Annotated in this window: 43 protein-coding genes, 1 tRNA gene and 1 pseudogene (1 of these 45 only partly in view); 32 read left to right on the plus strand and 13 right to left on the minus strand. The window is 34.6% G+C overall.

Going from position 1 to position 57,671, the window contains the following annotated elements; genetic code table 11:
- Nucleotides 1–78 precede the first annotated feature (78 nt).
- Nucleotides 79–753 carry a hypothetical protein gene (locus tag OOK92_RS05735; protein ID WP_264735513.1) on the plus strand — a complete coding sequence of 225 codons (675 nt, stop codon included), beginning with the start codon at nt 79–81 and terminating at the stop codon, nt 751–753.
- A gap of 302 nt (nt 754–1,055) precedes the next feature.
- Here OOK92_RS05735 and OOK92_RS05740 read toward each other — a convergent pair whose 3' ends face one another.
- The 3 genes from OOK92_RS05740 to OOK92_RS05750 form a co-directional block, all read right to left on the minus strand.
- Nucleotides 1,056–2,249 (minus strand): phage portal protein, encoded by a 1,194-nt coding sequence (locus tag OOK92_RS05740; protein WP_264732042.1) that lies wholly within the window; start codon nt 2,247–2,249, stop codon nt 1,056–1,058.
- 235 nt (nt 2,250–2,484) lie between these two features.
- A complete protein-coding gene (locus OOK92_RS05745; protein ID WP_319803922.1) occupies nt 2,485–2,748 on the minus strand; it encodes a type II toxin-antitoxin system RelE family toxin in 264 nt (87 codons plus the stop codon).
- The gene (locus OOK92_RS05750) at nt 2,724–2,957 is read right to left on the minus strand and encodes a DUF6290 family protein (RefSeq protein ID WP_010081986.1); all 234 of its coding nucleotides are present in this window, start codon (nt 2,955–2,957) and stop codon (nt 2,724–2,726) included. Before OOK92_RS05750 ends, OOK92_RS05745 begins: the two co-directional genes overlap by 25 nt.
- Nucleotides 2,958–3,230: 273 nt before the next feature.
- Here OOK92_RS05750 and lipB point away from each other — a divergent pair, with 273 nt between their 5' ends.
- From lipB to OOK92_RS05765, 3 genes are all read left to right on the plus strand, one after another.
- The gene (lipB, locus tag OOK92_RS05755) at nt 3,231–3,848 is read left to right on the plus strand and encodes a lipoyl(octanoyl) transferase LipB (RefSeq protein WP_253309637.1); all 618 of its coding nucleotides are present in this window, start codon (nt 3,231–3,233) and stop codon (nt 3,846–3,848) included.
- Entirely contained in the window at nt 3,848–4,825 is a 978-nt protein-coding gene (locus OOK92_RS05760; RefSeq protein WP_264735514.1) for an LD-carboxypeptidase, read from the plus strand. The genes lipB and OOK92_RS05760 overlap by 1 nt, the downstream gene beginning before the upstream one ends.
- Before the next feature lie 511 nt (nt 4,826–5,336).
- Nucleotides 5,337–5,477 carry a hypothetical protein gene (locus tag OOK92_RS05765; protein ID WP_264735515.1) on the plus strand — a complete coding sequence of 47 codons (141 nt, stop codon included), beginning with the start codon at nt 5,337–5,339 and terminating at the stop codon, nt 5,475–5,477.
- A 397-nt stretch (nt 5,478–5,874) separates the two neighbouring features.
- On the opposite strand, the gene OOK92_RS05770 is transcribed toward OOK92_RS05765, so the two are convergent.
- From OOK92_RS05770 to OOK92_RS05780, 3 genes are all read right to left on the minus strand, one after another.
- Complete coding sequence (locus OOK92_RS05770; RefSeq protein ID WP_264735368.1) at nt 5,875–6,831, minus strand: IS5 family transposase; 957 nt, start codon at nt 6,829–6,831, stop codon at nt 5,875–5,877.
- Nucleotides 6,816–6,959: a hypothetical protein gene (locus tag OOK92_RS05775; protein WP_264735516.1), complete on the minus strand. Its 144-nt coding sequence runs from the start codon at nt 6,957–6,959 to the stop codon at nt 6,816–6,818. The genes OOK92_RS05770 and OOK92_RS05775 overlap by 16 nt, the downstream gene beginning before the upstream one ends.
- 124 nt (nt 6,960–7,083) lie before the next feature.
- Nucleotides 7,084–8,331 (minus strand): IscS subfamily cysteine desulfurase, encoded by a 1,248-nt coding sequence (locus tag OOK92_RS05780; protein WP_253309635.1) that lies wholly within the window; start codon nt 8,329–8,331, stop codon nt 7,084–7,086.
- A gap of 107 nt (nt 8,332–8,438) precedes the next feature.
- On the opposite strand from OOK92_RS05780, the gene OOK92_RS05785 reads away from it, so the two are divergent.
- The 5 genes from OOK92_RS05785 (at nt 8,439) to rplI (ending at nt 14,522) form a co-directional block, all read left to right on the plus strand.
- A complete protein-coding gene (locus tag OOK92_RS05785; protein WP_264735517.1) occupies nt 8,439–8,609 on the plus strand; it encodes a hypothetical protein in 171 nt (56 codons plus the stop codon).
- Nucleotides 8,610–9,431: 822 nt separating this feature from the next.
- Nucleotides 9,432–12,863 carry a DNA polymerase III subunit alpha gene (gene dnaE, locus OOK92_RS05790; RefSeq protein ID WP_264736399.1) on the plus strand — a complete coding sequence of 1,144 codons (3,432 nt, stop codon included), beginning with the start codon at nt 9,432–9,434 and terminating at the stop codon, nt 12,861–12,863.
- 48 nt (nt 12,864–12,911) lie between these two features.
- Nucleotides 12,912–13,694 carry a 30S ribosomal protein S6 gene (gene rpsF, locus OOK92_RS05795; protein ID WP_264731023.1) on the plus strand — a complete coding sequence of 261 codons (783 nt, stop codon included), beginning with the start codon at nt 12,912–12,914 and terminating at the stop codon, nt 13,692–13,694.
- Nucleotides 13,694–13,969 carry a 30S ribosomal protein S18 gene (rpsR, locus tag OOK92_RS05800; protein WP_064125330.1) on the plus strand — a complete coding sequence of 92 codons (276 nt, stop codon included), beginning with the start codon at nt 13,694–13,696 and terminating at the stop codon, nt 13,967–13,969. The genes rpsF and rpsR overlap by 1 nt, the downstream gene beginning before the upstream one ends.
- 7 nt (nt 13,970–13,976) lie before the next feature.
- On the plus strand, nt 13,977–14,522 hold the full coding sequence (gene rplI, locus OOK92_RS05805) for a 50S ribosomal protein L9 (protein ID WP_264735518.1): 546 nt from the start codon (nt 13,977–13,979) through the stop codon (nt 14,520–14,522).
- A 123-nt stretch (nt 14,523–14,645) separates the two neighbouring features.
- Here rplI and OOK92_RS05810 read toward each other — a convergent pair whose 3' ends face one another.
- The gene (locus tag OOK92_RS05810; RefSeq protein WP_264735368.1) at nt 14,646–15,602 is read right to left on the minus strand and encodes an IS5 family transposase; all 957 of its coding nucleotides are present in this window, start codon (nt 15,600–15,602) and stop codon (nt 14,646–14,648) included.
- 128 nt (nt 15,603–15,730) lie between these two features.
- Between OOK92_RS05810 and purB the strand changes: the two genes are divergently transcribed.
- Both purB and OOK92_RS05820 read left to right on the plus strand, forming a co-directional pair.
- On the plus strand, nt 15,731–17,023 hold the full coding sequence (gene purB / locus OOK92_RS05815; RefSeq protein WP_264735519.1) for an adenylosuccinate lyase: 1,293 nt from the start codon (nt 15,731–15,733) through the stop codon (nt 17,021–17,023).
- A tRNA-Met gene (locus OOK92_RS05820) sits at nt 17,023–17,095 on the plus strand. Before purB ends, OOK92_RS05820 begins: the two co-directional genes overlap by 1 nt.
- Before the next feature lie 195 nt (nt 17,096–17,290).
- Here OOK92_RS05820 and OOK92_RS05825 read toward each other — a convergent pair.
- Nucleotides 17,291–18,628: an iron-containing alcohol dehydrogenase gene (locus OOK92_RS05825; protein WP_264735520.1), complete on the minus strand. Its 1,338-nt coding sequence runs from the start codon at nt 18,626–18,628 to the stop codon at nt 17,291–17,293.
- 42 nt (nt 18,629–18,670) lie between these two features.
- Here OOK92_RS05825 and dapE point away from each other — a divergent pair, with 42 nt between their 5' ends.
- From dapE to OOK92_RS05840, 3 genes are all read left to right on the plus strand, one after another.
- Nucleotides 18,671–19,876, plus strand: coding sequence for a succinyl-diaminopimelate desuccinylase (gene dapE, locus OOK92_RS05830; protein ID WP_264735521.1), 1,206 nt, complete (start codon nt 18,671–18,673; stop codon nt 19,874–19,876).
- Nucleotides 19,877–20,520: 644 nt separating this feature from the next.
- Nucleotides 20,521–21,048 (plus strand): c-type cytochrome, encoded by a 528-nt coding sequence (locus tag OOK92_RS05835; RefSeq protein ID WP_253309627.1) that lies wholly within the window; start codon nt 20,521–20,523, stop codon nt 21,046–21,048.
- A 1-nt stretch (nt 21,049) separates the two neighbouring features.
- A complete protein-coding gene (locus OOK92_RS05840; protein ID WP_264735522.1) occupies nt 21,050–21,799 on the plus strand; it encodes an alpha/beta hydrolase in 750 nt (249 codons plus the stop codon).
- Between the two features lie 4 nt (nt 21,800–21,803).
- On the opposite strand, the pseudogene OOK92_RS05845 reads toward OOK92_RS05840, so the two are convergent.
- A pseudogene (locus OOK92_RS05845) lies at nt 21,804–22,160 on the minus strand (Rpn family recombination-promoting nuclease/putative transposase); the annotation flags it as partial.
- Nucleotides 22,161–22,255: 95 nt separating this feature from the next.
- Nucleotides 22,256–23,233, minus strand: coding sequence for a group II intron maturase-specific domain-containing protein (locus tag OOK92_RS05850; RefSeq protein ID WP_264735523.1), 978 nt, complete (start codon nt 23,231–23,233; stop codon nt 22,256–22,258).
- 302 nt (nt 23,234–23,535) lie between these two features.
- Between OOK92_RS05850 and OOK92_RS05855 the strand changes: the two genes are divergently transcribed.
- From OOK92_RS05855 to OOK92_RS05905, 11 genes are all read left to right on the plus strand, one after another.
- On the plus strand, nt 23,536–25,215 hold the full coding sequence (locus tag OOK92_RS05855; protein WP_264735524.1) for a recombinase family protein: 1,680 nt from the start codon (nt 23,536–23,538) through the stop codon (nt 25,213–25,215).
- Nucleotides 25,184–25,642, plus strand: coding sequence for a phage baseplate assembly protein V (locus OOK92_RS05860; RefSeq protein WP_264736401.1), 459 nt, complete (start codon nt 25,184–25,186; stop codon nt 25,640–25,642). Before OOK92_RS05855 ends, OOK92_RS05860 begins: the two co-directional genes overlap by 32 nt.
- Nucleotides 25,643–25,897: a PAAR domain-containing protein gene (locus tag OOK92_RS05865; RefSeq protein ID WP_064124756.1), complete on the plus strand. Its 255-nt coding sequence runs from the start codon at nt 25,643–25,645 to the stop codon at nt 25,895–25,897.
- A 2-nt stretch (nt 25,898–25,899) separates the two neighbouring features.
- Entirely contained in the window at nt 25,900–26,235 is a 336-nt protein-coding gene (locus OOK92_RS05870; RefSeq protein ID WP_264735525.1) for a GPW/gp25 family protein, read from the plus strand.
- A gap of 2 nt (nt 26,236–26,237) precedes the next feature.
- On the plus strand, nt 26,238–27,038 hold the full coding sequence (locus tag OOK92_RS05875) for a baseplate assembly protein (RefSeq protein WP_264735526.1): 801 nt from the start codon (nt 26,238–26,240) through the stop codon (nt 27,036–27,038).
- On the plus strand, nt 27,038–28,192 hold the full coding sequence (locus OOK92_RS05880) for a phage tail protein (protein ID WP_264735527.1): 1,155 nt from the start codon (nt 27,038–27,040) through the stop codon (nt 28,190–28,192). Before OOK92_RS05875 ends, OOK92_RS05880 begins: the two co-directional genes overlap by 1 nt.
- Nucleotides 28,193–28,360: 168 nt before the next feature.
- Nucleotides 28,361–29,065, plus strand: a complete 705-nt coding sequence (locus tag OOK92_RS05885) for an ankyrin repeat domain-containing protein (protein WP_264735528.1) — start codon at nt 28,361–28,363, stop codon at nt 29,063–29,065.
- 38 nt (nt 29,066–29,103) lie between these two features.
- Entirely contained in the window at nt 29,104–29,577 is a 474-nt protein-coding gene (locus tag OOK92_RS05890) for an ankyrin repeat domain-containing protein (protein ID WP_264735529.1), read from the plus strand.
- Between the two features lie 4 nt (nt 29,578–29,581).
- On the plus strand, nt 29,582–30,013 hold the full coding sequence (locus OOK92_RS05895; RefSeq protein ID WP_264735530.1) for a DUF2924 domain-containing protein: 432 nt from the start codon (nt 29,582–29,584) through the stop codon (nt 30,011–30,013).
- A 10-nt stretch (nt 30,014–30,023) separates the two neighbouring features.
- Nucleotides 30,024–31,508, plus strand: a complete 1,485-nt coding sequence (locus tag OOK92_RS05900) for a recombinase family protein (protein ID WP_264736402.1) — start codon at nt 30,024–30,026, stop codon at nt 31,506–31,508.
- A 131-nt stretch (nt 31,509–31,639) separates the two neighbouring features.
- Nucleotides 31,640–31,765 (plus strand): hypothetical protein, encoded by a 126-nt coding sequence (locus OOK92_RS05905; RefSeq protein ID WP_010405125.1) that lies wholly within the window; start codon nt 31,640–31,642, stop codon nt 31,763–31,765.
- 147 nt (nt 31,766–31,912) lie between these two features.
- Here the strand turns inward: OOK92_RS05905 and OOK92_RS05910 are convergent, their stop codons facing one another.
- Both OOK92_RS05910 and OOK92_RS05915 read right to left on the minus strand, forming a co-directional pair.
- A complete protein-coding gene (locus OOK92_RS05910) occupies nt 31,913–33,868 on the minus strand; it encodes an ankyrin repeat domain-containing protein (protein WP_264735531.1) in 1,956 nt (651 codons plus the stop codon).
- Nucleotides 33,869–34,023: 155 nt separating this feature from the next.
- Nucleotides 34,024–35,463: a hypothetical protein gene (locus OOK92_RS05915; RefSeq protein WP_264376879.1), complete on the minus strand. Its 1,440-nt coding sequence runs from the start codon at nt 35,461–35,463 to the stop codon at nt 34,024–34,026.
- A gap of 926 nt (nt 35,464–36,389) precedes the next feature.
- Between OOK92_RS05915 and OOK92_RS05920 the strand changes: the two genes are divergently transcribed.
- Together OOK92_RS05920 and OOK92_RS05925 are read left to right on the plus strand one after the other, a co-directional pair.
- Nucleotides 36,390–37,625: a hypothetical protein gene (locus tag OOK92_RS05920; protein ID WP_253309279.1), complete on the plus strand. Its 1,236-nt coding sequence runs from the start codon at nt 36,390–36,392 to the stop codon at nt 37,623–37,625.
- A gap of 110 nt (nt 37,626–37,735) precedes the next feature.
- Complete coding sequence (locus OOK92_RS05925; RefSeq protein ID WP_264735532.1) at nt 37,736–52,117, plus strand: ankyrin repeat domain-containing protein; 14,382 nt, start codon at nt 37,736–37,738, stop codon at nt 52,115–52,117.
- Nucleotides 52,118–52,121: 4 nt separating this feature from the next.
- On the opposite strand, the gene OOK92_RS05930 is transcribed toward OOK92_RS05925, so the two are convergent.
- Nucleotides 52,122–53,006, minus strand: a complete 885-nt coding sequence (locus OOK92_RS05930; protein WP_250120258.1) for an Rpn family recombination-promoting nuclease/putative transposase — start codon at nt 53,004–53,006, stop codon at nt 52,122–52,124.
- A 381-nt stretch (nt 53,007–53,387) separates the two neighbouring features.
- Between OOK92_RS05930 and rnhA the strand changes: the two genes are divergently transcribed.
- The 5 genes from rnhA to OOK92_RS05955 all read left to right on the plus strand — a co-directional run.
- Nucleotides 53,388–53,924, plus strand: a complete 537-nt coding sequence (gene rnhA / locus OOK92_RS05935; RefSeq protein ID WP_301282653.1) for a ribonuclease HI — start codon at nt 53,388–53,390, stop codon at nt 53,922–53,924.
- Nucleotides 53,915–55,714, plus strand: coding sequence for a DNA mismatch repair endonuclease MutL (gene mutL, locus OOK92_RS05940; protein ID WP_264735533.1), 1,800 nt, complete (start codon nt 53,915–53,917; stop codon nt 55,712–55,714). Before rnhA ends, mutL begins: the two co-directional genes overlap by 10 nt.
- Nucleotides 55,715–55,782: 68 nt before the next feature.
- A complete protein-coding gene (wmk, locus tag OOK92_RS05945; RefSeq protein WP_264685931.1) occupies nt 55,783–56,712 on the plus strand; it encodes a WO male-killing family protein Wmk in 930 nt (309 codons plus the stop codon).
- A gap of 164 nt (nt 56,713–56,876) precedes the next feature.
- On the plus strand, nt 56,877–57,539 hold the full coding sequence (locus tag OOK92_RS05950; RefSeq protein ID WP_264735534.1) for a JAB domain-containing protein: 663 nt from the start codon (nt 56,877–56,879) through the stop codon (nt 57,537–57,539).
- A gap of 106 nt (nt 57,540–57,645) precedes the next feature.
- A protein-coding gene (locus OOK92_RS05955; protein ID WP_264735535.1) for a hypothetical protein crosses the window boundary here: on the plus strand, nt 57,646–57,671 show its 5' end (the start). Its footprint extends 1,105 nt past the window's final position; the window shows 26 of its 1,131 coding nt (coding positions 1–26); it begins with the start codon at nt 57,646–57,648; the stop codon falls past the right edge of the window.

The following is a 57,671-nucleotide window of genomic DNA, read 5'->3' on the forward strand; positions in this document are numbered from 1 at the left end:
AAGAGTCATATGTGCTTGACACCTGGTTAATATTAGGTTAATATATTGATATGAGCGTTAAGTTGTAGGTAAAAAAAAATGTTTAGTATGTTTTCGAATCTTTTTGGCAAAAATTCTAATAATTCAAGTGTTATTGGAAGTGATGTAGAAGTTAGCCCTATAAAAGAAACAGTGACTCCTGTAGATATTGATGAGGGTTTTGAAGAGATTGATCTTGCAGAAATTGATGAGAAAGAATTTTTTGAATGTGCAGCAACACAAGAAGAACTAAATTCGTTGCTTGAATCTGAATCACAAGGTAAAACTATTTCTTATGCCCTTAAGCCATTGCTTTATACTGCAAAATATGGAGCCAAAGCACTATCAGCAACAACGGTAGTTGTATCGTACGCCTTAAATGGGGCTTCATATGGTATAGCTGGTATATCTTATATTCCTCGTGGTGCATCAAAAGTGCTTAAAAAATGCAAAGGAGAAGATAAAAACACAGTAGGGTATAAAATTACCACTTCTTCTCAGAACTTACTAGATTTTACGTCAGGTGCTATATATACTGTGTCATATGTACCATATGGTGCTGGAGTAGTTTTAAATGGAGTGTCTGGTATAGCGAATCAATTAGATTCCTCTTTATCTCCTGAAAAAATAGAGCAGATCTGCACTAAATCAGATTTGTTTGTAGACAACTTATCCAGTAAATTAAAGGGAATAAAAATAGAGAATTTTTCACAAGCTCTAGCGGTAGCTTGTTAGGCGTGTACGGTTTAGGAGACAATAAACTCATCTGAACGGGTATCTTCAAGCATATCTGTTCAATGGTGCGGTAGAAAATGGTTGCGCAGACAAAGTTGCTATAGCTAGTGCAACCCTACGTCACACCGCCGCGGCGCTAACATGTAGCAGAATGACGAACCCTCGGTAAACCCAAAACTATAGGATAAAATGGACTAAATATGGTGTAATTTGGCTGATTTTTTTAATATTTTACAAAGTACAAAGCAAAAACTTAAACTCTTCTAAGTTGTCTTTTAGCCGCACAACTGAACGGATCAAACTTAACCTAACTCATCACCACCTGGCAGTGGTGGCAAGCCAAATGCTTCCCTTTTTTCATTGAGTGTCATAAAGCTTGCGTTTTCTACGTATTTCCACAACTTTTGCCTCTTTTCCATGAGAATTTCTATTGCATCTTTGTCGTACGACAAGCACAGATCCTCGCCAAATTTTGGTGTTAGCCAAGAATTCAGGTGACAGATAATATTTTCTAGCGTTGGTAAAACCGTCTGTTCCCAGAGGGACAAGCGTGCTTCGACTAAATTGCTATAAGTGTTATCACCTGGTATGCCAAGCAACTGCGGCGGGACGCCAAAAGCCAGGGCAATATCACGAGCTGAACTGTGTTTGGACTCAATAAAATCCATATCCCTTGGTGATAAGCTCATTTCTTTCCACTCCAAGCCTCCTTCAAGCAATATCGGTCTTCCAGCATTGACAGAACCTGAATAATGATCATTTATTTGCTCTTTTAAGCGTTGGTACTGCTCTTGACTTAAACTTCCACCACTCCCGTCCTTCGCTGATTTCACAACTATTGCACCACTTGGTCTTGCCCCATTTTGCAACATCGCTTGATTCCAAGCACCCGCCTGATTATGCTGATCTATACTGTATGCAGCTGCCTCAATTGGTGATAATCCATACCAATCATTCAAAGGGTTAAAGGTCTTTAGGTGCAACACTGCTGAACGTCCGGTTAGTTTATCAACTTTAAAGTCATAACCGTTGTTATTTATGGTATAACGATAGATATAAGGAACGTTATTTCTCCCTGGAACAATTTCAACCCTATCAGGGCGCAGAAGATAAAGCTCTGTTGGTGGTTTTCTATTGTTCTGCGACTCAACCATCAATATATAAGAATTGCCGTTAACTAACCGATAAGTTACAATCCCCTCAATAAATTCCGATTTTGATGTCATTGGATTAGGAGAATAAAGTAATTTCAGTAATGGATGGGCTTTTAGTTGCGATTTTCCCTGTTCAGTAAGCTGGCAGAGAGTAAAAGGTACCGAAGATGCAGCACTTGCAATCATATTAATTGCTCGAAAGGCAATAACATTTTTTATGTAACCTTCCTCAGCAAAACTTACATAATCACGCTTACTCCAACTTGGTTCCATCATTAGCTGCAAAGCAGAATATTTAGTAAATACTGCGCTTTTTTTTCTTTGAAAGATGTTGAAATTCATATGTGCCTCCTAAAAAATTGAATTTGTGGTAGAATTATATCAATTGGTGTCACAGGAAGGATATACTAACGTACGAACATTATGTTTGAGAGCAATCTCTACACAGTAGTTAAATGGCAGGCACAATAAGGGGTAGCAAAAAGAATGAGCTTTTTTTTTGAGCTGAGCGAAGCCACCTAAGGTAGAAAATGAATCAGGAAGGAGTAAAAATATATTTAATGTTTATATGATGTACTTACTTATAAATATCTTTTCTGTGTCCTATCTCTTTGATAACCACTTCATATTTTATAATATTTACGGAATAGATAACGCGATAATCACCTACCCTTAATCTTCTTTGTCCTCTAAATCTGTAATATAATGGCTCACCAAGGTTAATGGGATCAATTGTAAGGCGCTTATTTATCGCATTTATGATCCTTAATCTTATTGTTTTTGGAAGAGCTGGAAGGTCTTTCTCAAGAACGCTTTCTATGAAGATAATATTGTATTCCAGTCTACATCCTCACTTCTAATTTTCTTTACACCTGAAACATTACGTTTAGCAGCACGCTCAATTAGTATTTTATCTTCCTCATTTTCAATTGCTTCTTGTATTAGCTTCTCTGTTAGTTCTTTAATGGACTTATTTCTTATTTTAGCCAGTCCAGCAAGACACTCTGAAATTTCGTTGTTGAAAGTTATGCTAAATTTTGAGTTTGCCATATATTTTACCTAAAATCTACTAATAATTATACAACATTTTTCTGAATTTTTCAATAAAAAAAGTTGCCTATACGTAAAGAGGACCTGTGTTGACAAACAATTAAACATTTGTCATGTACTATGTTTGTTAAGGAGAAATAGCACAGAAGTTAGTATTAAGTATATTAGGAATAAGAAAGGCTGCGCTCAGTGTCACACACTGGAATGACAAGAAGAGGGCACTTGGATGACAGGAAAAAACGAACTGCTATACTAAAAAAAAAGAAATAGAATATGACAGAATGGCTAATATCTAATCAGCTTATTGATTATAACTGTGCCGTAAAATCTATGGAAGAAAAAATTCAACAAATTTACAATAATTCAGCAGACGAATTGGTATGGCTACTCCAGCACCCTCCACTTTATACTGCAGGAATCAGTGCAACAGATGATGATATTGTTGAAAAACTATTTCCTATATATAAAACAGGAAGGGGTGGTAAACACACATATCATGGTCCAGGACAGCGCATCATATATTTAATGTTAAACCTTAAAAAAAGAAATAAATGCGACATAAAGCTATATATTAGAGACCTAAGTAAGTGGATAATAAATGTTTTAAAGCAATTTAATATACTTGGAGAATTTAAAGAGGATAGAATAGGTGTTTGGGTGAATAACAATGGAGTAGAAAAAAAAATTGCAGCTTTTGGTATTCGCTTAAGAAAATGGGTAACTTATCATGGCATAGCGCTTAACGTCTTTCCAGATCTCTCTCACTATAAGGGTATTATTCCTTGTGGACTGCAAGGTTATGGCGTCACATCAATGGAAGAACTAGGAGTGAAAGTTCCACTCTCTGAATTGGATGATATACTAAAAAAAGAGTTTTATAAGATATTTTAATGATCATTTACCTTTTATATTTTATTTTCACTTTATGTGCTAACACAGGTATTCATGCAATCGACCGAGTTGATATTATTGCTCCTTCTTCCAAGGGAAAAGAATCAGATCTGACTACTATAAAAGAATATGTAGAAGCTTCGGATTTTAATCCCCATATTTCGGAAAAAATATATAGTAATGACAATCCATTTTATTCCAACTCTGATGAATTCAGAGCAAATGATTTGGTTAGTGCACTAACTAATGATAGTAAAATAATTTGGTGTATCAGAGGAGGAGAAGGGGCTTCTCGGTTAATTCCCTATCTAGAAAAGTTACCCAATGATAAAAAAGAAAGGATTGCTCAAAACAAAAAAATCCTCATAGGCTATAGCGATATAACTGCCTTGCACATCTATCTACAAGCTAAATATGATTGGCAAACTCTTCACGGCACCATGTTGGAAATGATAGTAAATAGCTCCGTTTCTGAAAGCTCTGTTGAAAAATTGAAAGAGTTAATTCTTAACAAGCGGGATTCTATCAGATTTGATAACCTAAAGATGATAAACAATGGCATTAGACTAAAAGATGGCAGATTAGAGTCTAAAGTCATCGGTGGTAATATGACTTTAGTTGAAAATAGTATAGGAACCGCTTGGCAAATAAATGCGAAAGGTAAAATTCTATTTTTAGAGGACATAAGAGTTTACCCATACGCAATAGAGCGCAGTTTAGATCACCTAAAACAAGCTCACATTTTTGATGGAGTGCATGCAGTAATCTTTGGGGATTTCGTTAACTGTTATAATGGTAATCTTGTTGAAGTTGTAAAAGAAAGGCTTGCAAAAAGTGTTAACTTTCCTGTATTTACAATGAAAGGGGTAGGCCATGGACATACAAATGACCCTTTACCTCTTAACACTCACGCTATTATTAGCGTTCAAGACGAAAAAGAAGGTTTGTTTTTTATGGATGTGCAGAATGTTAGCTAATCTTATAGCTAATGCGAGCTCTACGTCATGCCGCCACGGTATCTCTTAGCCGCTAACACGTACTTAACCGTCATACCGCGATTCATTCGCGGTATCTCTAGATCCCGCTAACACGTAGCGGGATGACGAGTTATTATACCACCGCGAACCGTCATGCCGCCGCGGTATCTCTTAGCCGCTAACACGTACTTAACCGTCATACCGCGATTCATTCGCGGTATCTCTAGATCCCGCTAACACGTACTTAACCGTCATACTGCCGCGGCGCTAACAACTGTACGAACGTTGTAGTTTGGGCCACCAGTGGGGTGTCATCCATAAGTGTTGAAAGTGCTATAAGTGGCATTATATAAGGTGGTTAACGGCATAAATTTCAATGGTAATAAAATAAATTAAAAAAGCGCCTTTTTGCCTGTGGTTAGAAGGTTTAAGCGAATTTTCGACGTGGTTTATCTGCTTTCCCAACAACGAAGGTTGATATCAAGAGGAGATTTACATACCATTAATCACCTTGTGTGATTGCACTTTCAACACTTATGGGTGTCATCCCAGTGCCCAGACACTGGGATGGCTTTGTTGCATCGCTAGCTATGATGGATTAAAGATAAAAAAGATGGAGAATATCAGTAGCTTATTATTCTGGTATTTATAACAAGAACGGTCAGTGAATACCTAAATTTGAGTAAAAGAAATTTCACTACCACTCACTAATCCGGCTAAAATTCAAGAATTTCAATGCTTTAGCTATTTTCAATAGAATTAAGTTTATTAATATAAATAATAAATTACTATTCTTAAATTTGATCAGATTGATTGCAAAAAAACAAGATTTTCAATAGGTTGCTTATAATCCTAGCTATAGTTAGCCTTTCATAAGTAGCGATGCAACAAAGCCCACTGGGATCCAGCTTCTATGCAACTTAATTAAAAACGTTTGTTTTAGCGTAAGACAACTACCTTTAGCTCATCAGCTCAGTTATAAGCAAAATTTCTGGATCCCAGTGGGCTTTGTTGCATAGCACCTTAAGCAGTGATGGTTTACGACAAATTTATGTAATGATTTCAAATTTAGCCATACCAATATCAGTGAATTTGTTGAGCAAATAGCACTTAATTAGTAATTCTTTTTCACGATTTACTTCAGATTTATTCCTAAAGCTAAATCCAAATACTTGCTTCAACCTTGAGAAAAATCCTTCTATGTAAGATCTCTTTCCATAAATTGCTTCCTTTTTCCACTCTTTTACACCATCTTGTCCATATAATTTTATTAACCTAATAGCAGCATTCCTGTCAGACATATAATCTATTTTTGAATGTTCTGCTGCATCCTTTTTTGGTAGAACTTTTGTCTTTATATCGTATTTCTTACACAATTTATAAAGTTTGTGCCTATCGTATGCCCTATCTGCATATAATGCTTTTATTTTGTGCTGAAAATTAACTTCTTCAAGCAAATCGCAAGCTCCATAGTGGTCAGAGTAGACGCCATTACTGTATCTTGCAGCTATAGCTTTTTTACTATTCACACTTAACATAACATGTAACTTTCTTACTTGCTCGTAGCTTCGGTACTTTCTATCTGCACTGTTTTCCTTACTGTGGCCAGGAGTGTTACTGTAAATGCTGATACTTGTGCTATCTATGATAATTTCAATATTTTCCATGTTGCTTTTATCAACCCTGCAATCATTTATCTTAATATTAAGTTTTTTAAACCTTCTTGATGCTTGTGAATAGCTGATAACTGCCAAATTTTTTCCTATTTGTTGCAGATATCCTTTTATAAACCCCACCGTTTGTCTTAACCCAATTCTAAAAAGATTGACAATTATATGCACCAAAATTACGACTTTATCACTGTAAATATAGTTGCCGCCCTGCATTTTTGGACTATTTTCATACCAATTTTCGATAGCTTCATCGATGTAACGAAAAATATTTCCCCTTTTTTCAAGGAATTTGTTATATTCGTTTTGGTTACTGACTTTCATTTTCTGTGGCATATTTTTTCTTCAACAGTTAAATGGTTATTTATAATGAATTTTGTCAGTAGCCACCAGATTTTTTCGGTTGCTATGCAACAAAGCCATCCCAGTGTCTGGGCACTGGGATGACACCATTTGCTGTGCAATTTACCTTCAAAAACGAATGTTCGTACAGCTATGAGTGAGATCAAAGAATTGCAGAATTAAGTGTGAATGGTTGCAGAGTAATTTCAAAGTGCATTTGCAGTTGGACTGGCTGAATGGATATATTTAATGAAAGTCCCATTTCACGGTGTTCAAATCTACTCCTTCTTGTACCATCTCCCAAAGTGGGCTCATTTCTCTCAGTCGGCCAATATTTTTAGCAACAAGATCTGCTGCGTACAAAACTTCTTCTTTAGTTGTAAATCGGCCTAGGCCAAATCTAATTGATGAATGCTCAAGGTCGTGGCCATTATTTAGCGACCGTATGACATAGGAAGGCTCAAGAGACGCAGACGTGCACGCAGAACCAGAACTTACTGCTAAATCCTTGATTGCCATGATGAGAGACTCACCCTCAACATAGGGAAAGCTCAAGTTTAGGTTGCCAGGAATTCTATTTTCATAATCACCATTTAAAACGATATCAGGAAATGCTTCTTTTATCTTATTGTACAAAATATCTCTCAGTCCTTCCAATTTGCTTGCTTCCGTTTCCATTTCTTCTTTAGCGATACGTGCCGCTTCACCAAAACCAACTGCAAGAGGTGTTGGAACTGTTCCAGAACGCATACCTCTTTCTTGTCCACCACCACTAATCAATGGTATCAGCCTAACACGAGGATTCTTTCTACGGACATATAATGCGCCTATTCCCATAGGTCCATAAATTTTGTGGCTAGAGAGACTCATAAGATCAATGCACATCTCATTAACATCAATTGGAACTTTTCCAAAGCTTTGAGCTGCATCTGTATGGAAAAATATATTATGCTTTCTGCATATTTTACCAATCTCCTTTACAGGCTGAATTACTCCGATTTCATTATTTACCATCATCACTGAAACCAGGATTGTTTTATCAGTAATTGCTTCCTCAAGCTTTGATAAATCTATAATTCCGTTTTGCTTAACAGGCAAATATGTAACTTTAAAGCCTTCATTTTCCAGATGCCGACAAGAATCCAGAACACACTTATGCTCCGTGCAGACAGTTATTATATGATTTCCTTTATTTTTGTAAAAGTGAGCAATGCCCTTGATTGCTGTATTATTTGACTCAGTTGCACCTGAGGTAAAGATAATTTCTTTGCTATCTGCGTTCACCAGATCAGCGATGTGTTTCCTTGCTTTTTCCACTGCTTCTTCAGCAGTCCAACCAAATGAATGGCTGCGAGAGTGTGCATTACTGAACTCACCAAAATAAGGTATCATTACCTCCAAAACACGGGGATCCACTTTAGTAGTAGATTGATAATCAAGAAATATTGGTAATTTTATTTTAGTATCATGTATTTTCTTACTTTCAACATTCATAAAGCTACCACAGGGACAAAATTTACAACTATTTAATAGCACTAAAACTTAATTTTTTCAAGGTATAATCTTGCATCAACAAACATTGTCACCAAAGGGATGTGTGTATGACGCTGGTTCACTCTGTGATGGTGTCATTCCAGCGCCCCTATGATGTTATCCGAGTAGCTCCTTTTTTTGTCATCCGAGTAGCTGACACTGGTTCACTCTATAATAGTATCATCCGAGTAGCCCCTTCTCCTGTCATTCTAGTGCTCCTTTTTTTGTCATCCGAGTAGCCCCTTTTTTGTCATCCGAGTAGCCCCTTTTTTGTCATCCCAGTGCCCAGACACTGGGATCTCATTTTACTCTATAATGGCAGTGCTCCTTTCTCGTCATCCCAGTGCCCAGACTACTTGGATCCAGGAAACTTAACTCTACACCAAGTAAATGTACAATAAGAACTAGATTCCAGACTGGAATGACACCCTACTTAACCGTCATACCGCGATTCATTCGCGGTATCTCAGCCGCTAACAAGAGATCCCGCTAACACGTAGCGGGATGACGGTTGTCGTTTAGCCATAAATATTTAAGAAATTTACCAAACGAAAAAAAAGGCAAAAGAAGCCCTAGTCATTGTCTATTTTCAGTATTGGCGTTTTTTAAGTCTTAAACACTGCAATTTAGCTGCTTTTAAGTGCAACTAACCTTAGTTTAAATGTTTAAGAAATTTACTAAGCAGAAAAAAAGGCAAAAGAAACCCCGTGTTAGCTAGTTGTCACTCTCTAATCCTGCAAATTGGCGTACTATACTGTCTTAAACGACTTATAAGCGCGTTTCAGCTTATATAGGTAAAAACCCAGAAATGTTGTGAAGACATAAGGTGCACATAGCGCAAAAAATTAAAAATAAGACGCTAACTACGTTGTTTTCTTGCTGTTTAATCTGCACAGATGAAGATAACTGAATACCTTCAATACCATGATAAGGGCGCTGGCGGAGTTTGTCAAGGAAGTTTTTGTATTTTAATTTTAGAATTTTATAGGCTTTTGTTTTCATGAAATTATGTTCTCATGGGTAAATTAATGTTATCCTTTTTTGTTGATCTAAAGTTTTTTATGTTCATACACTTACGTGTTCATAGTGTTTATTCGCTGCTTGAAAGCTCGGTTAAAATTGAGGAGCTGATAGGCCTTTGTTTGCGAAATAAAATGCCAGCGGTTGCAATTACTGATTCAGGCAACTTGTTTGGCTCGCTCGAATTTTCAGAATATGCAGCAAGTAGGGGAATACAGCTAATAATAGGATGCAATATTATAGTTAAACATTCAGAACAAAATTTACCTATATTATTGCTTGCAAAAAATGAGCAAGGGTACACTAATTTAGTCACTTTGGTGAGTGAGTCTTTTAAAAAGCGCAAGAATAACAGCGATATTCCTTACGTTGATTTTGATGAGCTATTGAATTTAAGTATGGGTCTGATCGCTTTAACCGGTGGATGTTTGGCTCAACTATTGTTGGGGCAAGATAAAGAAACGGTTGAAAAACTGCTTTCAGCATTCGATGGTCATTTATATGTTGAATTGCAGCGTCATGGGCTGAATAAAGAGCTAGAGCTTGAAGAAGCTTTAATAGATTTTGCTTATCAGCGCAATGTACCACTGGTTGCAACGAACGATGTGTTTTTTCCAAATAGGTCTGATTATGAGGCTTATGACATATTAACGTGCATATCGGAGGGGAGTTATGCCCTGGAGAATAACAGAAAGAAGTTAACTACCGAGCATTACTTCAAATCTGTGGCAGAAATGGAGGAACTGTTCAGCGACATTCCCGAAGCAATTCATAACACTTTAGTGATAGCTAAGCGGTGCTCTTACATGCCAAGAAGCAGGCAGCCTATCTTGCCTAAATTTCCTTGTCGAGAAAATAAAACTGAGAATGAAGAACTGAGGGAGCAGGCAGTTGCAGGATTGAAGCTGCGTATTGCAAAATCCTCTTCTGTCACCAGAACACCCTCCACTGTCATCCCAGTACTTGATCAGAGAGATTCCAGCGTCACGCGCTGGAATGACACCAAACCAGATGATGACACACAACATGATATCGATTTCAAGCAATACTACGACAGGTTAGATTATGAACTAAGTGTAATCACTTCAATGAACTATGCTGGTTACTTTCTAATAGTTTCTGACTTTATCCGCTGGAGCAAAGCAAATGGCATTCCAGTTGGTCCAGGAAGAGGCTCTGGTGCTGGATCAATTGTTGCTTGGAGCTTACAGATTACAGACCTTGATCCAATAAAGTTTGGCCTAATATTTGAAAGGTTTTTAAATCCCGATCGTGTATCAATGCCTGACTTTGATATCGATTTCTGCCAAGAGAAAAGGGACCTGGTTATTGATTATGTTCAGAAAAAGTACGGTTATGTTGCTCAAATAATCACTTTTGGAAAATTGCAAGCAAGGGCAGTATTGCGTGATGTTGGTAGAGTATTGCAAATGCCTTACTCTCAAGTGGATAAAATATCTAAAATGGTTCCATTTAATCCAGTAAATCCTGTAACTTTATCGCAAGCGATAGAGTTTGATCAAAACCTGCAGAAAGAACGGGATAGTGATGAGGTGATTGCAAAGCTTCTTGATATATCACTAAAGCTTGAAGGAATATATCGTCACGTTTCAACTCATGCTGCTGGAATTGTAATATGTGATCAAAAGTTGGAAAATTTTGTTCCTGTGTACTACGATCCAAATTCGGCTCTGCCAATCACTCAATACAGCATGAAATATGTGGAGAAAGCTGGGTTAATAAAATTTGATTTTCTTGGACTTGGTACGCTAACACTAATAGATCATGTATGTCGTTTAATTAATCGTGATGAAAAAAAGATCGATATTTCTTCAGTTCCTTTGAATGATCAAAAAACCTATGAGATTCTCTCTAGCGGTGATTCAATTGGAGTGTTCCAGCTTGAAAGTTCGGGAATGAGAGAAGCTTTAATCAAATTAAAGCCAGATTGCATTGAAGATATTATCGCTTTAATTTCCCTTTATCGTCCAGGACCTATGGATAACATTCCAACTTATGTTGCAAGAAAGCATGGACTTGAAAAGCCAGATTATATTCATCCGTTACTTGAAGGAGTGTTAAAAGAAACATTTGGGGTAATAATCTACCAGGAGCAGGTGATGGAAATAGCCCGTATTCTTTCCGGGTATAGCTTAGCGGAAGCAGATCTGCTGAGACGTGCCATGGGTAAGAAAATTAAGGAAGAGATGGATAAACAACGTGAACTTTTCATCCAAGGGGCAACAAAGAATGGCGTTGATTATGACAGGGCAAGTTATATCTTTGACCTTGTTGCAAAATTTGCTGGTTATGGATTTAATAAATCTCACGCAGCTGCATATGCGGTTATATCTTATCAAACGGCTTACCTTAAAGCTAATTATCCATTAGAATTTTTTACAGCACTAATGAATCTAAATATTGATGATAGAGATAAACTGAATTTATTTTATCATGCAGCAAAGTTTAGTGGCGTTACCGTTCTTCCACCTGATATAAACAAGTCTCAAGCTGAATTCTCAATAGAGGGTGAGTGCATACGTTATGGTATTGCTGCCTTGAGGAATGTTGGTTTTTCTATAGCAGAAGGAATAGTGAACACACGTTCAAGCGCTTATAAGGACATATGGGAATTCATTCAAAATTCAGGTCATATAATAAATAAGAGGGCGCTAGAAAGCCTAATTAAATCCGGGGCATTCGATAGCGTGCATAAGAACAGAAAGCAGCTATATGAGTCAATGGACATGCTGATTTACTTTGCAAATAAAAACAAACAGGATAGGGAATCAAGTCAAGCTGCTTTGTTTGGTAGTCTTGATGTCCTCAAACCGAAATTTGAGAATGTGGAAAATTTTGATGAAGAGGAAAAATTAGAGCATGAGTTATTTTCACTAGGATTTTATTTAACTAATCATCCACTTGAAAAATTTAGAATTCTTCTGGAAAAGTTAAATATTGGGTTTATCGGAGAAAATAGAACAGCAAAAACTGCTGGGGTAATATTAAATGCACGTATGAGAACTTCAGAGCGTGGAAGGTTTGTTATACTCACACTTTCTGATCCCCATAACGTTTCTGAAATAGCATTTTATAATAATGAAATAATAGAAGAAAAAAGAGATTTATTTTCACCAGGAACATTTGTGATAATTGATCTTGAAGCTTCGGAAAATACGACAAGATTAGCAGGCAAGGATATATCTGAGTTTACAAAAAGAATCGCTTCTACAATAAAGGAATTAGTTCTCACCACTGAGTGCACGGATTCGCAAAAAGCCGCTATGGAATTAAATGCAATATTGAAAGATAAAGGCAGAACCAAAATAATGCTAAAACTTCTTCTCGAAAAACATAAAGTGAGCATCTTATTACCAGGTGCATACTCAATTGCTCCTCAAGTTATTTATGAAATATCTAACTTAAGCTGGATTAAAGGCGTAGAAATTAATACAAATAACTTGCTTATATAAAAAAGCTTTATATAATGAAATATTTAATCGGTATTAAAGGAAGATATAGTGAATCTTTATGAATTTACTTTTATAGCACAACAAGGATTATTACAGCAAGAAGTAGAGGAGATGGTCCAAGAGCTAGCTGTTTCATTGAAAAATATTAAAGCAGATGTTATTTTCCAGAAGATCAAGAGTCTTATGGAAAGGCAAAATAGTACGCTTACAAAACAAGAGTTAGAAACGCGTGCTGAAAACATTAAAGAAGGTCTAGTTGCTTACTCTGATTTCTTGGAAGATCTTACAAAAATTTTATGGGTTGAATTGGAAGAAGATCTTTCAAATTTGAAAGAAGTGAAGTCAAAAATCGATAAAGAGTTGAAAGATGACCTAAAAGATTTAGGAATAACGCAAGATTTTATAAAATTTCTAGGAGGCAGTGAGCAAATTACTAAAAGTGCGTTTATCCATAATGCAGTAAATGCTTTGAAGAGAAATATTTCAGAACATCTAATAAAGATTTTTCAAGATATTTTGAAAGATTTTAGAATAAACGGTCCAACTCAATCGAGCAAAGCATTGGAGATGCTTTTGGAAAACATTGAAGCATCGGGATTAATCAAGTATGAACATTGGGGTCTTTTGGATTTTGCATATCCAATAAATAAGATGAAGAGCGGTCATTATTGTATAATGTGCATAAGTTCTACTGCAAACATTCTGGATGAATTTGTGCGTAGAATGAAACTTAATGAGAACGTTATTCGCCACTTGTCTGTGCAGGTTGATAAATTTTTTGAAGGTAAATCTTATATGATGAATAAACAAATTGAGGAGCAAAACGCATAATGATGAAAAGACGAAATAGTTTTAATAATTCCTACGTATCTGTAAATAATAGGACTGGCTTTAGGCGTTCTAAAGTTTGCCCTCTTGCTACGTCTAAAGATGAAGACATAGATTATAAGAATACAGATTTATTATCCAAGTTTACCTCTGACTATGGTAGGATATTACCTAGAAGGTTAACAGGCGTATGTGCAAAAAAACAAAGGAAGTTACGCTTAGCGATCATAAGGGCACGTTTTTTGGCTCTTGTTCCTTACTGTACTAAAAAAGTTTAGGTAATTTATGTTGATAATTTTAAAGGAAAATATAAGGACTTTAGGTAAGCTTGGTGAAGTTGTCAAAGTTAAACCAGGTTATGCACGTAATTTTCTTTTTCCACAAAGAAAAGCGGTGAAAGCTACCAAGGAAAATTTAACAAAGCTAGAGGAGCAACGTTTATTACTGGAAGAAGAGAATATAAAAAGATTAAATGTAGCAAAAGAGCTTGCATTGTCACTACATGATAAGTTTGTGGTATTGATAAAGCAAGCTTCAGAGGATGGTAAAATTTTTGGTTCTGTAACAACACGTGAAATTGCGAAAGTTTTACTACAAGAAGGACATGCGATAGATCACCGTAGTTTATCTTTTGGTGGAATAAGCATCAAAAACTTGGGTGAATACCAAGTAAACGTAGAATTACATAGTGAAGTAGTAGTACCAATTACTATATACGTCGTGAAATCCGAAACAGATGCGCATGAATTAAGGCAAGTAAAGTTGCAAAATCAGAAGTCTGAGCAACAAGAAGGTGAAGCAGTGGAGCAAGAAGATACAAATAACAAATAGCAGTGAATAAAATATATCAACTATTCCTGTCATTCCAGTGCCTTTTTTTTCTGTCATCCCAGTGCGTGACACTGGGATGGCTTTGTTGCATAGCACCTTAAGCAGTGATGGTTTACGACAAATTTATGTAATGATTTCAAATTTAGCCATACCAATATCAGTGAATTTGTTGAGCAAATAGCACTTAATTAGTAATTCTTTTTCACGATTTACTTCAGATTTATTCCTAAAGCTAAATCCAAATACTTGCTTCAACCTTGAGAAAAATCCTTCTATGTAAGATCTCTTTCCATAAATTGCTTCCTTTTTCCACTCTTTTACACCATCTTGTCCATATAATTTTATTAACCTAATAGCAGCATTCCTGTCAGACATATAATCTATTTTTGAATGTTCTGCTGCATCCTTTTTTGGTAGAACTTTTGTCTTTATATCGTATTTCTTACACAATTTATAAAGTTTGTGCCTATCGTATGCCCTATCTGCATATAATGCTTTTATTTTGTGCTGAAAATTAACTTCTTCAAGCAAATCGCAAGCTCCATAGTGGTCAGAGTAGACGCCATTACTGTATCTTGCAGCTATAGCTTTTTTACTATTCACACTTAACATAACATGTAACTTTCTTACTTGCTCGTAGCTTCGGTACTTTCTATCTGCACTGTTTTCCTTACTGTGGCCAGGAGTGTTACTGTAAATGCTGATACTTGTGCTATCTATGATAATTTCAATATTTTCCATGTTGCTTTTATCAACCCTGCAATCATTTATCTTAATATTAAGTTTTTTAAACCTTCTTGATGCTTGTGAATAGCTGATAACTGCCAAATTTTTTCCTATTTGTTGCAGATATCCTTTTATAAACCCCACCGTTTGTCTTAACCCAATTCTAAAAAGATTGACAATTATATGCACCAAAATTACGACTTTATCACTGTAAATATAGTTGCCGCCCTGCATTTTTGGACTATTTTCATACCAATTTTCGATAGCTTCATCGATGTAACGAAAAATATTTCCCCTTTTTTCAAGGAATTTGTTATATTCGTTTTGGTTACTGACTTTCATTTTCTGTGGCATATTTTTTCTTCAACAGTTAAATGGTTATTTATAATGAATTTTGTCAGTAGCCACCAGATTTTTTCGGTTGCTATGCAACAAAGCCCACTGGGATCTAGCATGTTCAAAGATAAGACGGGGGTCATTTAATGATCCCGCGCTATAGCCAAAAAGAAATGTCTTCCATTTGGGAGGAAAATAATAAATTTAATATATGGCTTAAAATAGAAAAATTAGCGTGTGAAGCTCAAGCAGAGTTAGGAGTGATTCCAAATAGTGTTGCTCAGAAGCTCTCTGGTGCTATTGAATTTGATATTGAACGTATCAACGAAATTGAATCCATTGTAAAACATGATGTTATAGCTTTTCTGACATATGTTGCTGAAAAAGCGGGAGTTGATGTTCGTTATCTCCACTATGGAATGACAAGTTCTGATGTTTTGGATACATGCCTTGCGGTGCAGTTGAAAGAGTCATGTGATATTTTACTCGGGAATCTAAAAAATTTACTTGCAGTATTGAAAAAAAAAGCTGAGGACTATAAAGATATTGTTTGTGTTGGGCGCAGTCATGGAATGCATGCAGAACCAACAACTCTTGGATTAAAATTTGCTAGATTTTATGCTGAATTTAAACGCAATTATCAGAGATTAATTAGCGCGCAAAAAGAGATCTCAATTTGTAAAATATCAGGTGCAGTAGGTAATTTTGCAAATGTTGATCTGTTTGTTGAAGAGTATGTAGCAAAAGAAATGGGACTCATACCTGAAACCATATCGTCTCAAGTCATTCCTCGTGATAGACATGCCATGTTCTTTTCGGTTTTGGGAGTGATTGCAAGCTCAATAGAAAATATTGCAATTGAAATTCGTCATTTGCAAAGAACTGAAATCGGCGAAATTTCTGAGCATTTTTCCATTGGGCAGAAGGGAAGCTCTGCTATGCCACACAAATGTAATCCTATTTTAAGTGAAAATCTGACGGGACTCTCACGTTTAATACGCAGTTATGTTTTTCCTGCGTTAGAAAATGTTGCATTGTGGCACGAACGTGATATATCACACTCGTCTGTGGAAAGATGCATTGCTCCTGATGCTTGTATAACAATGGATTTTGCTTTAGTGCGATTAACAGATTTGATAGATAAATTGGTAATCAATAAGGAAAACATTGAAAAGAACTTAAATTCTTCAAAAGGTTTAGTTTTCTCACAGCGTGTATTGCTTGAGTTAGTAAATAGTGGTTTGGCGAGGGAAGAGGCGTATAAAATTGTTCAGAGCAATGCAATGAAAGTGAAACAAAACAACAGTGATTTTCTGGCCGAATTGAAACAAGATAAACCTTTACTTAAGGTTATTAACTCGGAAAAACTTGAATCTTTGTTTGATTTGAAATATTATACAAAGCATGTAGGTCACATATATAGCAAGGTTTTCAATTAGGCTGAGTAGCTCAGTTGGTAGAGCAGGAGGATCATAATCTCTTGGTCGGGGGTTCAAGTCCCTCCTCAGCCACTCGAACTAAACTATGTTTAGCAAGATAGTGCTATTGGTGAAGTAGTGCGACCCAGTGTCAGCTACTTGGAATGGTTACGTTCAGTTGTATATCCACTTAGGTGTATAGTTTAGAGGAAAATGGATAAGAGATTGTGAAAAGGGTTTAGCTTTTGGCCTATGATCTCTTTAAATGATAGAATTTCACTACAAAACTTAACTTTCTTCTATGCAATTAGCTAAGTCAAGAAAGGTGAATCTATCTCTTGTTGCAAACGCAAGATCGACCACTTTACAATATTGTTCTTTATTCCAACTGAGGTGCTCTGGTAAGTGCGGAATTGATAGATCTTCAAATATTTTTTGCAGGTATTTTGCAGGTAGTAAATTTTGCTTAATTAAATTGGAAATATTAGTCCATTCTTTACAAATAATCTCTTGGATTTTTTGCTGCATAATTTGCTTCTGTTCAAAAGTTCTTACAAATTCGATATTATCAAAGCACTGAGTTATATGTTTTACATCTAAAGTGGTCGGGTTGATAATCGGGTTTTGTATTGATAATATCTTTTCCTGCAAATTAGCCATGGTAATCGTCGTAACAGCAATTTTTTCGCCATGTAGTGAGGAATGATCTCTTGTTACCATTTCCATTGCGTGAGCTATCATATGCTCTCCTTGGCTTGCAGAATAGCTGCCTTTTGATATTACCATTCCAAGTCCTGAAATTAGTAGAACTTCCATAAGTAATAGGACCACTTTTCTACTTCTTTTAGTAAGCGCCGTATACTCTCTTAGCAAAATTTGCTCCAAATCGCGAACAAGTGTAAAAGGTAATTCATTGTATTCTGTGCCAAGCAACAAATGAGATAGTAGCCAGTCAGCCTGAACTGTCGAACGGCAAATGAAATCTGCAAATCCGCTTAATGTGAGGCGCAGTGGTGCATTGGTAAGTATGTCTATATCTATATATATCGCTCTTGGAAGATGTGCTTTGAACGATTTTTTGTATCCATTTACTAATATTGAAGCATTTGCGGATGTATATCCATTCATGGAAGCGGCTGTTGGGAACGATATATAATCTTTTTTCTCGAGGTAGCTTGCATATTTGCAGATGTCGTTAACGGTGCCGCTACCAAATGCAACTATTAAGTCACTGTCTTTTGCTTTGTTTCTAACTAGATTTATGGTTTCAAGAGAGGCAAGTGAAAGATTAGTACCCATGGTTGGTGTCATTCCAGCGCGTGACGCTGATTTTTTTTCCTGGATCCCAGTCTCGGAGGACTGGGATGATAAAATGTAGGGAGCATCCGAAATGATATGAGGTTTTGCAAGAGGCCTAATGGTATTGCTCGGGATAATTAAGTGAGAAATTTTATTAAACACGTTTTTGTTTAAAAGTTTTGCTGTATTTTCATCTGCAACTAGAAAGATGTCATTTCCGTGTCGTGTGCATATTTTATAGATATCATCAGCAAGGTGGTAATCTGTTATTACTTCCCTTAGAAAAGTTTGTTCGGCTTGATGTAATATTTGTTTTAAATAGTGCATAGAGTGTTTACAATATAGCAATATAAGTATTTTAAGATTGACATGAAAATTGACCCTGTAGAGCTAACTAAGAAATTGATCTCTTTTGAGAGTATAACACTAAGGGACGGCGGGGCAATAGAGCATATAGCAACAATCTTCAAGAAAAGTGGCTTTGACTGTGAGATTTTAGAATTTGGTGATGATGGAACTAAAGTTAAAAACCTTTATGCGAAATATATAAATGGAGTACCAAATTTGTGCTTTGCTGGGCATGTTGATGTTGTACCACCGGGTCAGTTAAAAGATTGGGCATTTGGTCCATTTAATCCAGAAGTTAGAGATGGAATGCTATATGGAAGAGGAGCAGCTGATATGAAAAGCGGAATAGCTGCATTTATTGCTGCTATGGCAAATTTAATTGCAGAAAAGTTTCAATTTAATGGTTCGATAAGTGCATTGATTACCAGTGCTGAAGAAAGCACGGAAGAATATGGAACAAAGGCAGTTTTGGAATGGATGAAAAGTAAGCAAAAAAAGATAGATTTTTGTGTAGTTGCTGAACCAACCAGTAGTGAGAAATTAGGTGATACCATAAAAATAGGCAGAAGAGGTTCTGTAACATTTGAATTAATTTGCCATGGAAAACAAGGGCACGTTGCCTACCCAGACCTAGCAGATAATCCAATATATAAGGTAATATCGATATTGAGTAAGGTAAAAAATACTACTTTTGATCATGGTAATAAATATTTTCAGCCTTCACATTGCGAAGTTACTACTATCGATGTTGGAAATAATACTAGCAATCTAATACCTGGTTCAGCAACTACACGTTTTAACATTCGATATAACAATACACAAACACCTGACAGCTTATATAAGCTGATTGATGAAATATGCTCCAGTGTAACTAACGATTATAAACTTTCTATGCATAGCAGCAGGGACGTTTTCCTCTCTACTCCTGATAGAAATACTGATATTATGCTTGATGCGATAAATAAAGTTACCAGTATTGATGCTGTGCTGAGCACAAGTGGTGGCACATCTGACGCTGCGTTTATCAAAGATGTTTGTCCAGTGATTGAATTTGGTATAATCAACAAAACCGCACATCAGATAAACGAATGCGTATTAGTAAATGATATACATAAATTAACAGCTATATATAAGGAATTTATAGAAAATTATTTCAATCCCACTAATAAAATATTGAGTCAGGTCAACGTAGTTAGTAATATATCTAGTGGTCCATTGTTAGCTTAGATGTAATCAGATCTCTTGCATAACTGTTGTTTGAGTAACAACTGCCAGCGTGTGACGTTAGAATCCAAAAACCATGAGAGCTACAAAAACCACTTGACAAACTCCGCCAGCCCCCTTATCATGAAAATGAAGCTATTTATTTATCTTCTCTGTACAGATTAAATGACAAAAAAACTCAACGTATTTGGCGTCTCATGTTTAATTTTTTGCACTATGTGCACTCTATGTCTTTATCAAATTTCTAGGTTTTTACCTATACAAGCTGAAATACGCTTATAAAGCATTTAAAACATTAAAAAACGCCAACTTAAAAAATGGATAGTGAATAATTAGCTACCCTAGGGTTTCTTTTGCCTTTTTTTCTGTTTAGTAAATTTCTTAAACATTTATGACTAAAGGTTAGTTGCATTAAAAAGCAGCTAAATCGCGGTTATTAAGCGTTTAGAATAAAAAAACGCCATACTTGAAAGTATAATGTAAGTAATTAGCCAACCAAGGGGCTTCTTTTGCCTTTTTTTCCATTTGGTAAATTTCTTAATATTTGTAGCTAGAGACTCTCATCTTTAGCGAGCTTCAAGGTAATTGGTTGCTATTTGCGAAAATATTCGCATAATTTAAGTAACATTACTTAATAAAAATTAACTATGGAGCTTAATAAGATTGCAGCATCGATTTTACTTTCTGGGCTAATCATTATGATAGTCAGCAACGTAGTTGATATGCTGTATAGTCCAGAGGAATATAAGATTGAACACCAAACGATAGTAGCTGCTGGTAACAATGAGTTCCAGCAAAAAATCGAGCAAGTGGCGCTCGATATTGGAGCGCTCATGCAGAATGCTAGCTTTGAAAAAGGCAAGTCAGCAGCGAAGAAATGTATAGCCTGCCATAGTTTTGAGAAAGGTGGAATGAATAAAGTAGGACCAAACTTATGGAACGTAGTTGGAAACAAAAAGGCTCATCTTGGTAACTCATTCAATTACTCAAAAGCAGTGCTTGAAAGAGGTGGAAAATGGGGGTATGAGGAGCTATTTGCTTTCTTAAAGAACCCAAAAGCCTATATAAAAGGTACGCGTATGGCATTTGCAGGTATTTCCAATCCACAAGAAATTGCAGATCTAGTTAGTTATTTGCGTCAATTGAGTGATAACCCGGTTGCTTTGCCAAAGTAGTATGGATTATTGTAATGATGGAAATAATGGTCACATAGCATATCGAAAGCTACAAGGAAAGAAAGCTTCTGTAGTTTTTTTCGGTGGATTTGCATCTAATATGGATGGAACTAAAGCAACTGCTATTTACAAATTTTGCCAAGAAAACGATATAGCACTTGTGCTATTTGATTATTTTGGTCACGGTCATTCAAGTGGTGATTTTATTGATTACACGATAAGTGATTGGCAAGAAAATTGTGCTAAAGTGATAAGTGAATTAACTAGCGATAAACAAATAATTATAGGTTCAAGTATGGGAGGATGGCTGATGCTGCTCATTGCCCTTCAATTTCCAGAAAAAATTGCAGCATTAATCGGCATATCGTCTGCTCCTGATTTTACTGAAGATTTGATATTCAAGCAATTGTCAGGCAAGCAAAAAGAAGAACTAGGTTCTAAAGGTGTAATAGATTTTACTTCAGAGCATTGTACATACAAAATAACTAAAAATTTGATCGAAGATGGCAGAAAGAACCTTCTTTTAAACAGAGAAGCAATAGATATAAACTGTCCTGTGCGCTTATTGCATAGCATTAATGATAAAGATGTTCCTTATCAAACTTCATTGAATTTAGCTGAAAAAATTAAGTCAACCGATGTTGAAGTATACTTGATGAAATCAGCAGAGCACAACATGTCTGACAATCACTCACTGAAAGTTTTATTTAAGACCATTAGAGAATTTTTGCCAGCAAAAACATATAGGTAACCGTTCACAGATTTCCACTTAATTCTTCAATCTCACTAATAGAAAGGCCAGTAAACTTGACAATAGTGTTGACATCAACATTATTAGCCAGCATTGCTTTTGCGACTTCAATTTTCCCTTCAATTTTCCCTTCAATTTTTCCTTTCTCTATACCTTTTTGTATACCTTTCTCTTCAGCAAGATCAAGTCTGTATTCAAGAATGGCTTCTTCTTTCCGTAGATCCATTATTCTTTCTTCGTAAGCTACTAAATCTTTTTCGTTCCAACGAAACTTGTCTAATTCATCATATGCTAGCTTTATTATTGGCGCTTTTTCTGCTATCTCTTTTAAGTCCTCTTCTGTTGTTTCTTCTGCGTATTGTTGTCTAAGTGAAGAAGGTTGCCCTTCCTCACTCGACTGCAAAACCGTACGTGAGACTTTGCGCCTCATACGGCTTCTCTCTAATTTGGTGCTTTTCATGCACACCTCCTGTGTAATTCATCGTGACAATGTCCATGTAACAAAGATAAGTTTGTGATCATATTGTTTCGTCTATTCCGGTCTTTGTGATGTATTTCTATTGTATCATCACTTTTAAACCATAGTCTACAATTATCGCATTTACTTTGTTGCAACCTCAATAATTTTATTACTCCTAGTGGCTTATCTGGTATTTTTCTCAGACGTTTACCCCAATATACCCAATCACCATCATATGGGGATCTGGTTTTTTGCACTTTGATATGTCGTTTAATAACATGATCGCTGTGTATAGTAAGACGTACCTTGTTACTTGTCATAAAGCGCCAGTTTTCGTTATTATACTTCTTAAAGTACTTTCTTTTTATCCAGCATCTCCCTTTGTTTGGGTGCCTAAAAACTGCCCACTTCCAGAGTTTTCTATGCATAATATTATCCAATGAGCTAAAGATTTTACATGAAACTACCGAGGAGTAATATTGACTCCATCCTCTGTTTATTGGATTGAGATCCTTTATCACCCGTTCTTGTGGTGCTCCACGCATTTCTCTGAGTTTATGTTTAATAGCTAGTGTATGCTGTTTTATAGAATTACGACTTGGTTTGATTAATAACTTGTAACCTTTCTTACTTTCTTTTATTGGATATTGTCTTATTGAAAATCCAAGAAAATCAAATCCTGGTTTTGTTTCGTCAATGGTTCTTAATGTATGAGAAACTCTTGTTTTAGAGGGCTTTAATTTTAGTCCAATGGTTTCTAACCATTCTTCAACTAAAATTTTTGCTTTAAGAATAATCTCTTCGTTTTCATGTATGATGACAAAATCATCACAGTAGAAAATTACACTAATAGACTTTTGCGCGTTTCTATGCGATATCCTACCATATTTTCTTTTCATGCATTGAAAGAGTTCGTTTGTTAATGCTTTTTTGACATGTTGCTCTAATCCGTGTAATGCAACACAAGCTAGCAACGGTGAGATTACCCCGCCAACAATGTTGCAAAAAACGTAAAATTAGAGAAAAGCATTTCTCGAAAACTTCTATGTCCAAAAACAAGAGTGCCATTTATTTATAGTGCCAACAATCAATTAACCATCAGTTTCAATGAATGATATGAACATATTATTTCAAGGAAAGTTCATGGGAAATAAGAGATTAGCTATACGGATTAGCTGTAGCTATGAAACTAACCGGTTGGCAGAAAAGTATTTGTTAGATGCTTATGAAAAAGCCGTGTCAAAGCAAGTAAGCCAAAAAAATTTAAAACATAAAAATGGGATTCAAGGAGGATCAAATGGTAACAGTGAGTTTATATGCAAGAGTTTCTTCGGGGAAACAAGCACAAGAAAATACAATAGCAAGTCAAGTTGCAGCTTTAGAGAAGCAAATTAGTACGGATGGATACAAATTATTAAGTGAGTATAAATTTATTGATAATGGCTACAGTGGATCTAATCTAGTCCGTCCTGATCTAGAAAAGTTACGTGATAAAGTAACAGAAGGTAAAATTGATAGAATTTACATTCATTCACCTGATCGCTTATCTAGAAAATATGCATATCAAATGGTATTACTTGAAGAATTTGAGAAAGCAGGAGCAGAAACGGTTTTCTTAAATTATGAGATTAACGATAATCCAGAATCTCAATTGCTGTTACAAATGCAAGGTATGATAGCAGAATATGAACGAGCGAAAATTATGGAACGAAGTCGTCGCGGAAAGATTTATGCAGCTAATAAAGGTTGTGTAAGCGTAATGGGAGGAGCTCCTTATGGTTATCGTTATATAGATAAATATATGGGAGGAGGACAAGCTTTATTTGAAATAAACGAAGAAGAAGCTAATGTTGTTAGGAAAGTATTTTTGTGGATAGGAAGAGAAAGGACAAGTATTGGGGAAGTGTGTCGTCGGCTAAACACTATGTCTATTATAACACGAACAGGAAAAAAGTACTGGGATAGAAGTGTGATTTGGGGTATGTTAAAAAATCCTGCTTACAAAGGACAAGCGGCTTTTGGTAAAACAAAAGTAGGTATAAAGTTACAACATATCAGACCACAGAAACATTCTTGTGAACAACCGAAAGATAATTACTCTACCTATTCTGTTGAAAAAGCAAATTGGATTTATGTTAAAGTGCCAAATATAGTGGACGAAGATGTATTTGATATAGTTCAAGAACAATTAGCTGAGAATAGAAAAATAGCAAGGACAAGAGAAAGAGGAGCAAAATATTTACTACAAGGTTTAATCGTATGTAAGCGTTGTCGTTATGCATATTACGGAAGTCCTGTAAGAAATAAGCGAGGAGAAAAAATTGATCATTATGCTTATTATCGTTGTATTGGTAGAGATTCTTACCGTTTTGGTGGTAATAAAATTTGTGATAATAAACACATTCGTACAGATGCATTAGAAACAGCCGTTTGGGAAGAGGTTAAGCATTTATTGAAAAATCCAAATAGGGTTTTAGAAGAATACAGGCGTAGACTTTCAGAGCTTAAAAAATCATCATGGGATCAAAAAAGCGATTTACTAGAGAAACAAGAAAATAAATTAAAACGTGGTATTGCTAGACTTATTGATAGTTATGCTCAAGAATATATTAATCAAGAAGAATTTGAACCACGAATTAAAGCAATGAAACAAAGTTTAAAAACAATTGAAGAGGAGAAGAAAAGGATATTCGATCAAAAGAAATTAAAACAGGAATTAACTTTGGTTGTAACCAATTTAGAAGACTTTTCTTCCAATATTACATCAAACCTTGATAACGCAGACTGGCTAACTAAACGTGATATTATTAGAACGTTAGTCAAGAGAATTGAAATTAACCTTGAGGACGTAAATGTGGTATTTCGTGTAAAAGAGCTACCAAACTCTCCTGGAAATAATCGAGAAGAAAAGAAAAATTTGCAACATTGTTGGCGGGGTAATTTCAGAGCTAAGTAGAAAATTAGCGAATATCATTCGTATAGGAGTTGTAAAAGAAATAGATTATGAAAAAGCAAAAGTAAGAGTTAAAATAGGAGATATTGTAACAGATTATCTGCCATGGATAACAAGTAAAGCAGGAAAAGATAGAGATTGGTCTCCGCCAGATATTGATGGACAGGTTATGGTATTTTCTCCTCTTGGTGAACTATCATTAGGAGTGGTGTTAGCAGGAATATATCAGGAAAAATACCATGCACCAGAGAATAAAAAAGAAATAAATAGTATAAAATTTCAAGATGGGACGAAGTTTACATATGATAAGGAAAAGCATCATTTAGAGATTGAAGTAGTAGACAAAATAACACTGAAAGCTGGGGGATCGAGAATAGAAATGACAAAAAGTGGAATAAAATTGAAGGCAGATAAAATAAACCTTAATTAAATGAATAAATCGGTTGTGCGAGTAGGAGATTATTGTGTAGAAGTAACACCGCATTTTTGCATTAGTGGGAGTAACAATGTTTTTGTAAATGGTAAGCCAATTTGCCGAAAAGGAGATAATTTTACAGAAAGTAGAGTATTAACTGAAGGATCAAAAACAGTGTTTGCAAATGGCTATAGTATAGGAAGAGTAGGAGATATAGTTTCATGTGGGTTTAAAGTAATAAAAGGCAGTGAAGACGTGTTTGCAGACTAAAAATGAAAGGAATGGATACTAAAACAGGAAAAGCGTTAGAAGGAATAGAGCACTTAAAGCAATCAATAATTGATATACTGACCACTCCTGTTAACAGTAGGATCATGAGAAGGGATTATGGGTCGAGATTATTTGAGTTAGTGGATAAGCCAATAAATAGAGATTTAACACTTGAGATATATGCAGCAACTGCAGAAGCTTTGGAAAAATGGGGAAAGAGGTTTAAGTTAGAAAAAGTAAAAGTTGAAGGAGTAAAAGAAGGGAGAGTAACATTGAATTTAGAAGGTGTCTATCTTTCAGAAGGTAAGTTCATAAATATTAATGGAGTAGTTGTTTAAAAATGCAGCAGCCAAATATTATCGAACCACTGAACTTTGAAGAGATTTTTTCTCGGATGAAGGAAGAGTTAGTGAAGCGTGATGCAAGCTTTACAGGATTGGTGGAAAGTGATCCAGCAATGAAGATATTAGAAGTAGCAGCATGGAGAGAACTTTTGCTCAGAGAAAGAATAAATGAAGCAGTAGAGAGTAATTTACTTAAATTTGCGACAGGAGAAGATCTTGATAACTTAGCTGAGTTTTATGGAGTGGAAAGACAAAAAGAAGAAGAGGATGAAAGATTTAGAAAGAGGGTAAAAGCAAAAATAGCAGGTTGGTCAACAGGAGGAAGTAAGGAATATTATAAATATCATGCACTGTCAGCAGATAGTAGAGTAAAAGATGCACTAGTAGAATCACCTATACCAGGAAAAGTACAAATTTCAATCTTATCAACACAATTATCCACAACTGGCATAGTGTTAGAAGAGCTACTTGAAATTGTAAGAAAGCAAGTTACTAGAGATGATATAAGGGTTTTAACAGATACAGTAACAGTAATTGGTTGCAATATTACGGAAATAGATATTCACAGCAGAATGAGCATAAGTCCTGTAATATCGAAGGAGGAAATCAAGAAGCAGTTCATTAAGAAGTTTGAAGCAAATAGAAGGCTGGGATGGAATGTTACAAAATCATGGATAATAGCGAATCTATTTGTAGATGGTGTAGAAAATGTGGAATTGATCGAGCCAAGAGAGGATGTTGTGGTTCTGGGAAATGAATCTGCAAATTTGAAAAATTTAAAGATTGAGTTGAATTAATGTTATTGCCACCAAATGCAACAAAACAGGAAAAAGCGCTAGTAGATGCGATAGATTATAAGGTTGATCTGAGCTGTATCAGAGGATTTAAGTTTAGTCTTAAAGAAGAAATATTGCCGTGGATAATAGAAGAATATGGTTTAGAAGAGATACTGCGTTGGGTAAAAGATAGAAGAAAAGCCGTAGTAGAAGGAGTAAAATTTCAAAGACTGAGAGGAACTCCAGCATCACTAAAAATAGCATTAAAATGGGCAAATATAGAAGATATTACAATTATTGAAGAGCCACCCGGTAAACACTTTTTTGAGTTGCAAGTAGGGATAAAAGAGGTACAAAATGACTTCTTCGTAGATGCAGTAGTAGAGCTGGCAAAACTATCACTGCCTGTAAGATCCAGATTGATGAGGATTTTTAACGATTATTATAATGTGCAGAGATTTATATTGGATGAGAGTTTATTTGGAGATCTTCTGTCTGATTATTCAGGGGTAAAAATAGAAAAAGATGGACCAGTGTTATCATTTGGAAGAGTAAATTTTTTCAGGTCTAGTGGTCCAGTTATTAGGATTATAGAAAACTATCTACGCGATCATTATGAACGAGCTTTAAGCAATGATATATATCGCCTAGATGTAGCAATCCTTGGAGAAACCGAGCCTCACACAAAGAATTATAACGGTATTTATGAAAGAAATCATTTGTGGTACAACTTAAAAGCACTATATCCATTACCACAGAGTTTATTACCATCGATTAAATTTGCAAAAGCGCAGATAGTATTATCAGACAGTTGGGATTTAGGAGACATAAATACGTGCTTTCCAGTAAGTAGCGTAGAAGAAAGAGGAAATAAATTTGTATTGGGAAGCGATAAACTTTCAGGGCAATATTGGAATTTAAAACACAAGCCAATTTTAGAAAGGTTTAGCGTTACTCACCACTACAAAATAGAAAACTATACAGATCAGAAGATTACAAAATATGGTTTAGCAGAACACAACGTTTACTATAAAAATGATTTAGAGCAAAAAGACTCAATACACGAGTTAGAAAAGCACATTTTAGTATTTTACCCGGGAGTACTGAAGTGGCACGAACATCGACATTTGCACAGAAGTTGGAAAGATAGTCGAATAATATCTCTAATAAGTTAAGTACTTATATTTAGATTCTCATATATTATATTAATAATAGGTAAAAGTGTATGAAATAAAAAGAAAAGGACTTGCTTTCTCATGCTAAAACGGACATGACTTGAATAGCAGCAGGTAAACATAAGAAATTTATCTGGCGCTAGAAAAGCTAATTTTGTGAGGTATGAAATGAGTTTTAGCAAGAGTAAGTTTTTTAAAGAAGTATCAAGTAACGGGTTTAAAAACATTAATAAAAGAAATGAAGAAGGAGAGACGATCTTGCATCAAGCAGTAGAAATCTCCGATTACAAAACAGTAAGATTATTAATAAAAAAAGGGGCAGAGGTAAATGCAAGAGATAAAAATGGTTATACACCACTACACTGTGCAGTATTCGCAAAGAGTTTAGAAAATGTAAAAGTGCTGCTAAGGGAAGGAGCGGAAGTAAATGCCACTCAATATGTCAGTGGATGTACGCCACTCCACTCTGCGTGCAAAATAGGAGGAGTTGAAATAATAAAAGAGCTAGTAAAAGCGGGAGCTGAAGTTAATCAACTGAATAAGTACGGTGCAACACCAATGTATTACATCTGGGAAAGTGAAAAGTATCGTCTATGTGATAGCAAAGAGAGTGAAGAGGCGAGTAAATTTCTGAGAGAACAAGGAGGAATAACAAAAAGTAGAGAACTGACGTGCTATGGAATAGAGAGGCTAGTGGGAGAAATAGCAGACATGTTGAATGGGAGTTATTTGCCAGAGTTAAAAATAATAGAGATAGAAGAAATAAGGAAGAGAGACAAATCACTGATAAAGGAAGAATGTAAAAATTTAGCAAGCAAAATAATGAGCCAAGTGAACGAAATGATAGATGAGGTAGCGAAAAGGAAGGTTTAAAAGAGGGATTTAAATTTAAAGAAAAGGTGAGGTGGATTATGTTAAAGCTTGGCAAATTTAATAAGTCAGCAAAAGAATTATTAGAGAACTCATATGAAAATATTTATGAAAGAGACGAGAAGGAAAGAACAGCTCTGCATTATGCAGTAGAAGCAAAAACAGTGAAGTTATTAGTTGAAAAAGGAGTGAATGTGAATGCAGCAGATGTAGAAGGATACACAGCACTGCACCTAGCGGTAACGGAGAAACGTCTAGAAATCGTGAGGGAATTGATAAAATCAGGAGCGAATGTAAATGCGGAAGAATATGAAAATAAATGCACTCCATTGCACCTTGCATGTATGGTGGGGAAAGTGGAAATAGTAAAAGAGTTAGTGGAAGCAGGAGCAGAAATAGAGCAAGCAGATAAATTTGGAATGACGGCAATAGATTATGCGAAAAATAGTAAAGAAGTAACTGAAGTATTGAAGAAAGAAACGGACAGAATTGAAAAGTTATTTATGAGAGGCTGAAAACATGGAGGAAGAAATAGAAAAGAAAGTAATGAATTTAGAGAGAAAACCTTTGGGTGAGCTGAGAAAAACGTGGAAGAAGGTATTTGGGGAAGAGGCGCCTAGGTATTCAAAGAAATATCTGATACCGAGGTTAGCTTATAGAATGCAGGAGGAAGCATATGGAGAAATGTCAAGAAAAGGAGCAAAAAGACTAGAGTATCTGGCAGATCGACTAGAGAAGGGAAAAAGAATAAGTAGTGACAAACTTCCAGTAGCAGGAACAGAGCTAATATTAGAGAGAGGGGAAGAAACGCATGCGGTAATGGTAACAGATCAGGGTTTAATCTACAGAGAAGAATTTTTTACGTCATTGTCAGCAGTAGCCGGAAAAATAATGGGAATGAGCTATAATGGACCTTTATTATTCGGGATGCGTGATAAAAATGGGAGCTGAAGAGGAGAAAATGCTAAAAGAGGTAAGGTGCGCGATATATACTAGGAAGTCAAATGAAGACGGGTTAGAGCAGAAGTTTAACAGTTTAGATGCCCAGCGAGTAGCATGTGAAAAATACATAAAGAGCAGAGAAGGCTGGGTAGCATTGGCCAAAAGGTACGACGATGGAGGTTTCTCAGGAAAGAATTTAGAAAGACCAGCGATAAAGGAATTATTTGCAGACGTGAAAGGAGGAGAGATAGATTGTGTGGTAGTATATACTCTGGATAGGCTATCAAGGGAAACAAAAGACAGCATTGAAGTAACATCATTTTTTAGAAGGCACCGAGTAAATTTTGTAGCAGTAACGCAGATATTTGATAATAATACGCCAATGGGAAAGTTCGTACAAACGGTGTTATCAGGAGCAGCACAACTAGAAAGAGAAATGATAGTAGAGAGAGTAAAAAATAAAATAGCAACATCAAAAGAACAAGGACTATGGATGGGTGGAACTTTGCCGCTGGGATATGATGTAAAAGATAAAGAATTAATAATAAATGAGAAAGAAGCGAAAACAGTAAAGCATATATTTGAAAGATATGTGGAGCTAAAGTCAATGGCAGAGTTGGCAAGAGAGTTAAATAGAGAAGGTTACAGAACAAAATCAGATATCTTTAAAAAAGCGACGGTGAGAAGAATAATAACAAATCCAATATATATGGGAAAGATAAGACATTATGAGAAAGAGTATGAGGGAAAGCATGAAGCAATAATAAAAGAGGAAAAATGGCAAAAAGCACAGGAATTGATAAAGAATCAACCATATAGAAAAGCAAAATATGAGGAAGCGCTGCTTAGAGGAATAATCAAGTGCAAGAGCTGTGATGTAAATATGACTTTGACCTATGCAAAAAAGGAAAATAAAAGGTACCGATATTATATATGTAATAACCATTTAAGAGGAAAAAATTGTGAATCAATAAATCGAACAGTAGTAGCAGGAGAAGTGGAAAAAGAAGTAATGAAGAGAGCAGAGCACCTATACAAAAATTGGCAAGAAAAAGCAGAAGAGTGGAAAAATTTAAGTTTCGGAGAACAGAAAGAAGCAGTGAAGAAATTAATAAAGGGAGTAATGGTAAAAGGGGATGGAATAGAGGTGAGTTCAGAGGATAAGGTGGAATTTATACCAATAAAAAAGAAAGGAAACAAATGCACAGTAGTAGAACCAGAAGGCAAAACAAACAATGCGCTACTGAAAGCAGTGGTAAGAGCCCATCTGTGGAAACGTCAACTAGAGGAAGGAAAACATAGAAGTGTGAAAGAGCTGAGCATTAAAATTAACATAGGTACAAGACGAATACAACAAATTTTAAGGTTAAATTATTTAGCTCCGAAGATTAAGGAAGACATAGTAAATGGGAGACAGCCAAGGGGTTTGAAGTTAGTTGATTTGAGAGAAATACCGATGCTGTGGAGTGAACAATTAGAGAAGTTTTACGGCTCAGCGTCGTAACGTTTATAAAAACAACATGAAAAAACATCGAAAAAAGTATGTGCCAGAAAATTAAAAAAGGTTATTGCAAAAGGAGCTACTACAAAGGGCCACACAAAAAGATGTTGAAATCGATATAGAAGAGCAAATAAATGTTACAAAATCAATTATGTAAAAATATCAATACAAGTGATGAAGATTTTAGCATATTAGGTGCAACAATGGTAGAAAATGATCCAATTTTAGCTGCATATTTTAATAGTAGACCTGGAGTGTAAAAGGCAGCTCAGCCAATTGTATGTCCCATATCCTCATTTTGTAGCCAGCTTAAAAACAATATAAAAGAGTATTCTTAGAAGACATTGGTACAATTTCCTTAATCTATAAATTATAGTAGTTTGTATTTAAATAATAATCTTCAACTTTTATGGCAAACTAGCAATTTTTCCCCTAGAATCAGAAGCCCTTCTTAGCTCTTCACGTCCTACCCATGAATCTTTGTTCTTGTTAGACTCGCTTATTACTTCAGGACGCATTAATCCACCAGATCTAGCAAAAACACCTCGATCTATAGCTTCAATAACCGGTAAACCTCCCAATAAGCAATTTTGCCCTATTTCTTCATGACTTGCTATTTCTTCAAATAGATCTTCATCGCTCACTTCTACTCTTATCAACTTTTTATTGTTCTCATCAGGATATAATCTAACTTCTAATTCTCCCAAACTAGTATAGAAAGTTAATGCTATACTGCTACCTTCTGTAAGGTCTGTGTAATTCCTTATGCCATCTTCAGTTTTAATTTCTACTTCACTTTTACCGATCTTTACTATATTTCTTCCACATTTTACATCTCCATCGGTTAGACCTAAATCCCTTACCCCATCTGTTATCTTTATAATGTCTATTTTACTATCTTTAGAATATTCTAAGTAAAAAACGGAGTTGTCTATTCTTGCATCTTTTAGCTCGCTATTGGTTGCACTTTTTGCGATTTCAATAAACTTATGAGAATTGCTAACATAATCTATATAAGCTTTTTTTAGGTTAGTTTTATGCTCTTTAAATTCTGATGTCAGTGTGTTAGCATCAACTGTATTACCAAACACTGCCCCTTTTGATACTAATTGACATATTATATTACTAGCAACTTTAGGATTTTTTTCCAACTCACTGATTTTTTTCATCACATAATCGGTAAAAGTGTACTCATTACCTGAAAAGAAATCTTGTGAAAGAGAATAGTTTAATCGTACACCAGACTTTATAGCATCGTTTACAATCTCTTCAAGTTCAGCCATGTTTTGAGCCTGAAACACCTTATCAGAAAACTCATTTAACTTTTCCTTTTGATTTGAGGTTAAATTAACGAGTAATTTACTGACCTGTCCTTTCTTTTGCTGACGATAAATATTTATACCATAATCTAATGCTCCTGCTTCTAGAAATATTTTTCTTAACTCTTGAGCAAGATCTTCATTATCCCAAGCAAAACGATCAACATACGAAAACACTTTTGATTCACCCATTCCTTGCCTAATATTTAGCACTACTTTTAGGTCTGAATCTCTTTTATGCTTACTTAAAAACTCCTTTAAATTTTTAGTGCAGTCTGAATCGAGTACAAGTAAGTCATACAATTCCTTATTCATCTTTTTCTGTTTACCAGTTAAAAATAATTCTTCAATATCATAGCAGAGGTTATTAGTTGCTATTCGTTGTGGAGTTTTACCCTTTCTACTTGTTATATTAGGTTTAGCTCCTTTCAAAAGAAGAGAGTTTGCATTATCGTGGTGACCTTTGGCAGCAGCAAGGTATAATGGTGTTTTTCCTTTATTATCTTGTATGTTAGGATCTGCGCCTGCTTCTAAGAGTAAATCTATAGCCTGATTTCCTGTGCGACGAAATCCACCAATGTTTGCTCCTGCAATCGCATGCAATACTGTTGATTGAGATTCTCCTCTTCTTAGGTTAAGAATTACTTTTAAATCTTTATTGTTTCTATTATCATGTAAAAATTCTTCAAGGGGCTCAGTATTATCAAATGAACCACAGTTAGAAGTTAAACATTTTAGAGCACTAAGTAACTTTTTGTTTAAATTTTTTTGACTTGGTGTAAGGTCATGATCTAGAGCAAACCAAACACAAATCTGTTCACTTAATCCAAGTTTGCTATCTATCAAAGATAATGGTTCATTATAGTTTCTGACTGATGGTAAGTCTCCTGAGTACCACATATCATTCATCAGCTCATTTAATAAATGCTCTTTAGATGATAGATGTTCTATAATTGATTCATATTCAAAATCAGATGGCTCTGGTTTGGATTTTGGTTTTAGTAGATTGATAATAGATTTTACTATCCCAGTAGACTCACCCATACTTATCCCTCTAAGCTAAGATATATGATACATTGTATGCGATATGTAACATTAAGTCAATAACCATAATCTTTTTACTACTCACGTCGTTAAGCTTTTGTGAAGTTTTTATGGTGAGTAATATAAGATCTTTAGACAATCAAGCAGTTTAGCATTTACCCTACAGTACGGCTTGTTGTCTGTTTTGAATTTGTTACTATCTCACACCAACTATTTTTTTTCTTTTCATTAGATAAGGTAATTTTTTCAGAAGATTGACGTAGTGTTTCATGTTTTTCAAAATATCCTCGTTTAATCGCATCATGTACTGAATATCCACCAAGTAAGCAATTTTCTCCTATTTCTTCCTTATCTTTTAATTGATCAAGTTTCTTCTTGTCATCGTCACTTATCTTTACTTCAATTTTATTGTTGTCTTTATCACTAGAACGTAGATGAATACTAATCTTTCCTACTTCAGTAGTAAAAGACATTTCAATGCCACCTTCTAAAACGTCTGTATAATTTCTTTTTCCTCCTACATTTTCAACTCTTACTATACTCTTTCCAACATGAAATATATGATGTCTAAAACTTAAATCTTTCACTTTTGGATTATTTATAACTTTTGCAACCTCAACAGTGCTATCTTGCGAATATTTTACATAAAAATATCCATTATCCATTTCTACGTGTAAAGCTTTGCCTTGGGCACTACTGTTTATAATACCTTCATCTGCTACACTTTTTAGCTTGTTATCGATTTCTTCACGTTCTGCAAAAATCTCATAACTGAACCCATAAGTTGCATACAATAACTTATCATCATAAAAGGAACTGCATTTTACTCTTCCACCTTTTAATAGTAAATTACTCATGATATTGCGTATAATACCTATATTTTTATCATCTGATACACCCTCGTAGGCAGGAATATCTCTTATTCCCTTAGAAACTAAACTTGTTATAGTCTCACTATCGTCTGATAAACTCTCATAAGGTGGTAATCCCTTATGCTGTCGTATTCTATCAGGGATATTTCTTATTTCCTTAAAAATTAAACTTGTTATAGTATACTTATCATCGTTATATTTTGAATTGAGTCTTATCCCTTTTTGCAAATATTTATTTGTTATGCACTCTATACGCTCTAAAGCAGTGTTTGTAAAATTTTCATGCTTATCCCTATAACCTTGATCATTTTTTGTTACTACATCTTTTAACTCTTTACGAAATTCATCAATTAGACTTCTCTCACTTTCAGTCAGTAGTAGATCTAACTTAATTAAAGCAGAGTCTCTTGGACTAATAGAGTAATTTTTCCAATATAAATCACTATCATCAGTTTCACTCTGATACGACAATGTATGTTTTACACATGTGTCAACAGCCTCCCTAGTTTCATGTCTCTGATCAAGGTCATAACATTCCGAACGATTACTTATTCCTTGAACAAACAAACTATAATCATCTAAATCTGTTATGTCATCTTCAGGCGTTGGTTCCTCATTGCTATTACGCTCAATTTTTGAATGCCATGGCTCAGTATTTAATTCCTCTCCTAGCTTTTGTTCACTGATAGATTCTACAACATATTTTACTGACTCTGTATCCATACTACCTCCTAGCCTAGATATAGAATATATTATGTACAATATATAATATTGGTCAAGCTAATTTCAACACAATCTTTTTACTACTCATATTTTTGTTAAGTTTTTATGGTGAGTAACAATGGAGTATGTAGATAGGTTAAAAGTTGCTTATGACTGCAAATTTGAGCTAATTTTACTATAGATTAAAATAGTTAAGACCTATATTTGATATCACTATTATTAAGAGCGTGATGGATTATGCTTTAAAGGAGTACGGAAACTGCTGAAGTTTTTACAGCAAACCTGTATGGAGCAACTTCAGCAGAATAAACAAACACATGCCAGTATTAGTAGAGAATTATTTATAAGTCAATTAACTTTTTCAAAAAATATTTTAGTGAAGATACCATGCTAGCTAGTGTTATAAACAATTCAATTGTTTACTCCTTCAAAAAAGATCGTATATTTTTGAGAACAAGTTGCGTAAAAATAAGGTTATAAAAATAGAAGATTTAAATTATTTCCATAAGCTTAGGCAAAACAGTTCGTATGTATATATGGATAAAATGGGCTAATATGGCTAGTTTTAGCGTATAGCAAAGTCAGAATACAAAAAAGTTCGTATGTATCGCGCGGTAGACCAATGCATCCCAAGAAAACTTCTTCTCACGCTAGCTGGTTTTTAGTGATGGAGATGGTTATATCATTTAATTCATTAGCGATATATAATATTAAATTAATAGTAATTCATTTAACAATAAGTATTAAGATAAACTTATAAAAAACAGAATTAAAAAGTGAACAAAAGACTGTATATTAAGCCTATTAAGAGCCTTTTACTGAAAATCACTTTAGGTTAGAAAATTTTTCTAAAATAGTAATTGACAAAGTTTTAAAGGTAGAGCAACATGCCTAAAATATATTAAATCTTGTTAGGGAGGGTAAGTATGGATTACAAGAATGTACAAAGGGTATTACTAACATCTATCAAAGAAGATGATCCTCATAAAGGATTCAAGGAATTAGAAATTAAGAGATATTGTATTGCATATCAGACGTTATTGCGTGAATGGGACAGGACAATAATAACACCATTTATTAAGGAAATTTTAGAAAGTGGGACCTGTTGGAAAATCGATGACACCTTAGGTCATGTTGAGCTTGATAGGTATGCACTAGGGAAAAAGTTGTTAGACTTGAAAACTGAAGATGGACAAAAATCTCTTCTTGATTCCTTTGATCGTTACAGAATTGCCTGCTGGTGTTGTTTTGAAGACGAGATAAGAGCTGTTTTTGAGGAATTTAAATTAACATTAGGTAATAAGCCAGTAGAGAGTTTAGTTAAGGGATGTGATAAAGGGGCTTTAATGATCTACTGGTCACATGCCATAAATAATCAGGAACATCAGTTAGAATTAAATAATGAGCATCCATACGTTTACGCTTTTAAATGTGCGATGCTAGAAAAGCATGTTGAAGCCTTAGAGTTTTTTTGGAATAAGTTACAGTCAATTGATTCTGTATCTCAACAGAGGAAAGAAGATTTGTTAATGGAAGTAGCATACAATAAGGGGCGTTTTTCTACTGATGATGTTGGTATGGTTGATTTTTGCCTACGTTACCTTAGTGAGGACAAGTATCATGAGTTATTGAAAAGGGATTTTAAACAAAATAGGTATTACCATACCTTAAATACATTAAAAGGAAATTATTTTTTTGAAAGCGCTAAAAAGCTGTTTGAGCATTTAAATGCAGAATATTTATCTCCTGATACGTACTCTACGTTAATGTTTGCAGCGTTAGACTCAATTGTTTCTGCACCAAATGATAATTTTGTTAAATCTGGCAGTGATATGCTTGCCTCTATGTGGAATAGTCCTGGCTTTGAAGCTCATAGACAACACTATTTACATAATCTAAGCATAAGATTGTCATCCAGAGATTTAATTGTCCATCTTATTAAGGAGAACAAAGCTGTCAAAGTATTATCAGAAATTGTCAATTCTCTTATTCCGGAGCAAATGCAATCTATTAGGAAACTCAATAAGTCAGAATATGAGGTATTTACTGAAGTTAGAAACAAGCAATTAGATGGTGGTGCAGGTGATTCAACAGTACCAAGTTCATTATTAGATGTAGAAGTTGTACAGCAGGAGGTTACTGACGTTAGAAGTAAAGTGTAGTGTTTCTATTTTAGAAAACAAAGTCATTCAGTTACTTAGACTTAAATGAAAGTAGGTACAGAGTTTAGGTAAGGATGAAAATTGTACAAGGTTAAAATCAGGAGGTAGTTATGGTTATTAGCAATCAACAACAAGAAAAGCTGCAAGATTTTAAAGATTTTGAATTAATAAAGTTGCTTTTTCAGAAAGTGGCTTCTGCTGGCTCTGATCCAGTAGATCTACTAGATAAATCTTTTGAAGCAAGATTTCAGTCGCTGGTTGATCAAATACAATCTTATTTGCATTCCAGTGAAAAGGTTGGTTTTTTTCCTCACCGATTCTTAGGTTGGTTTTCTAGTATATTAGATACTAAGCTCAATGATAAGCTAGGTATAAAGAAATTACACTTTCGTTTTGAGGGAGCAAGAACTTTAAAGGTTGTAGCAGAAACAGAATCTAAAGCACATGTTTTTATTTTCACTGAAGATATAGAAGCTCAATATTCCAATCCTCAACGTCAACAAATGCGCACCAGGAATTTTGAATTTACTAAGGGTGAGTGGAAGGATGTGATGGGTAGAGATTATACTCGATCAGATGCCCGCAAGTTTCAAATTGATGTAGTAAAAATTTTGAAAGATAAATATGAGTTAGTAAAAGGCAGACCGAAATCAAAAACTAATCCTACACCAAAAAAATTATATTTATATCTTAGGAGTGATGGTATATTAGAGTATGTAGCTAAGGACATACGTGGAAATACTCAAATAATACAAATTAGTCGTAATGAATTAAAAGGTAATTATGCATTCAAAGCTAGATTTTTTGATGAAATTAAGCAGTTTCTAGGTAAGTCAGGTAAAGATCTTAGTGATGATGTTAGGAAGGAGTTATCAAGAATTACATCAGCAAAGGGATATACTTTAAAGGGTGGTAAAGAAGATGAAAAAATAAATATTGAAATAGAAAGGAACAAGAAAATCAAAGATGAACCTATCGCTCCTCCAGCAGAGTTTCCATTTAAAGAAGTGACAAAAAAGCTAGGTAAATCTGTCTATCTAGAGGATTATATGGAAAAGCTTGCTAGTCCAGATGGAAAGCAAGTTCAGGATAATCTCAAAGAAATTCTAACTTATATTAAAGAAGTTCATACTAATTTAAATTTACAAGGCAATGTTTACGGTAATAAGGCTCGTGAAGCTGGTCAACATGGTTTTGTAGCAGGAATATTTGATAACTTTCGATATCGTGATAATACCAAGATCTACCTGGAGCAATTTGCTGGTGGAGGTTATGCTGATATTGTTTTGCTTGTTCGTGGGCCTAATCGTGCTATTGATTCAGTTCCAATTCTTATTGAACTCAAGGCTGGAACTGAAGGACAGGTTAATCCAAGTGATGCGCTGAGACAAGCTGAAGATTATATAGAAGGTTTTAGACCAAATAAGATGAGAATTTTAACCAATGCAGATGATGCCATCGCTGTTGGGTTGAATTTGGATTCCACAGAACCATTTAAAACTAACGTAGAACCTATTAAACAACCTTCTTCTTTGATGGAGGATTTTATAAAGTTAGCTCGTAGGTGGAATAATCAACAACTTTCTGAAAAAGATTTCAAGCAAGAAATAGCAGATTTGTTATCAAGCGAATATCATACTTTTCCAGCAAATAAAGAAACAAAAGATCATTACTATTTCAGTCGAGACATATTAGGTCAATCAATTTTAATCAACAAGATTGGTCAAGATCAAAGTAACATTAAAAAATATATATACTCATATGATGAGTACCCGCTGAACTGGCCTCAGGGAACAGAATACACTTTATCTAAAAGCCCAGTTATGACATTAATACTTGTTCAAGGTAATGAAGGGCAAGAAAAAACAGCATTCATTTTTCATATACGAGAGTCCAATACAAAGGAATTCTATGCTGATAAAAAAATTCCAGTACTGAACATACCTGAAATAGGAAAAGTAGGAAATGCCGTAGAAATTAAAATGAGTCTAAAAAAATATGAAACAGGATTATCTTTTGAAGACCTTTTTAAAATAGAACAGATAAGTAAATATAAACCAAGTGGTGCCGATCAACAATTTACAGGTAGTTTTCTTAAGATACCTAATTCTGATGAATTAAAGGTAAAATTTGATCAGGCAATCACTTCTCAGCATGCTACTTCTTCTGATGGTAAAGATTTATTACCAGATTATAAAAGGCTACTTGCTGAGGTAGCAGATGCAATTTATCCTATTAAAGATTTGATTACTAATGAAGCAAGATTACAAGCCATTCTTAATGGTTTATTTAGTAGTTACAGCGATTTAAAGCTACAGGAAACTTCTTCTAAGACTGTAATCATACCTGAATTTCAAGTAGGAGCAGGTGGTCGTGTTGATATGGTAATTCAAGGTATTGGTCCTTCGCCTCAGGGTACTAAAGAATATACTCCTATAGCGCTGGAATTTAAGCTTATAGATAAAAACTTAAATCAAGATCAGCTAAAACAGGAAGTTGATAAATTAACAAAAGAACAAAATGTTAGATATGCTAAAGGGGCAGCACTGAAAACAATAACAGATAGTGACAAAATGCTTTTCATGGGCGTAGTTGTTAATGTGAAAGCTAAAGATAAAAATTCTTTAATATTAACGAGTGATGAGTTTGTTCCTGCTATAGTAGTTCATAGTTCTATTGATATAGCTAAGAGAAAACATTTAGAAGGAATACAAGAGATAACTCAGAGACTTAAAAATATTGGTATACAAGAAGAGAATTTACGTACATTAGAATCTGCAACAGCAGAAAAAGATTATCATTATTGGCTGCAACAACATGATATAGCTGATATTGCAAGAATAGAATACGGTTATGGAGCTGATACATTATTTGAAGTAGTGGGATCATCAGAACACATAGTTAATCAATTGCAACAGTTTCAAGATAGCGTAACAACAAGAGGTGAAAGAAGGCCATTAACTTTAATTGTTAATTTAGATAATAATCACTGGGTTACGTTGGTCGTTGCCTATCAAAATGGGCAGTATAATGGATACTATGTAGACTCGTTGGGTAATAGTGTTCCAGATAATATTCGTCAAGTTTTACAACAGGCTCAAATTAACGTTCATGATGTTCCTGTTACTCAACAAAGAGATGGTTATAATTGTGGCTTATGGGCGTTAGAAAACGCTAGAGGTATTAATGCTGTGTTGCAAGGAAGTAGAAGTAATATTCCTGATGAAATACGTAACCGTTTGCAAGTTCAAGGAAGAGATGAAGCTTATTTTATACGCACGAGAGAAAATGTTTCAGACAAATTAAGTATAGATCCACAACGTATAGCTAATCTAGAGACTGTACTTGCTGAAACACAAGCACCTAGAAAGAAATTTGACCTGAATAATTGTGTAAAACAAGGTAGTAGAAAAAGAAGAAGTATTAATCCTTGTTTATTTTCATTGGATGATGTAAAAAAGTTTATTAAGGGAAGGGTAGATGAAAATAATATAGATAAGATTATAGTTGATAGTGAAAAGTTCCTAACTTATGTTAAAAGTAGTCAAAATGAAGGGAAAAATGCTCAGCTAATAGAGTTCGTTGGAGATAAAAATATCGAAGGTAATCATAAGTACTTATTTGATAGGGTAGTTGAAGATCAAGGGTACGGACGTTATATTGAAAATGAACGTATTAAGAATTTGCACGGTGACATTTCACAGCAAACTGGTAGTACAACAAAAAGCTCAAAGTTGAAAAGCAGGTTAATGAACGCTGCAGGTGGAATACAATTAATAAGAGGAATTCATGGAGCTATTGTATCTTGTAAAGATGGAACAGCAATAGATTGTGGATTAAATTTAGGTGGGATAGGATGGTCTTTTGCATCTCAACCAATTGAGAATGTAATGGTTAAAATTACTCCAAAAGTTGTAGCATCAGCTGAAAAGGTTGCAGGAAAAATTGTATCAGGCACTCTGGGTAAACAGACAAAATTTGCTATTCGGATTGCAGGTGTAAAGTTTGGAAGTACAATAGCAAAAGGTACGGCAGGAGCTATAGCTGGTGTTTTTGATATTGTTGATATAGGTATGTCAGCAAGTAATCTTGTTGATTGTAAAAAAAGAGAGGATAGTGATAATCCATGTGGAGAAAAGGAGATAAGAGATAATATAGCATCTATATCCTTTTCTAGTATATCGTTTGTTTCTGGTGTTGCTCTTACAGCAGCAAGTATGCCGGTGGTTGGTATTGCAGTTGGATTTGGGCTCATGGTAGGTTATGGAATTTATAGTGGTGTCAGCAATATCATAGAGTATGAGAAAAAGTATGATACAACCCATGGAGAGAACTGGAGTATTTTTTGGCGTACACTTCTTTTTCAACCTATGGCAGCTGATGTGCAGCATCTTGCAGCTAGGAAAGACACAGTTAATAGTTTAGCTAAAGGAGTGTGGCAAGCTTTAAATAATAGCCCTAATAGTACTGTTGCTTATGGTATTGGTCTTGGAAAAGTAAGCGGTAATACCCTTCGTCCAGATTATGCAAAGATTCTTATGAATAAAGCAGAAAGAGCCAATACAAGAAATCTTTCACGTATTATACCTCATAGTATTGAAGGTGCTAGCAGGGTTTGTTTACCACAGGTTACTGACCAAGATTATGAAAAAGAAGGTACAAAAAATTCATTCGACTTTGCTTCGTATTATTGTGAAAATTCAGTGGTTATTAGTCACGATAATAGGGTAAAAGCAAAACAAAAGGATAAAACAATTGTTTATGATTTAAGCAATGTAGACAAAGGTACCATCATAGGAAGTGATGAATGGAACAATAATTTTCTAATTGACTCAAGTACAGCAGAAATAGTTGGTGGTAGTAATAAGGTAGTAAATAGGTTTGTTGTAAATAACGCTGACTTCTCAGGTAAAATTATTGGTGGAAGTAACACTGTTAATATACTTGATTTAAGCCAATTGAAAGATCCAGTTATAGGAATGAACGTTAACTATCGTTTTAAGCCTAATGCCTCTGGGTCATTAAAGGCAAGAGTAAATGGTCGTTGGTTAATCAATGATCAAATTGATAATAATGGCATCTTTAATTATTACTATGTTGGAAGAAAGAACAAGGTGGATGAGATTTTGTGCATGGGTTACTCTGAGCACTTTATAGGAACCGATGATCGTGAGGTTATAATAGATAGTGGCGGTGGTCTTGATAAAAATAGGAAAGATGTAGTTGAAAATTGTAAAAAAGTAATTATTTCGCCGTATACTACAGTCAAGGGTGGAAAGAGCAATTATACTTTTTACGTAAAAGCTGCAGACTACAAAGGTAAGGGTTTATATTCAGAAATTGATGTAGATGGAACAGGAACTATAATTTTTCCGGAAATCGATTTATTAGGTGATTGTGATCAAATCACTTATTCCACAGACAGTAATACTTTATCTTTAAAAATAAATTTTGGTCAAAACAATCAATTTACTCTTGATGTAAAAAATTATGTTGAGCAAAGCAGTAATAAACCTCGCTTTGCACTAATAGATAAAAATGGTAGTAATATTGTTCCTAAGATTGAAAGATCAGACTCATCAACTATAAAAATTACTTCATTTGAATTACATTCAGAACATTCCCTAGATAATTTTGACAATGTTGAAAATCATTACAAAAAAATTCTAAATAATCATAAGAGTTATAAAGTCTTTGGTGTTATTAGAGATAAAGTACAAAATCAGGATAATAGTACAGTTCCACATATGTTTTTTGGTTCTTCAGAAGATGATATAATAAATTTTGATCAAGGAGCCATAGTTGCTAGAGGTGGAGATGGAAGTGATGTGTATTTTATTAGCAATGATATAAATAGTAGAGAAGTTAAAATTGATAATAATTCAAATGATAAAAAACTGGATATACTATTTATGCCAATGGTTGAAAAAGATTTTTCAATCCAGCAATGTGACCTCTATTTAAAGCACAATAATAGTAACATTCGAGTAAAAAATTACCTTCAAGATTCTAATTATAGGCATCTTATAATTATGAATAAAAAAGGAGAAACTTTTATCCCTAATATACAGTCAATATCATGTTCTCCCTCTTCTTCGAGAAATGGTAAATTAGTTCCTTTTTTCCACGCTACACGAGCTCAAAACATGTTTGTGTTACCTAAAGATTTTCAAGATGATCATGTAGTGATAGATTCCCGTCTTGAAGATATTGAGCGATATAGAAACAAAGATCATCTTTTACTGATAAGGAATAACGAGGTTCCTTTTATAATAAAAGTAGAAAATTTTTATGATAATCAAAGTAAATGGAGAAACGTTAATTTTTTTCTGTGGAATGATGGTAATTTTTCCTCATATCTTGGCTTACAGCAAGAAGTTAATGGAATAATGGACTATCAAGATAAACTTAAGAGTGATTATGAGAAAACTGTAAAAGAATACACTATAGACTTCACTGAGTCTGTCGATATTACACATAATCAAAATGGTACTTTAAATTCGATAGAGGAAGATGAAAAGCGTATAGGAGTAATGATACTAAAGAATATTACTCCAGATCGGATTAGAGTTTCTAGTAGTAACACAGATTTGGTGTTTTCTGATGAAGTATCCAATCACACAATCAATATAAAGAATTGGAATAATTCTGAGTCTCATAGAATTTCTACGTTGGAGTTTGATCTAGGTTTAGAACCAATAACGCTCCGTAGATTAGATAGGTTTAGTTTATCTGAGGTAAGAAAAATACAAGCTTTAATTGATAAAGCTTCAGAAAATTACCAGAATAGAAGTAAATATACTCCTAAAGTAGAAAATGACTTTAAATGTTTAATATCAGTTGACGATTTTGAAAGAGGAAATAGAGATTCAGTACATCAGTGTCTTGATTTTCCTTCACTGCAAGACCGGGTTAGCTTTACAGAAAGTTCCTGTAGTTTAGAACAAATTGAGGAATTAAAAAATAAAACGCCAAGTAGTAATCAGATTTTAACATTGCTTGAAAAGTTAGAAAACAACCTTTTGCTGAATGGCTATGATTCAAACATAATAGATCAGTGCAATAAGTGGATGATCTCTTTAGGGTTGGGAGTATTGAAACCTTTGGTAAGTACAGCAGTTTATGAAGGTAAATGGGATGAAGTTAAAACTCTTCTTGATAAAACTGCTAAAAAAAGTAATGTTGATATTGAACATAAAAATCAGTGTTCACAGAACTGGACGCCTTTGCATTATGCTACTTACAACGGTAATGTAGAATTAAGCAAGAGTGTATTCAAAGCATTTTTAGAGAAGAAAGGTAATATTAATGCTTTAGAGAGTACTAGTTGCAACAGTGATAATTGGGCGCTTTTGCACTATGCTGTTCATTATGGTAATCCTGATATGGTTAGCTTTCTTATAGATAAAGGTGCTAATACTGAAATTAGAAGTAAGGAGGGTAAGACACCCCTGCATTTGGCTGTTGAAGAAGCAAAGCAAAACATAATTAATCTTCTTCTTGATAGAGGTGCTGATATCGAGGCTAAAAACAACGATGGTAGAACACCTCTATATTTAGCCGCTTACAATAATGACTCAGGTGTAATTGAACTTCTTTGTAACAGGATCAAGGCTAAAAGTAATGACGCATTTAAAATGATAAAACAGGTTGAATTTTTAAAGAAGGAAGTTGTTAACCAAGCAAATATTCCATCTAATGCAAAAAGATTGGTAGAATCTTGTATAAGTAGTTTAAGAGATTCAATAAAAAATGCAGCTAAAAAGGTGCTAAAGGACGGTATGCTTAATAATCTTAATGCTTCAAATATTAAACTTGCGGATGGAGTGTACAATTTTGATAAAAAGTTATTTGATGAAGCAATTAAGGAAGCCGTAAGTGATACGTACGCAAGTGTAGGTATAGAAGGAATATTAAGGTTTATATGCAGTCACCATTATATTAATCAGTTTATTCCAGGTTATATAGCTATATTTGATAAAATACCAAAGAACAATAGTGCAATATTTACATTAGCTTACTCTATTAAAGAGACCATGGAAATGAGTAACTATCTTATGGTCAGTTCAGAAGAAAGAAATGATCTTGAAAGGTTAAAAAGTAAATTACCAAAATCAGTAAAGAATTTGGTATTTTCGTCTAAAGTGTGTTTTAAAGATGTTAGGATTAATGAGTACTTGTGTGCTACTGGATATGAATATGATTCAGATAGACGAAGGGTATCTACTTATACTTCAAAAGGAGGTGATGAATGTAGGTGGTTGATTGAACGTAGTGGAAATAATGTTCATATAAAAAATGATTATTATGGTGAATATCTTTACTCTGCTGGTAATGATTTTAATTATGATTCAGATAGGCGTAGGGTATTTACTTGGATTCCAAAAGACAAAGTTTATAGTGGTTGGAAGATCGAACCTAGTGATGACAAAGTTTATATAAAAGATAATTCTGGTGAGTTTTTGTACTCTGCCAATCTTTATGATGGGCATGATTATGCAATGAACGTTTATGGTGAAGATTCTAGTGTACTTGACTTATCGACGAGAGCACGTGGAGTATTTACTTGGATTCCAGGAAAAAGAGTTTATAGTGGTTGGCAGGTTGAAGATTGTAGTAGATCTAGAAAAAGAAGGGGTGTTACTAGCTTAGGTGTGAGTATTGGCACTGGAGATAATAAAAACAATATCTCCTTACACGTAACTTTTCAACACAGTAATGCATCCAATGCAAGTACTAGTCTTGATTCGGATATAGCAGCAGCATCGGAGCAAACAGAATTTGACAATGAAAAAGTTACACCAAGTTACAGAAATCGTCGATTGCTTAGTATAGAAGTAACAAACAATACTACAAGGCCAGCTTATCTCAAATTAGAAGATGATAGTGATCAGCACACTATTGTAGAAGATGCTGAAAGTTCATTACAAGTAGTAGACTATAAGTCAATATTGACTGGAGAAAATAGTCAGCAAATAGCGAGTAGAGTATCTGCTATAGTTGAAGATGTTGAAAGGCACACCTTTTTAAATCAGTCAAAAAATAAGTTAGATTTAGATAGTTGTTTAAATAATAGAGGGAGAAGCAACGCTGCGGATTCTATGAGGAGAGATGTTTGTAGTGAACTCAATGCAAGTGGGAGAAAAAATATTGTTCTAAGCGGAAACGATGTATGTACAATTACTTCAGGTCATGAAACACTTGATATTGAAAACTTCCCTATTCAAGAGGTAATCATTAATGAGGATGTCAATGGAAAGAAAAGTTTAAGAAGTATATTAGATTTACATCAGCTGGTACAGCAAGTAGATAGGGATTTGAGTATAAAACCGACACCAACGATTATTAAAGACAAAAATGATTTATTAATTAAGTTATCTATATCAGCTACCGGCTTGCAGCAAGATGTAATAACAGTTAGGCTGAAGGATGCACTTATAAATAAGTGGTATAAAAAACTACAAATTATTTTTGATAATGCACCGGTGGAAATAGATGGTAATCTAGATTTAAAGTCTTCATTCTTTATTTCTGATGAGAAAATTATTGTAGTAAGACCTCAAGACATAGAAGAAAATAGTAAACTAATTATATCTAAAAAAGCAGGGCGGTATACCTACCTTCATGATAAATATGACTTGATAGTTACCAATGCCTTTAATGCTGGCATAGAAGCAAATGAGTTGTGTATTATATATTTTAGAGATTTCTATAAAGAACCTGAAATGAAAACATTATCTATAAAATTTACTGACAAAGAGATATTATTAAGTAATGAAGTAGATAAAATACATAATTCAGATAGTATTGATAAATTAAATAATGTGAGTTCTATTGTTAATTCACAAGAGAGTTCTATACATTTAGAGGTTCCAAACAGTGGAGACATAAATGCTCAAGGTAAACTTGACAGAACACTGTTGCATCTTGCTTCCGAGGCGGGTGAATTTGATAAGGTTAAACTTCTTCTTGATAGAGGTGCTAATATTGAAGTTCAAGATAAATTTGGGTACACACCAATATTTCTTGCTACTCAATCAGGTAAATGGAGCGTGGTAGAACTTCTTCTTGATGGAGGAGCTAATATTGATGCTCAAGACAAGGAAGGTAAAACACTTTTACACTTTGCTGCATCAGGAAATAATTTGGATATGGTTCAATTCCTTCTTGACAGAGGTGCAAGTATCGAAGTTCAAGACGGGCGTGATTGGACACCGATACTTTATGCTGCTCAGTCAGGTAAATGGGGTGTGGTCAAACTTCTTATTAGTAACGGTGCAAAATTTAATAATGAGATAACGTATCAGGGAACGCCTTTACATTTTGCTGCTCAAGGGGGTAATTTGGATATAGCTCAATTTCTTCTTGATGAAGGTGCTGTCATCGAATCTCAAGACAAAGATGATAAAAAGCCTTTAGATCTTGCTGTTGAAGCAGGAAGGTTGAACGTAGCAAAACTTCTTCTTGATAGAGGTGCTAGTGTCAATGCTAAAGATAAGAATGATAGAACACCTTTAGACTTAGCTACTAAAGGAGATATGATAGAGCTTTTGAAGAGAGCGCAGATGGATCAAGGATTGTCAATCAATGCACGAGAGGGCACTTTTGATAAAGTGGAAGATCTTATTGCTCAAGGTGCTAATTTAGAAGCTAAAGATAATAATGATAATACTCCTCTACATAATGCTTGTAATAATGGTCACTTTAACGTAGCAAAATATCTTATCGAAAAGGGAGCTAGTTTAAAGGCTAAAAATAAAGACAATAAAACACCTTTAGAGTTGGCTGATCACAAGGGTTACATAAATATAGTAGAAATGATAAAGCAGATACAATCAGGATTAGATGAAGAATTGTTGTCTGCGGTGAAAAATGGTGATCCTAATAAAGTTGATGATCTTGTTAGCCATGGTGCTAGCTTGGAGGTGAAAGATAGCAATGGTAACACTCTTTTACATTATGCTTCTCAAAATGGTCATTTAAAAGTAGTAGAATATCTTATCGAAAAGGGAGCTAGCTTAAAGGCTAAAAATAAAGATGGTAACACACCTTTAGACTTGGCTGTTAAAGAAAATATAAAAGAATTTTTGAAAAAAGCACAGTCAGGTTTAAATAAAGAATTGTTGGCTGTAGTAAACGGTGATGATCTTAATAGAGTCAAGGCTCTTGTTAGCCAAGGTGCTAGTTTAGAAGCGAAAGATAATAGTGATAATACTCCTTTACATAACGCTTGTAATAATGGTCATGTGAAAGTAGTAGAATATCTTGTCGAAGAGGGAGCTAGCTTAAAGGTTAAAAATAAAGATGGTGAAACACCTTTGCATGTAGCTGCTCAACATGATAGTACACTTGAAGTAATTGAATTTATTTTGAACAGAGATCTTAGTGGTATTAATGATATAACTAATAACGGTAGAACACCTTTACATTTAGCTATACAAGGAAATAAACCAAGTACAGTCAAACTTCTTCTCAATAAAGGTGCTAATATTAACGCTAAAGACAAGGATGGTAAAACACCTTTGGATTTGGCTATGCAAGAAGGTTATACAAATATAGTGGAGATGATAGAGCAAGTACAATCAGATTTAGATGAAGGATTGTTGACTGCAGTACAAGATGGTAATCTCAATGAAGCTGAAGATCTTGTTAGTCGGAATGCTAATGTTAATACTACAGATATATACAGTTGGACACCACTACATTGGGCTGCATTTGAGGATCGTTTAGAAATTGCAAGGTTTTTGATAAAAAAAGGCGCTGATATTAATGCTGCAGATAAAGGCCCTTATGGTAAAAAGCCTGTGCATGTTGCTATTGAGAACAATAGTAAAGATATCATAGGGTTTCTTCTCAGCAAAGGAGTGAGTATTAATGATACTGACAAGCAAGGTTATACACCACTGCACTATGCTGCATGGAGAGGACGTTTAGAGATTGCTGAGCTTCTCGTTGATAAGGGAGCTAGTATCAATACTGCAGACGCCTCTACTGCTGGTAAAAAACCTATACATGTTGCTGCTGAAAATAATAGTAAAAGTATTATAGAGTTTCTTATCAGCAAGGGGGTAAACGTTGATGAGGCTGATAAAAATGGTTGGGCACCTTTACACTATGCTGCTAAGTTTGATCAATTAGAGGTTGCAAAATTCTTGATAGAAAAAGGAGCTAATATCAATGCTGCAGATACTTCTACTATTGGTGAAAAACCTATACATGTTGCCGCTGAGAATAATAGTAAAAACATTATAGAGTTTCTTATTAGTAAGGGAGTGAGTGTTAATGATACTGACAAAGATGGCAGGACACCGCTGTACTGGGCTTCTTGGAATGGTCGTCTGGATGTAGTAGAGTATCTTATAGGTAAAGGAGCTGATATCAGTGCTAAAGATAAGGATGGTAGAAACCCGCTAGATGTGGCTAAAGGTCACCAATATGATAATGTTGTAGAGTATTTACAACAAGCAGAATTACGGCTAAATAAACAATTGTTGACTGCAGTACAAGATGGTGATTTTGAAAAAGTTAAAGATCTTGTAAGCCGAGGTGCTAGCTTGGACGCTGCTAACATTGATGCTCAAGATAAGGATGGTAAAACACCTTTGCATTTTGCTGCTCAAGAAGGTAATCTGGACATGGTCCAGTTTTTTCTTAATAGAGGTGCTAACATTAAGGCTAAAGACATGTATGGTTGGACCCCTTTACACTTTGCTTCTGCTTACGGTAAGTTTGATGTAGTTAAATTTTTTCTTGATAGCAATATTAACATTAGAGCTAAAGATAGATATGGTGATACACCTTTACATTTGGCTGCCCAAAATAATGATAAATCTGAAATAGTTGAGTCTTTTTTAGATAGTGATGCTAATAACATTAACGATAGAACTAATAATGGTTGGACACCTTTACATGTAGCTGTACAAGGAAATAAGCCAAGTACAGTTAAACTTCTTCTTGGTAGAGGTGCTGACATTGAGGTTAAAGATACTTACGGCCAAACACCTTTAGACTTAGCTACTCAAAAAGGTTACACAGATATAGTCAAGATTTTAGAACAAGAACAATTAGGCAAAGAGTTGTTTACTGCTGTAAGAGAATATGATTTTTCTAGAGTTGAAAAGCTTATCAGTCGAGGAGCTAATATTGATACTAAAAACAAGAATGGTAAGACGCCGCTAGATATTGCTATTAATACAAAGAACACTCTTGAAGAGAATCAAGGATCTCTCAATAATGCATTATTGCTTGGCCAACAAGGTCGTATAGTGAGAATTTTAGAACATGAACAATTAAACAGGAAGTTATTTACTGCTGTAAGAGAAGAAAATCTCCCTAAAGTTAGAGAGCTTATCAGTCGAGGGGCTAATATCGATACTGAAAGGGATGGTAAAACACCACTAGATATTGCTAAAGAAAAACTTAGAGAACATAGTAAAAATGAAGAATGTAGTGATGTTGTGCAGTGCTTAGAAAAACTTAATCAAGAAAGAGAAAAGCCTGTACAACGTAAACGCCGTCATCACCATGGGGATCACAATCATCATCATATGTCAAGAAAACCTCTTGCTATAGATTCAAGTGATCAACCTGAGATAACAGCAAGTAGTGGTACAAGACCATCTTCATGGATAAATGATTTGTTTAGTTGGGTGAAAAGTTCTGTAGGTGGGTTTAGAGCTGCTTTATCTGAGGAAGCATCAAATACTGCAAGTTCAATACCACAAGTTGATGAGCAATTTGCCAAAGCTTCGGTAAGTAATAGTAGTTCAACAAGTACCACACTACCATCTGATGGTACAGATAAAAAACAAGAAAATGGAGGTTTCTTTCGAGACAACATTGATTATGTAAATGCAAATATAAAACAAATGCGTGAAAGGCAAACACCTGTTAAATTTAAACCTAGTAGCGGAAATATAATACTAGAAATGGGAGATCACTATCTATCACATGTTGATTTTAATGGTACAATAATGTTACTTGATTTATTAATTAGAAAAGTTACAGGTCAGAAGTATATTTCTACAGTAGATCAGTCTATATCCCCACTAGAAGCACAGGGCTATGCACTCAATATTACAAAGGAATTTGAGAAAGTAGTAGAGCAAGCTGGATTAAAAAGTGGTGTATCAATGCATCGATTAAATATTGATTATATGGAAATGCAGAAAGAAATTACTAGAAAAGTCATGAGTGGTAAATTCAATGAAATTTCAGGGATTTTAAAATCGTATGTAGAGAAAGCATGTCCTGATGAAGAAGCTGGTAAATTAAGTCCGAAGAAATTTGAAAAGTTTATGGCTACATTTAATAACAAGCTAGATGTATCACTAAATCAATCAATACACCAAATGCTACATAATGAAAATAACGTACTAAAAATGGATAATATAAAAGAACCGCAAAGCTTAGGTTTATCTGGACCTAGAACTAGGTTAGATGATGTATTAATTGCGGGCAATGCCAGAGAATTAGTCGCTGGAAGAAGGTAGTAGACTAAAAAGTTTCTTCCTTAAGTTGTGTAATGTCAGCCTGAGGAAGGCCAGTTGTCTGGGAAATAACATCAATAGAAATGCCAGCATTAAGTAGGTTTTTTGCAACTTCGATTTTTTCTTCTTGTCTACCTTTTTCGTGACCTACTTTAAGACCCTCATCAAATTTTTGAGCTAAAGCAGCTACCTCATCCATTATGCGTTTTTTCATTTGTTCATATGCTAGTAACTCTTCTTCTGACCAATTAAACTTATTCATCTCTTCATAAGCTCGTTTTATTATTACGTCACTACCAACTATTTTATCTAGGTCCTCTTCGTTTGTTTCTGCTGCATATCGAAAAAAGTAACACCATTTTTCTACTATATTTTCTAGTTGGTCTTCTTTTGTCTTTGTAAATTTTGGTAGTTCTATGAATACGAAGTAAAAATCCTTTAAGTCATGTTCAAAGCTATTTTGATCTAAAATGACATGATTAGATTTGTACTCAGCCTTATCTGGAAAAATAATACAATCAGCAACAGCTATGAAGATAATTTCCTTGAGATTATGATAATTATCACCTTGATCAGCTTGACTTGAGTAGGCTTTAGCAGCATAATATTGAGCACGCTTTTCGAAGCCTTTGGTCTTAGTGAACTGCATTTCTATAATATATCTGGAACCTTGAGAGTCTTTACAAAGAACATCGACAATACTCTGCTTTTTAGCGGCAATTTCAGGGTCCAAAATGGTAGCCAAGAATTCAACATCGTGAATAGCAGCTAAGCCAGTGAAGCCTAAAATATCGTTCAAGAAATGAATAAGGATATCTTTATTCTTTTCAGTGCCAAATATTCTTTTAAAGGCATAATCATTGCGTGCATCAAGAAACTTCGAAAGAGCCATAAGAAAGTAAGATAAAAAGCATTAATAGTTATACACAATTGTGAAGAAATATTCAACCCTTTTGTTTTTCTAAGCTTTGAATGTGTTGATGAAAAAAAACATCTGTCAAAGATCACCTGAGAATTACATTTTAGGCTTTAGATGTAGTGTTAGTCATCGTTTTATAACTGCCTTAAAACCCTAGCAAATGAACTGATAAGCTATAAAAAGTTTCAAAAACACTTTGGTGTAGGCTCCAAAAAAATGCGAGTACAAAGACTCAAATATGATTACCTAACATCGAGAGGACGGGCTCCCTACACCTTGTATATGATAAAGATCTTGAAACTTCATGTCAACATTTTCAGTAGCAAATTTACGTTGAATCTATATCCTGTAAGTATGGGCGAAAAAAAGAAGGTTATAATATATACAGATGGAGCATGTTCTGGAAATCCGGGGCCTGGTGGATGGGCAGCCGTGGTGATGTATGAAAATAAAAGTGTCTTTATCAAAAAACGCATCTCTGGAGGTGAAGAAAACACAACGAATAACAAAATGGAATTAAAGGCTGTGATTAATGGGCTAAAGATGTTGAAAGTTTCTTGCAAAGTTATTTTACACACTGATAGTCGTTATATTAAGCAAGGTATAACAGAGTGGATCAATAAATGGAAGGTAAATGGTTGGAAGACAACCGATAAAAAGCCAGTGAAGAACAGGGAATTATGGCAGGAACTAGAAGAAGTTGCTTTGCAGCATGATATTAATTGGAAGTGGGTTAGAGCTCACAACGGTAATATGTACAATGAGGAGGCAGATAGACTTGCTAGAAAGGAATCTAAAAAGCTAAAATATAGAGATTGTGAGGTCAAGAAATCACCAAAAAATAGAGGGAACTCTAAGTTTCATAGATTGGGTGGAGTATTATGGCAATAATTCTTTTAGACACAAAAACTATAAATCGTATAGCAGCGGGAGAGGTAATAGAGAGGCCAGCAAGTGTAGTAAAGGAATTAGTTGAAAATGCAATAGATGCTGGAAGTTCAGAGATAGAGATCAAAATAGAAAGTGGTGGGCGTAATCTTATAACTGTGACAGATAATGGAAATGGAATAGAAAAGGAAGATTTGGAACTTGCGTTTATGCGCTACGCTACTTCAAAATTAAGCGATAGTGAGTTAATAGAGATCAAGCACCTTGGGTTTAGAGGAGAAGCTTTACCTTCAATTGCAGCAGTAAGCAGAATGAAATTATCGTCTAAGGCAAGTGGAGCAAAGGAAGCATGGTCTATAAGGTATGAGGGAGGAGAAAAAATAAGAGAGATTACACCTTGTTCTTTGCTACAGGGTACATATATTGAAGTTCGTGACTTATTTTTTGCCACTCCAAATAGATTAAAATTTCTAAAAACCGAGAGGGCAGAAACACAAAGCATTGTTGACATTGTAAATAACTTAGCAATGATTAACTATAGTATTGGGTTTACTCTCACTTCCGGTAATAAAAAGCTCTTAAAATATGTTAAGCAAACTTCATTATTTAACAGATTATGTGAAACAGAAGAAGAATTTCAGAGCAATTCGCTGGAAGTTAAAGAGGAAGAAGACGGCATCAAACTTACGGGACACATCTGTAAACCAACTATTAGTCGTGGCAATTCAACTCAGATCTATACGTTTGTTAATGGAAGGCCAATAAAAGATAATCTACTTATTGGTGCAATTAGATATGCGTATCAAGATTTTATTCTAAGTGGGAGGTATCCTTTTGCAGTGCTGCACTTAGAGATACCATACGATCAAGTAGATGTAAATGTGCATCCAAATAAATCGGAAGTAAGATTTCAGAATAAAAGGCTAATATATGAAATAGTGAGAAGAGGGATAATAAAAGCATTATCAACGAGGTTTGCAGCAAGTGGTCAAGGTATTGAAGAGGAGCTAATTTTTAATGATAGTAAAAGCCAAGAGCAGGTTGATAGTAAAGAGAAAAAGAATCAAAAAGAGTTTTATGAAAAGAGACCAAGTCTTTTAGAAAATCGTCTAATGAAAGAATTCAATGCACCAGATGAAAGAAGGCAAAGCTTACCAGAAACGTTTAAGTATGGAGAATCTCCACCCCAAAAGGGAGCGATGGTTCTAGAAAGGGAGCAAATTGATTTAATAGAGGATCATCCTCTAGGGTATGCACGCTGTCAGGTCCACAGTACTTACATTATTGCTGAGGCTAAAGGCAAATTAATTATAGTAGATCAGCACGCAGCTCATGAAAGATTGATATACGGGTGCTTAAAGCAAAAATCAAGCATAAAAAGACAGAAACTTCTTCTTCCTGAAACAGTTAAAATCAAAAACCAAGCTGGAATGGGGATGATTGAAACTTATAAAGATGAGCTTTTTGAAATGGGTTTTGGTATTGAAATAGAATCAGAAGATAAAGTAAGGGTGAAAGAAATACCTGCAATCTTAGGAACAATAGATATAAAAGAGATGCTAGTTGATATAGTAGATAAGTTAACGGAAATGGAAGATACGTTGCCAATAGAGGATAAGGTGAATAAAATATCAGCCACAATCGCTTGCCATGGAGCAGGAAGAAAAATGAAATTGGAAGAGATGAATGAGATACTAAGACAAATTGAGAAAACTCCATATTCTGGTCATGAAAGACCAACTTATATAGAAATGAAACTAAGTGATATAGAAAAATTGTTTGAAAGGAGATGAGTTCAGTTTGTCAAAAAGGTTCTCAATTAAGCATACGTAACAGCTCTTCTGGTTATGGAGTATAAAATGTGAAAAAAGAGAATAATTACTCTAATTTTTTATATTATAAAGTAGTAGGACAGAAAGTAAGAAGTTGTAGGATAGCAAAGGGGTATACTCAAAAAGATTTAGCAAAAAAAATCAGTGTAACGTATCAAATAGTACTACAATATGAAAAAGGAACACGAAAAATTTCGATTGAAAAGTTGTGCGCTATAGCAAAGGTGTTATCAATTAATATTACGGATCTTATTCCTGTATCAAATGAAAAAATCTGTTTTGAAGATAAGGGAGAGGAAATATTAAATCTAGTAAGAAAATATAAAACGATTAATGATCAAGAGTTGCGCAAGGTGTTTTACTTGCTAACAAAATTTACCCGAGTTGGTGAGAAAAGTAGTAAAAAAGCAGAGAAAGTAAAAATTGCAAAGGGCCTGGTTAAAGCAGGGATTTCTGTTGATATTGTTTCACAAGCAATTGGCCTCTCTGCTGATGAATGTGTTGAAGAAAAAATAGGTTCTATATACTGCAAAATAGGAAAGAAGATAAAAGAATGGAGACTAGTGCGGGAATATACTCAGAAGGATTTAGCAAAGAAAATGAGTACAACACGTGATGAAATAAGCAACTATGAACAAGGAAGAACTGCTGTTCCACTGGGAAGATTATATGAGATAGCAAAGGCGTTATCGATTAATATCATGGACCTACTTGAACTAACAGAGGATGCAGATGATAAAGTGGTACCTAATTTAATTGAAGAATACAAAAAAATTGAAAGCCAAGAACTACGTCATGCACTAATGAAATCTCTGTTTGAAAGCATACAAATTTGCGAAGAGAAAGTGAAAAGAGCAGAAAAGATGAAAATTGCAAAGGATTTAGTTAAGGAAGGAATTTCTATCAATATTATTTTAAAAACAGTAGGCATCTCTTTAGACGAAATTCAACAAATTTAAAATAAAAAATCAGTATCTATTAATATCTTTACTTTTTGATGAAAAAATAAGTAAAAAAGATTGAAAAATTGATTTGACTTCACTCGGAAGCTATGGCTCTATGCCAATGCTGATAAAGCAGTAAATATTAAAAAAAAGTTTGTTGTTAGTGAAGGGTAAATTATATGAATAATAATAAGAATAAAGAAGAAATAGAATTCAGAATATTAGAAAGCAAAGGCAAAGCACTACTTGATCGTGAAATAATGGAAACATTTTTAAGTGCAGTACATGAAAGGCCGCAAGCTCAAGAAATTGCTAAAAATCTGGTGAATACTTATGCAGGAGTAGGAAGGATTTTAGGTAGAGAAATGGATGACCTGAAAGTTATAGAAGGAGTAACTGATTCTGCAGTAGCAATGATTATGTGTGTTAAGGAAACACTAGAAAGGGTACTGAGAGAAAAGCTCAAAAGTGAGCCAATAATGGACTTACAAGGGCTAGTAGAGTACTTAAACGTAAGTATAGGCCACTCAGAAAGGGAATGTGTAAAAATACTGTACTTGAATAAAAGGCGTCAACTAATTGGAGAAGAATCCTATATTGGTGAAATGGAAAAAGCACCAGTATACATAAAGGAAATTACAAGAAAAGCATTAATAAAGAATGCAACATTAGTAATAATGTCACACAACCACCCTGGGGAAAGTTTAGAACCTTCAGAAGAAGATCAAGAAGTAACAAAGAGCTTAGCAGCAGCATGTAGTACTGTAAGCGTTAGATTATTTGATCATATTATCATTACAAGTGGGGGTTATTTTAGCTTTAGAGAAAACGGATTGTTATAGCAGAAAGTATTTGCAAATCTACTCATATTAATTTATAATGAGTAATATAATGTATAATAACAAAGTTTATTGTACACTTAAAAAGTATTTTTAATATGAGGTTTATATGACTAGTAAAGATCAGAATAAAAA

The organism is Wolbachia endosymbiont (group A) of Rhinocyllus conicus (genome assembly GCF_947250775.1).
Classification (GTDB): domain Bacteria; phylum Pseudomonadota; class Alphaproteobacteria; order Rickettsiales; family Anaplasmataceae; genus Wolbachia.

What these genes read in the sequence shown, in the direction of transcription:
- mutL (WP_264735533.1), top strand. Translation starts at nt 53,915, where the DNA reads ATGGCAATAATTCTTTTAGACACAAAAACTATAAATCGTATAGCAGCG.
- purB (WP_264735519.1), top strand. Translation starts at nt 15,731, where the DNA reads ATGATCCCGCGCTATAGCCAAAAAGAAATGTCTTCCATTTGGGAGGAA.
- rplI (WP_264735518.1), top strand. Translation starts at nt 13,977, where the DNA reads ATGTTGATAATTTTAAAGGAAAATATAAGGACTTTAGGTAAGCTTGGT.
- OOK92_RS05900 (WP_264736402.1), top strand. Translation starts at nt 30,024, where the DNA reads ATGCTAAAAGAGGTAAGGTGCGCGATATATACTAGGAAGTCAAATGAA.
- OOK92_RS05855 (WP_264735524.1), top strand. Translation starts at nt 23,536, where the DNA reads ATGGGATTCAAGGAGGATCAAATGGTAACAGTGAGTTTATATGCAAGA.
- rnhA (WP_301282653.1), top strand. Translation starts at nt 53,388, where the DNA reads ATGGGCGAAAAAAAGAAGGTTATAATATATACAGATGGAGCATGTTCT.
- OOK92_RS05915 (WP_264376879.1), bottom strand. Translation starts at nt 35,463, where the DNA reads ATGGATACAGAGTCAGTAAAATATGTTGTAGAATCTATCAGTGAACAA.
- OOK92_RS05825 (WP_264735520.1), bottom strand. Translation starts at nt 18,628, where the DNA reads ATGCACTATTTAAAACAAATATTACATCAAGCCGAACAAACTTTTCTA.
- OOK92_RS05920 (WP_253309279.1), top strand. Translation starts at nt 36,390, where the DNA reads ATGGATTACAAGAATGTACAAAGGGTATTACTAACATCTATCAAAGAA.
- rpsR (WP_064125330.1), top strand. Translation starts at nt 13,694, where the DNA reads ATGATGAAAAGACGAAATAGTTTTAATAATTCCTACGTATCTGTAAAT.
- OOK92_RS05785 (WP_264735517.1), top strand. Translation starts at nt 8,439, where the DNA reads ATGACGCTGGTTCACTCTGTGATGGTGTCATTCCAGCGCCCCTATGAT.
- OOK92_RS05835 (WP_253309627.1), top strand. Translation starts at nt 20,521, where the DNA reads ATGGAGCTTAATAAGATTGCAGCATCGATTTTACTTTCTGGGCTAATC.
- OOK92_RS05780 (WP_253309635.1), bottom strand. Translation starts at nt 8,331, where the DNA reads ATGAATGTTGAAAGTAAGAAAATACATGATACTAAAATAAAATTACCA.
- OOK92_RS05740 (WP_264732042.1), bottom strand. Translation starts at nt 2,249, where the DNA reads ATGAATTTCAACATCTTTCAAAGAAAAAAAAGCGCAGTATTTACTAAA.
- OOK92_RS05750 (WP_010081986.1), bottom strand. Translation starts at nt 2,957, where the DNA reads ATGGCAAACTCAAAATTTAGCATAACTTTCAACAACGAAATTTCAGAG.
- lipB (WP_253309637.1), top strand. Translation starts at nt 3,231, where the DNA reads ATGACAGAATGGCTAATATCTAATCAGCTTATTGATTATAACTGTGCC.
- OOK92_RS05930 (WP_250120258.1), bottom strand. Translation starts at nt 53,006, where the DNA reads ATGGCTCTTTCGAAGTTTCTTGATGCACGCAATGATTATGCCTTTAAA.
- OOK92_RS05905 (WP_010405125.1), top strand. Translation starts at nt 31,640, where the DNA reads ATGTTACAAAATCAATTATGTAAAAATATCAATACAAGTGATGAAGAT.
- OOK92_RS05760 (WP_264735514.1), top strand. Translation starts at nt 3,848, where the DNA reads ATGATCATTTACCTTTTATATTTTATTTTCACTTTATGTGCTAACACA.
- OOK92_RS05840 (WP_264735522.1), top strand. Translation starts at nt 21,050, where the DNA reads ATGGATTATTGTAATGATGGAAATAATGGTCACATAGCATATCGAAAG.
- OOK92_RS05735 (WP_264735513.1), top strand. Translation starts at nt 79, where the DNA reads ATGTTTAGTATGTTTTCGAATCTTTTTGGCAAAAATTCTAATAATTCA.
- OOK92_RS05810 (WP_264735368.1), bottom strand. Translation starts at nt 15,602, where the DNA reads ATGCCACAGAAAATGAAAGTCAGTAACCAAAACGAATATAACAAATTC.
- dapE (WP_264735521.1), top strand. Translation starts at nt 18,671, where the DNA reads ATGAAAATTGACCCTGTAGAGCTAACTAAGAAATTGATCTCTTTTGAG.
- OOK92_RS05885 (WP_264735528.1), top strand. Translation starts at nt 28,361, where the DNA reads ATGAGTTTTAGCAAGAGTAAGTTTTTTAAAGAAGTATCAAGTAACGGG.
- OOK92_RS05865 (WP_064124756.1), top strand. Translation starts at nt 25,643, where the DNA reads ATGAATAAATCGGTTGTGCGAGTAGGAGATTATTGTGTAGAAGTAACA.
- OOK92_RS05910 (WP_264735531.1), bottom strand. Translation starts at nt 33,868, where the DNA reads ATGGGTGAGTCTACTGGGATAGTAAAATCTATTATCAATCTACTAAAA.
- OOK92_RS05925 (WP_264735532.1), top strand. Translation starts at nt 37,736, where the DNA reads ATGGTTATTAGCAATCAACAACAAGAAAAGCTGCAAGATTTTAAAGAT.
- OOK92_RS05895 (WP_264735530.1), top strand. Translation starts at nt 29,582, where the DNA reads ATGGAGGAAGAAATAGAAAAGAAAGTAATGAATTTAGAGAGAAAACCT.
- dnaE (WP_264736399.1), top strand. Translation starts at nt 9,432, where the DNA reads ATGTTCATACACTTACGTGTTCATAGTGTTTATTCGCTGCTTGAAAGC.
- OOK92_RS05890 (WP_264735529.1), top strand. Translation starts at nt 29,104, where the DNA reads ATGTTAAAGCTTGGCAAATTTAATAAGTCAGCAAAAGAATTATTAGAG.
- OOK92_RS05880 (WP_264735527.1), top strand. Translation starts at nt 27,038, where the DNA reads ATGTTATTGCCACCAAATGCAACAAAACAGGAAAAAGCGCTAGTAGAT.
- OOK92_RS05770 (WP_264735368.1), bottom strand. Translation starts at nt 6,831, where the DNA reads ATGCCACAGAAAATGAAAGTCAGTAACCAAAACGAATATAACAAATTC.
- OOK92_RS05870 (WP_264735525.1), top strand. Translation starts at nt 25,900, where the DNA reads ATGAAAGGAATGGATACTAAAACAGGAAAAGCGTTAGAAGGAATAGAG.
- OOK92_RS05950 (WP_264735534.1), top strand. Translation starts at nt 56,877, where the DNA reads ATGAATAATAATAAGAATAAAGAAGAAATAGAATTCAGAATATTAGAA.
- OOK92_RS05875 (WP_264735526.1), top strand. Translation starts at nt 26,238, where the DNA reads ATGCAGCAGCCAAATATTATCGAACCACTGAACTTTGAAGAGATTTTT.